The organism is Klebsiella sp. 141162, from assembly GCF_050600755.1.
Classification (GTDB): Bacteria; Pseudomonadota; Gammaproteobacteria; order Enterobacterales; family Enterobacteriaceae; genus Klebsiella; species Klebsiella aerogenes.
The window spans coordinates 115,344-173,014 of the sequence record NZ_JAQIRI010000008.1; the positions used below are offsets into that span (position 1 = coordinate 115,344).

The 57,671-nt window shown below is 53.6% G+C and carries 53 protein-coding genes, 1 tRNA gene and 1 pseudogene (2 of these 55 cut by a window edge); 42 read left to right on the top strand and 13 right to left on the bottom strand.

Going from position 1 to position 57,671, the window contains the following annotated elements:
* The 5 genes in view from ecpD to ecpR are tightly spaced (at most 60 nt apart) and all read right to left on the bottom strand, a layout consistent with a single transcriptional unit that may run on beyond the window.
* Positions 1-968: the 5' portion of a fimbrial adhesin EcpD gene (gene ecpD, locus PGR23_RS19410; RefSeq protein WP_227505038.1), read on the bottom strand. The gene continues 625 nt to the left of window position 1, outside the view; 968 of the gene's 1,593 nt are visible here — the first part of the coding sequence; the start codon lies at positions 966-968; its stop codon lies beyond the left edge, outside the window.
* A gap of 43 nt (positions 969-1,011) precedes the next feature.
* The gene (locus tag PGR23_RS19415) at positions 1,012-3,537 is read right to left on the bottom strand and encodes a fimbrial biogenesis outer membrane usher protein (protein WP_047046010.1); all 2,526 of its coding nucleotides are present in this window, start codon (positions 3,535-3,537) and stop codon (positions 1,012-1,014) included.
* 25 nt (positions 3,538-3,562) lie between these two features.
* Positions 3,563-4,231: a hypothetical protein gene (locus tag PGR23_RS19420; RefSeq protein WP_396279887.1), complete on the bottom strand. Its 669-nt coding sequence runs from the start codon at positions 4,229-4,231 to the stop codon at positions 3,563-3,565.
* Positions 4,232-4,288: 57 nt separating this feature from the next.
* Positions 4,289-4,876: a common pilus major fimbrillin subunit EcpA gene (ecpA, locus tag PGR23_RS19425; protein WP_047046013.1), complete on the bottom strand. Its 588-nt coding sequence runs from the start codon at positions 4,874-4,876 to the stop codon at positions 4,289-4,291.
* 60 nt (positions 4,877-4,936) lie between these two features.
* Entirely contained in the window at positions 4,937-5,479 is a 543-nt protein-coding gene (gene ecpR / locus PGR23_RS19430) for an ECP biosynthesis operon DNA-binding transcriptional regulator EcpR (protein ID WP_045380896.1), read from the bottom strand.
* A gap of 804 nt (positions 5,480-6,283) precedes the next feature.
* On the opposite strand from ecpR, the gene phnC reads away from it, so the two are divergent.
* The 4 genes from phnC to phnE (PGR23_RS19450) all read left to right on the top strand — a co-directional run bounded on the left by phnC (position 6,284) and on the right by phnE (PGR23_RS19450) (position 9,923).
* Positions 6,284-7,126, top strand: coding sequence for a phosphonate ABC transporter ATP-binding protein (gene phnC, locus PGR23_RS19435; RefSeq protein ID WP_396279888.1), 843 nt, complete (start codon positions 6,284-6,286; stop codon positions 7,124-7,126).
* Positions 7,127-7,158: 32 nt separating this feature from the next.
* A complete protein-coding gene (gene phnD, locus PGR23_RS19440) occupies positions 7,159-8,100 on the top strand; it encodes a phosphonate ABC transporter substrate-binding protein (RefSeq protein WP_015368085.1) in 942 nt (313 codons plus the stop codon).
* A 69-nt stretch (positions 8,101-8,169) separates the two neighbouring features.
* Complete coding sequence (gene phnE / locus PGR23_RS19445; protein ID WP_045391034.1) at positions 8,170-9,042, top strand: phosphonate ABC transporter, permease protein PhnE; 873 nt, start codon at positions 8,170-8,172, stop codon at positions 9,040-9,042.
* Positions 9,039-9,923, top strand: coding sequence for a phosphonate ABC transporter, permease protein PhnE (gene phnE / locus PGR23_RS19450; protein WP_316423057.1), 885 nt, complete (start codon positions 9,039-9,041; stop codon positions 9,921-9,923). The genes phnE (PGR23_RS19445) and phnE (PGR23_RS19450) overlap by 4 nt, the downstream gene beginning before the upstream one ends.
* Before the next feature lie 57 nt (positions 9,924-9,980).
* Here the strand turns inward: phnE (PGR23_RS19450) and PGR23_RS19455 are convergent, their stop codons facing one another.
* Both PGR23_RS19455 and PGR23_RS19460 read right to left on the bottom strand, forming a co-directional pair.
* A complete protein-coding gene (locus tag PGR23_RS19455) occupies positions 9,981-10,646 on the bottom strand; it encodes an HAD family hydrolase (RefSeq protein ID WP_316423058.1) in 666 nt (221 codons plus the stop codon).
* A gap of 80 nt (positions 10,647-10,726) precedes the next feature.
* On the bottom strand, positions 10,727-11,524 hold the full coding sequence (locus PGR23_RS19460; protein ID WP_396279889.1) for a sulfite exporter TauE/SafE family protein: 798 nt from the start codon (positions 11,522-11,524) through the stop codon (positions 10,727-10,729).
* A 101-nt stretch (positions 11,525-11,625) separates the two neighbouring features.
* Between PGR23_RS19460 and PGR23_RS19465 the strand changes: the two genes are divergently transcribed.
* Positions 11,626-12,423 carry an AraC family transcriptional regulator gene (locus tag PGR23_RS19465; protein WP_396279890.1) on the top strand — a complete coding sequence of 266 codons (798 nt, stop codon included), beginning with the start codon at positions 11,626-11,628 and terminating at the stop codon, positions 12,421-12,423.
* A gap of 226 nt (positions 12,424-12,649) precedes the next feature.
* On the top strand, positions 12,650-13,216 hold the full coding sequence (locus PGR23_RS19470) for a C40 family peptidase (protein ID WP_026612390.1): 567 nt from the start codon (positions 12,650-12,652) through the stop codon (positions 13,214-13,216).
* Between the two features lie 63 nt (positions 13,217-13,279).
* On the opposite strand, the gene phoE is transcribed toward PGR23_RS19470, so the two are convergent.
* Positions 13,280-14,332 (bottom strand): phosphoporin PhoE, encoded by a 1,053-nt coding sequence (gene phoE, locus PGR23_RS19475; protein ID WP_015368078.1) that lies wholly within the window; start codon positions 14,330-14,332, stop codon positions 13,280-13,282.
* A 289-nt stretch (positions 14,333-14,621) separates the two neighbouring features.
* Here phoE and proB point away from each other — a divergent pair, with 289 nt between their 5' ends.
* The 7 genes and pseudogenes from proB to PGR23_RS19510 all read left to right on the top strand — a co-directional run bounded on the left by proB (position 14,622) and on the right by PGR23_RS19510 (position 21,322).
* A complete protein-coding gene (gene proB, locus PGR23_RS19480) occupies positions 14,622-15,725 on the top strand; it encodes a glutamate 5-kinase (protein WP_015368077.1) in 1,104 nt (367 codons plus the stop codon).
* A 10-nt stretch (positions 15,726-15,735) separates the two neighbouring features.
* Positions 15,736-16,989, top strand: coding sequence for a glutamate-5-semialdehyde dehydrogenase (proA, locus tag PGR23_RS19485; protein WP_316423061.1), 1,254 nt, complete (start codon positions 15,736-15,738; stop codon positions 16,987-16,989).
* 114 nt (positions 16,990-17,103) lie between these two features.
* Positions 17,104-17,179 (top strand) — tRNA-Thr (locus PGR23_RS19490).
* Positions 17,180-17,329: 150 nt separating this feature from the next.
* Positions 17,330-18,505 (top strand): annotated as a pseudogene (locus tag PGR23_RS19495) (tyrosine-type recombinase/integrase).
* Between the two features lie 4 nt (positions 18,506-18,509).
* Entirely contained in the window at positions 18,510-19,427 is a 918-nt protein-coding gene (gapS4a, locus tag PGR23_RS19500; protein WP_047078685.1) for a GapS4a family protein, read from the top strand.
* A gap of 4 nt (positions 19,428-19,431) precedes the next feature.
* Positions 19,432-20,541 (top strand): GapS4b family protein, encoded by a 1,110-nt coding sequence (gene gapS4b, locus PGR23_RS19505; RefSeq protein ID WP_047078716.1) that lies wholly within the window; start codon positions 19,432-19,434, stop codon positions 20,539-20,541.
* Positions 20,542-21,007: 466 nt separating this feature from the next.
* Positions 21,008-21,322, top strand: a complete 315-nt coding sequence (locus tag PGR23_RS19510) for a hypothetical protein (RefSeq protein WP_047078686.1) — start codon at positions 21,008-21,010, stop codon at positions 21,320-21,322.
* On the opposite strand, the gene PGR23_RS19515 is transcribed toward PGR23_RS19510, so the two are convergent.
* Both PGR23_RS19515 and PGR23_RS19520 read right to left on the bottom strand, forming a co-directional pair.
* Positions 21,319-22,125, bottom strand: a complete 807-nt coding sequence (locus PGR23_RS19515) for a DUF4225 domain-containing protein (protein WP_047078687.1) — start codon at positions 22,123-22,125, stop codon at positions 21,319-21,321. The two genes, PGR23_RS19510 and PGR23_RS19515, sit on opposite strands and share 4 nt — an antisense overlap.
* A 397-nt stretch (positions 22,126-22,522) precedes the next feature.
* The gene (locus PGR23_RS19520; RefSeq protein WP_015704506.1) at positions 22,523-23,149 is read right to left on the bottom strand and encodes a helix-turn-helix domain-containing protein; all 627 of its coding nucleotides are present in this window, start codon (positions 23,147-23,149) and stop codon (positions 22,523-22,525) included.
* A 280-nt stretch (positions 23,150-23,429) separates the two neighbouring features.
* On the opposite strand from PGR23_RS19520, the gene PGR23_RS19525 reads away from it, so the two are divergent.
* Together PGR23_RS19525 and PGR23_RS19530 are read left to right on the top strand one after the other, a co-directional pair.
* Positions 23,430-23,876 carry an STM2901 family protein gene (locus PGR23_RS19525; protein ID WP_045391052.1) on the top strand — a complete coding sequence of 149 codons (447 nt, stop codon included), beginning with the start codon at positions 23,430-23,432 and terminating at the stop codon, positions 23,874-23,876.
* Positions 23,870-24,220: a DUF1493 family protein gene (locus PGR23_RS19530; RefSeq protein WP_045391055.1), complete on the top strand. Its 351-nt coding sequence runs from the start codon at positions 23,870-23,872 to the stop codon at positions 24,218-24,220. Before PGR23_RS19525 ends, PGR23_RS19530 begins: the two co-directional genes overlap by 7 nt.
* 160 nt (positions 24,221-24,380) lie before the next feature.
* Here the strand turns inward: PGR23_RS19530 and ampC are convergent, their stop codons facing one another.
* Positions 24,381-25,526, bottom strand: coding sequence for a CMY2-MIR-ACT-EC family cephalosporin-hydrolyzing class C beta-lactamase (gene ampC / locus PGR23_RS19535; protein WP_320482333.1), 1,146 nt, complete (start codon positions 25,524-25,526; stop codon positions 24,381-24,383).
* Positions 25,527-25,668: 142 nt separating this feature from the next.
* Between ampC and ampR the strand changes: the two genes are divergently transcribed.
* From ampR to csiR, 12 genes are all read left to right on the top strand, one after another.
* On the top strand, positions 25,669-26,559 hold the full coding sequence (gene ampR / locus PGR23_RS19540; RefSeq protein ID WP_045391061.1) for a LysR family transcriptional regulator AmpR: 891 nt from the start codon (positions 25,669-25,671) through the stop codon (positions 26,557-26,559).
* A 446-nt stretch (positions 26,560-27,005) separates the two neighbouring features.
* Positions 27,006-27,533 carry a fimbrial protein gene (locus tag PGR23_RS19545; protein WP_045391064.1) on the top strand — a complete coding sequence of 176 codons (528 nt, stop codon included), beginning with the start codon at positions 27,006-27,008 and terminating at the stop codon, positions 27,531-27,533.
* Positions 27,534-27,602: 69 nt separating this feature from the next.
* Positions 27,603-28,286, top strand: a complete 684-nt coding sequence (locus PGR23_RS19550) for a fimbrial biogenesis chaperone (RefSeq protein ID WP_045391067.1) — start codon at positions 27,603-27,605, stop codon at positions 28,284-28,286.
* A gap of 90 nt (positions 28,287-28,376) precedes the next feature.
* Positions 28,377-30,902 carry a fimbria/pilus outer membrane usher protein gene (locus PGR23_RS19555; protein WP_045391070.1) on the top strand — a complete coding sequence of 842 codons (2,526 nt, stop codon included), beginning with the start codon at positions 28,377-28,379 and terminating at the stop codon, positions 30,900-30,902.
* Between the two features lie 19 nt (positions 30,903-30,921).
* Positions 30,922-31,962, top strand: coding sequence for a fimbrial protein (locus PGR23_RS19560; RefSeq protein ID WP_015368067.1), 1,041 nt, complete (start codon positions 30,922-30,924; stop codon positions 31,960-31,962).
* Positions 31,963-31,971: 9 nt separating this feature from the next.
* Positions 31,972-32,676: an EAL domain-containing protein gene (locus tag PGR23_RS19565; RefSeq protein ID WP_047046057.1), complete on the top strand. Its 705-nt coding sequence runs from the start codon at positions 31,972-31,974 to the stop codon at positions 32,674-32,676.
* A gap of 261 nt (positions 32,677-32,937) precedes the next feature.
* The gene (glaH, locus tag PGR23_RS19570; protein WP_047078694.1) at positions 32,938-33,915 is read left to right on the top strand and encodes a glutarate dioxygenase GlaH; all 978 of its coding nucleotides are present in this window, start codon (positions 32,938-32,940) and stop codon (positions 33,913-33,915) included.
* Between the two features lie 27 nt (positions 33,916-33,942).
* Positions 33,943-35,211, top strand: coding sequence for an L-2-hydroxyglutarate oxidase (lhgO, locus tag PGR23_RS19575; protein ID WP_289578259.1), 1,269 nt, complete (start codon positions 33,943-33,945; stop codon positions 35,209-35,211).
* A 22-nt stretch (positions 35,212-35,233) separates the two neighbouring features.
* Positions 35,234-36,682, top strand: a complete 1,449-nt coding sequence (gene gabD / locus PGR23_RS19580; protein WP_396279891.1) for an NADP-dependent succinate-semialdehyde dehydrogenase — start codon at positions 35,234-35,236, stop codon at positions 36,680-36,682.
* Between the two features lie 14 nt (positions 36,683-36,696).
* A complete protein-coding gene (gene gabT, locus PGR23_RS19585) occupies positions 36,697-37,980 on the top strand; it encodes a 4-aminobutyrate--2-oxoglutarate transaminase (RefSeq protein WP_045391082.1) in 1,284 nt (427 codons plus the stop codon).
* Between the two features lie 113 nt (positions 37,981-38,093).
* Positions 38,094-39,494: a GABA permease gene (gene gabP, locus PGR23_RS19590; protein WP_045391085.1), complete on the top strand. Its 1,401-nt coding sequence runs from the start codon at positions 38,094-38,096 to the stop codon at positions 39,492-39,494.
* A gap of 45 nt (positions 39,495-39,539) precedes the next feature.
* Positions 39,540-40,232: a DNA-binding transcriptional regulator CsiR gene (csiR, locus tag PGR23_RS19595; protein WP_396279892.1), complete on the top strand. Its 693-nt coding sequence runs from the start codon at positions 39,540-39,542 to the stop codon at positions 40,230-40,232.
* Between the two features lies 1 nt (position 40,233).
* Here csiR and PGR23_RS19600 read toward each other — a convergent pair whose 3' ends face one another.
* Both PGR23_RS19600 and PGR23_RS19605 read right to left on the bottom strand, forming a co-directional pair.
* Positions 40,234-40,602: a hypothetical protein gene (locus PGR23_RS19600; RefSeq protein ID WP_047046065.1), complete on the bottom strand. Its 369-nt coding sequence runs from the start codon at positions 40,600-40,602 to the stop codon at positions 40,234-40,236.
* 109 nt (positions 40,603-40,711) lie between these two features.
* Positions 40,712-41,605, bottom strand: coding sequence for a LysR substrate-binding domain-containing protein (locus PGR23_RS19605; RefSeq protein ID WP_047078697.1), 894 nt, complete (start codon positions 41,603-41,605; stop codon positions 40,712-40,714).
* A gap of 150 nt (positions 41,606-41,755) precedes the next feature.
* Between PGR23_RS19605 and PGR23_RS19610 the strand changes: the two genes are divergently transcribed.
* From PGR23_RS19610 to PGR23_RS19680, 15 genes are all read left to right on the top strand, one after another.
* Positions 41,756-42,766: an aldo/keto reductase gene (locus PGR23_RS19610; RefSeq protein ID WP_430915647.1), complete on the top strand. Its 1,011-nt coding sequence runs from the start codon at positions 41,756-41,758 to the stop codon at positions 42,764-42,766.
* Positions 42,767-42,810: 44 nt separating this feature from the next.
* A complete protein-coding gene (locus PGR23_RS19615) occupies positions 42,811-43,608 on the top strand; it encodes an SDR family NAD(P)-dependent oxidoreductase (protein ID WP_045391099.1) in 798 nt (265 codons plus the stop codon).
* Positions 43,609-43,640: 32 nt separating this feature from the next.
* Positions 43,641-44,057, top strand: a complete 417-nt coding sequence (locus PGR23_RS19620; protein WP_396279893.1) for an SRPBCC family protein — start codon at positions 43,641-43,643, stop codon at positions 44,055-44,057.
* 157 nt (positions 44,058-44,214) lie between these two features.
* The gene (locus PGR23_RS19625) at positions 44,215-44,427 is read left to right on the top strand and encodes a DUF1471 domain-containing protein (protein ID WP_045391105.1); all 213 of its coding nucleotides are present in this window, start codon (positions 44,215-44,217) and stop codon (positions 44,425-44,427) included.
* Between the two features lie 371 nt (positions 44,428-44,798).
* On the top strand, positions 44,799-46,202 hold the full coding sequence (locus PGR23_RS19630; RefSeq protein ID WP_396279894.1) for an undecaprenyl-phosphate glucose phosphotransferase: 1,404 nt from the start codon (positions 44,799-44,801) through the stop codon (positions 46,200-46,202).
* The gene (locus PGR23_RS19635) at positions 46,192-47,478 is read left to right on the top strand and encodes an outer membrane beta-barrel protein (RefSeq protein ID WP_047067974.1); all 1,287 of its coding nucleotides are present in this window, start codon (positions 46,192-46,194) and stop codon (positions 47,476-47,478) included. Before PGR23_RS19630 ends, PGR23_RS19635 begins: the two co-directional genes overlap by 11 nt.
* Positions 47,475-48,029 (top strand): polysaccharide biosynthesis/export family protein, encoded by a 555-nt coding sequence (locus tag PGR23_RS19640; protein ID WP_047046082.1) that lies wholly within the window; start codon positions 47,475-47,477, stop codon positions 48,027-48,029. The genes PGR23_RS19635 and PGR23_RS19640 overlap by 4 nt, the downstream gene beginning before the upstream one ends.
* Position 48,030: 1 nt before the next feature.
* A complete protein-coding gene (locus PGR23_RS19645) occupies positions 48,031-50,118 on the top strand; it encodes a GumC family protein (protein ID WP_396279895.1) in 2,088 nt (695 codons plus the stop codon).
* Positions 50,119-50,123: 5 nt separating this feature from the next.
* Complete coding sequence (locus PGR23_RS19650) at positions 50,124-51,341, top strand: lipopolysaccharide biosynthesis protein (protein ID WP_045391116.1); 1,218 nt, start codon at positions 50,124-50,126, stop codon at positions 51,339-51,341.
* Positions 51,332-52,714, top strand: a complete 1,383-nt coding sequence (locus PGR23_RS19655) for a hypothetical protein (RefSeq protein WP_047078700.1) — start codon at positions 51,332-51,334, stop codon at positions 52,712-52,714. The genes PGR23_RS19650 and PGR23_RS19655 overlap by 10 nt, the downstream gene beginning before the upstream one ends.
* The gene (locus PGR23_RS19660; protein ID WP_045391122.1) at positions 52,707-53,732 is read left to right on the top strand and encodes a glycosyltransferase family 2 protein; all 1,026 of its coding nucleotides are present in this window, start codon (positions 52,707-52,709) and stop codon (positions 53,730-53,732) included. The genes PGR23_RS19655 and PGR23_RS19660 overlap by 8 nt, the downstream gene beginning before the upstream one ends.
* Positions 53,713-54,927: a glycosyltransferase family 4 protein gene (locus tag PGR23_RS19665; RefSeq protein ID WP_045391124.1), complete on the top strand. Its 1,215-nt coding sequence runs from the start codon at positions 53,713-53,715 to the stop codon at positions 54,925-54,927. The genes PGR23_RS19660 and PGR23_RS19665 overlap by 20 nt, the downstream gene beginning before the upstream one ends.
* Positions 54,924-56,024 (top strand): glycosyltransferase family 4 protein, encoded by a 1,101-nt coding sequence (locus tag PGR23_RS19670; protein ID WP_396279896.1) that lies wholly within the window; start codon positions 54,924-54,926, stop codon positions 56,022-56,024. The genes PGR23_RS19665 and PGR23_RS19670 overlap by 4 nt, the downstream gene beginning before the upstream one ends.
* Positions 56,025-56,035: 11 nt before the next feature.
* On the top strand, positions 56,036-56,449 hold the full coding sequence (locus tag PGR23_RS19675) for a hypothetical protein (RefSeq protein ID WP_015704480.1): 414 nt from the start codon (positions 56,036-56,038) through the stop codon (positions 56,447-56,449).
* A gap of 7 nt (positions 56,450-56,456) precedes the next feature.
* Positions 56,457-57,671, top strand: partial view of a DUF4832 domain-containing protein gene (locus PGR23_RS19680; protein ID WP_396279897.1) — the 5' portion only. 201 nt of this gene lie beyond the right edge of the window; only the first 1,215 of its 1,416 coding nucleotides appear in the window; it begins with the start codon at positions 56,457-56,459; the stop codon falls past the right edge of the window.

Genomic DNA, 57,671 nt, shown 5'->3' on the forward strand with positions numbered 1-57,671 from the left:
GCCACCATCTGCTTGAAAAAGTTACTGGAGAAAAAGACATAGATAGAATCAGAGCTCTTCATCTCGTTAAAAGTGTAATACTGCAGAATGCCGTTGACTGGTTTCCATGAGTTACCATCAAGACTGAACTGCATATCGTAGTTACCTACCGCCGATGCCAACGCAGAGTTACTGATAGCCGGGAAAATGTGAATCGAGCTGTTGCTTAATCCATTAGTTTGCAGCGTATAGTTAACCATTTTGCAGCTTAAACCGGAGCGAGAACCAATCGTTTGTGTACGGCAATCGGCATTGCCTTCACCCAGCGTGGGCACGCCGTCGCTGTTGATAAACACTTCCGCCAGTGAGTGGGTGTTTATCAGGCGTAAGTGCCCCGCTTTGGTATGGGTTACGTCGCGGATATACCAGGTACCTGACGCCTGATCTTTACAACGCTCGCCTTTGCTCGCATCGTAAGCGACCGATGTCTGGCAGGAATTAATCGTCATCGTAAAACTACCGCCGATCGGCATCTGCTGCAGGTATTGATAAAAGGCATCGGACATCATCCCATGACGCCATTTCGTCCCGCTCCCCGTTGAGACGCCGTAAAATCCATTAGCATCGGTTGACTGGGGTAAAATCAGGCTGGTTGCCAGATCGCATCCCGAGTACCAGTTAATACACCGTAAACCCAGTAAAGGGTGAGAGACCGGCGCATTATCCAGCCACATATCAAACCGGTAATTAGCGGAGATCCCATGGTTGTGACCATCATCGATATAACCCAGACTGACCTGACGGTACGCGGTATCGCCAGAACCGGTTGATTTTAATCCGGTCCAGCGGTTTGAGCCGGTCAGGCGGGGATCCAGCGCGCCGCCAGGGGTGACAAAGAAGTTGTCATCAGAGTTGTTCTCGACAAAGACAAATTCGCGCGCCGGAGCAGCGGCTTCAGAATATTTTGTCACCGCCGCCTTAGCGTTCATCGCTAGCGGCGCAATCGTCAGCGTCGCCAAAGCGAGTAGCCACTTAGCTTTCATTACCTTCTCCTGTCTGCTGCACCGCCGCCCATGAAGAGAGACCGCTGCATACCACGTCCCCTACCCACACCGCGCCGCGCGCCTGGCTGAGCTCCAGCGCCACTTCACAGGTTTTATTTCCGCCGTAGCTAAAATCGATGGTGGGATATTTTTTATCGACATCCATGACAAATTCACCGTTCTCATCGGTACGGGTGCGTCCGATATGGTTATTAATGCGCGCGTTCGCCAACAGCGTGCCGTCTTCGGCGCGGATGCGCCCGGAGACGGTGACCATCTGCTTCACTTCCGGCTCGATCACCGCCACGTTACCGGGATAAAGCGTCAGGTGGCTCTTACGGCCGCTGACAATGTCGTAGCTGTCGATCGAGTTCTTACTGTTCTGCAGTTCGACTTCATAGCGGCTGTACGGCGACAGCGGCAGGTAGTTGCGTTTACCGCTGAGCTGCACGATGCGCCCGTTAACCTTAGCGCTGAGCTTGCCGTCGTCTTCCAGCCCGGTATTGAAGATCACTCCGGCGTTGCCGTCGGTTCGCCCGCTGGCGGCGATGTTTTTCCCCTGCCAGCCGACGCTGCCGCTGGCGGTCAGGTTGGTGTTCACGTAGCCGTCGGCGCCGCTGTTAACGTTCAGTGTGCCGTTGGTGTAGCGCGTTTCGAACTGCGTATAAGCGCCGCCGCTTAAGGTTTTGTCGTCGCCGGTATCGCCGGAAATCGCCCGCGAAATATTGGCGCCGACGGTTCGAATCGCCCCTTCATTAAACTGCTTACGCGCCGAAATGTTGGCCATGGTATAGCCGTTCTGATGGGTCATCCCGGCGCTGAACCAGTTGCCCAGCGGCAGTGATAAATCGAGGGCGATATATTTCCCGGTGTTGGCGTTGCTATCGCCGTTGTTATAGCGCTGTAAGCCCGCGCGCAGGCCTAGCGAGCCAAAAGAGCCGCTATAAATCGTCTGGTAATAATCCGCCGTGTAGTAATGGCTGTTGTAGCGGCGATCATCGTTGTAGCTGATGCTGAAAGTGCCTAGTTTTGACCACAGGGCGTTCAGGTTCAGCGTGCCGCCGATCGCCCGGTTATCGGCATCGCTGCGGCGCAGCTTATCGCCGATAACGGTCTTTTCCTGGTTAATCCACAGCGAGCTAAAGCCGCCGGGCAAGGTGGCGCTAACGCTGCCAATACTGCTCCAGGAACTGTCGCTGGCCAGCATGTTTTGCAGGTTGATATTCACCGCCTCGGTTAGCGGTAGCGTAATGCGCGTTTCGCCGACGGCGTTGCTATCGTAGCCGTAGCCGGTGGCCGCCCAACTGAGCGTACTCAGCGATCCGGAAGCCGACGCCCCCGCCAGCCAGCTCTCTTTCGCCGGCTGCGTCTTTTTGCCGCTTTCCGACCAGCGGTCCATATGGAAACTGCCGCCCCATATTTGCCAGGCCAGCGGCGCGCCCGCGCCGCGTCCGCGAGTAAACAGCTTGTTGACGCGTTGGGTGCGTTTGCTGACCACTCTTCCGTTGACGATAACTTCGACGTCAACGTCGTAAATACCGTACGGCAGGCCTCGGGTATCAACTTCATGATTCCCCATGACGAAGTTCTGCACGCTTAACAGGCGCCCGTCGCGCATCAGGTGGACCTCGCCTGCCGCCGGTAAGAATGCCACCACCGGCGTCGCCGATTGGCTGTTGTCAAATACCGTAGAGCTGGCCTGGTTTCCCCACGACGCGCCGTAGATTTTACCGGCCGAAATCGCGGTCATCGGCCCCAGCGATTGTAAGTTCCAGGTATCCAGCATCCCGCCGGCAAAACGGTGCCCGGCGAAGTCGCGCTCGTACATCGCTTTATACAGTTCATTGTCCTGGTGGCTGGTGCCGATACCGTACAGCGAGCCGTCGAGCACCACGTGATGCTCGCGCAGCGCGCTAACGCTATTGAGTGACAGATAGCTGGAGGTATTGCTGCCGCCGCTACGCATCTGGTTGTTGTAGACCCCGAGGTTATAGGTGAGGTTATTACTGAAAGTTTTAACGCTCGACTGGCCAATATCCTCGCTGCGCGACCGCAGTACGGTTCCCAGAGCCTCACGTTTCACCACCAGTTGCAGCAGCAGCTGGCGCAGACTAAGTTGCAGCTGCGCGGCATCGGTTAAGGGGATCTTCAGCGCGTCGTTGAAAGCCTCATTGGATAAACGGCTGAGCTGTTGACGCGTCTCGTCGCTGACGCGAGCGTTGTCATCGCCCTCTTCAAGGGTGATTTGCCGGACCCGCAGCACATCGCCATCAAGCCAGATATACGCGGCGCCGATACGCTGATCGTTTTGATTATCGCGGCTGCCTTCAAGATGAATAAACAGAGGAATGCTCATGCCGTCCTGCAAAGCCTGGCTGAAAGCCTGCGGGATAATCACGCCGCCGATTTGCTGCACGCGCTCGGCGGCCATGCTGTCGCTATAAGGCGCCAGCAAAAGAACCATGCCGGAGGCAAGCAGCGCGTTCAGTCCAGGGGTGATCCGTCGTAAAGGCATAGTCTTAATCCATCAGCACACATGTCTATTTCACGGGAACAAACTGCTCGCCCTGCCAGAGCGCGACCCGTCCTTTTTTGTCAGCAATATTGACGCGCGTGAAGCGACGCGATTTCCCCGGCATCAGGTAGTAGTTTTCTTTGCACTCTTTGCCATCGGCGATTTTCAGACACGGGCCGTAGGCGATAATGCGCAAGGTGGCGTTACCGGTATTGGTCAGCGTGTCGCCGGCATACTGATAGCGAAAATTAGCCTGACGCGGCGCCACCACCAGAATGGTGCCGATGCGGGCTGAAGCGGTGGCCACGGCGCTGCGCTGGGAGCCATTGCGCTGGGCATCGCTTAAGGCCTGATCGAACCAGACAATGCGGTAGTAGCGCTCTTTATCATCCGCCGGGCCTTTGTAGAAAAAGCGCACCACTTCACTGGCCTTTGCAGGCAACAACAAACTGGCGGGGGTCAGCAGGATTTCGTCCTGTTTATCCATCGGGATAACCTTGCCGCCTTCCAGCGGTGAAGAGAGACGTTCCAGATGAATGTTGATTAAGCGGCCGCTATCGGTGGTATTTTTGATCTCTTTACTTAGCGTGCTGCTGCCGCTGTTCATAAAGGAAGAGATATCGCCGACATCCAGCGCCAGCGCCGGATTCGCCAGCCCCAGCAGCAGGCCAATGGCCAGAAGATGTTTTTTCATAAGCGTTCAGTCCTTGAAGAGGCAGGGGGAGTCCCCCTGCCCGGTGCTACGAGAAAATCAGCTGGTCCAGGTGGCGTCGAACTGCACGCTCACGTCACCGCTCCAGATCCCTTCCGGCAGCGTGCTGTAATCGGTTACCGCGGTGGCGCCGTCGGTGGTACCGCTGATGATGGAGAAGTTAAAGCCGTCCTGCGCGGTGGTGCGGCCTGCGGTGTTGTAGCCGTTAGACAGCGCGCTGAGGTTGCCGCCCAGCACGCCGTTAGCGGTGTCGATCATAATGGTGTCAGCAGTCTTCTCTACCGCGACGCCGTTATAATCCACGCCCACGCTCAGCGTTGAGCCGGAGGTATCCAGCTGGGTCAGCGTGTTAGTGATAAGACGTGAAGTCAGTTTGAAGGCAGTCGCCGTGGTATCGCCTTCAACCGCAACATCAAACAGACCTTTTTGTGAGTTAAAGCCCTTAATCCCTTCGGCATACTGGAAAGCCAGGCTGCCAAGCGGGGTAACAACCAGTTTGCTTGAAGTGTCTTTTTTCGCGGTTGCAGACCAGGTAGCCACGGCCTGAGCAGTAACATCAGCAGCCTGAGCAACACCCATTCCAGCAAACGCCGTTACCAGAGCAATAGCAATAACCTTTTTTTTCATAGCTTTTTCATCCTGAGTTTAATTAAGGACAAGTCGTCCCGGTGTACCACTAAATAAACGTTACATAACTAATTTATAAATTTTCGAATACAGCTTGGCCTCAGCATTTCGCCGATGGGTGTAAATAGTTTTCACACTGCAATTTTCAATTCTGGCGATAGATTTCGGATGCATTCCCTGGGCCGTCATTCTGATCACCGTCATTTCCCGGTCAGTAATTTTTTCTTTCTTAATATCTTTGCGCAGAAACCGTCCATTAATTACATAGGCCAGTTCTTTTCTTATATCGCGCGCGAGGTCGACATACACCACGCCGCGAATATCACCGTTGTAATACCAATAATTGGCTAACGCTTCTGACTTTCTCGCGGCAATCAAAATGATTTGTTTGCCCTTGGCCTTAGCTAACCAGTCGTTGTCATAGCGAATAAAGTAATTTAATGCATTAGTACTCAGATTGATAAACAAAAAGTCCTTACATATTTTATCCAATGACAAATAAATAAGCTCTTCAATGTCTAAAATGAGTTCCGATAAGCCTTTTAAAAAATAAGTATCATGTGCTGGCCAAATACACTTATCAAGGGAGCATTGATCGTCCATATACTGTTTATCCTCTTCATCCTGGAAATACTACCTTTCACCCCATTGCCGATAGCCAGGCCTGCAGAGTCTAAACCTGCAATTAACCCCTGTTGAAATTATTTATAATAAAATACCAGCGCCATTATTTAATCATTAATAATGCCGAAATTATTTATCGATTTATATTTTTTGTTGGATTCAAATTTAGGTTTTTTCTGATTAAGTGTCAACAAGCAGGATGTGAAGCTAATTCTCATTTATGTCAATTTTTTGCTTTTTGGCGAAATCCTATTTTTTGCTCAAAAACAAAAAACATTTAATTTCATGTGGTTATTGATCGAAAATTCCTACAATCCTAATCGGTTATTATATCGTCCAGGATCATAACCCTATTTCATTAGGAATATTCTTAATAGATAAGATAAATGACGTTGCGAAAAATCTTAATAACACACAAAAGTAAGAATATAATACCATAAAATAGCAAATTATAAGACGATCAACCCATTCATAAGCTACATGAATGGTTTTAAGCACCGCACAAAATGCCTAAACATAAACAAAAAAACCGCTTGCAGAGGACTATTAATCCCATGAAAGAATGATATCTAAGAGAATGAGATTAGTTCTCATATTTCTTTCTTATTTGCTCTCATTTTCATTAGTGTAGCCAATCACGCTATGTTTGCCGCTGGCATGTTTCTTTTACCTTGCAGATAAGCGTTTCATCACGCTTTCATTATTTTTTCGCCTTACCGTCATCGAAAGTTCACACAAAACGCGATTAATAGTGACCAGTTTATGACGAACCAGGACACTCTTATGAACAGCTCTCTTGCCGCGGTGGCGGAAACCGAATTTTCGCTAATTACGCCCATCGCCCCAACCCGGCAGCGGAAAGTCTTAAGCGTGCGCAACCTGAGTAAATCTTATAATGCGCAGCAAACCGTTCTCGATAACATCAGCTTTGACCTCCATGCCGGCGAGCTGGTGGGAGTGATAGGCCGCTCGGGAGCCGGGAAATCCACCCTGCTGCATGTCCTGAACGGCACTCACAGCGCCACCGGCGGTGAAATTCTCAGCTTTCCGGAAGTTGGTATACCGCATGATGTTTCACGCCTGAAAGGACGCGCGCTCAATGCCTGGCGCAGCGAGTGCGGGATGATTTTCCAGGATTTCTGCCTCGTACCGCGTCTTGATGTGCTGACTAACGTACTGCTCGGTCGCCTGAGTCAGACCTCAACCCTGAAGTCGCTGTTTAAGATTTTCCCCGACGCCGACCGGGCACGCGCCATCTCTCTTCTCGAGTGGATGAATATGTTGCCGCACGCCCTACAGCGGGCGGAAAACCTCTCCGGCGGCCAGATGCAGCGCGTAGCGATTTGCCGCGCCCTGATGCAAAACCCCGGGATCCTGCTGGCGGATGAACCCGTCGCCTCGCTCGATCCCAAAAACACCCAGCGAATTATGAACGTACTGCGGGAAATCAGCGGCCAGGGGATTAGCGTGATGGTCAACCTGCATTCGGTCGAACTGGTCAAAGAGTACTGCACGCGGGTGATTGGCGTCGCCAAAGGCCGCATCATTTTCGACGATCATCCCGCACAGCTGACTCAGGATGTCCTGCATCAGCTGTATGGCGATGAAATTAGCCAGTTGCATTAATTTCCTTTAGTTAAAAACACACGGGCAAAATAATGAACAAACATATTAATGGCGCAGTTCGTTTATCCGCAGCAATCGCAGCTCTGTTACTGACGTGGCAAGCGAGCGCCGCTGAACAGCCGAAGGAATTAAATCTGGGGATCCTCGGCGGTCAAAACGCCACGCAGCAAATTGGCGATAACCAATGCGTTAAACAGTTTCTTGATAAAGAGCTGAAGGTCGATACCAAATTACGTAACTCATCCGATTATTCCGGCGTCATTCAGGGACTGCTGGGCGGTAAAGTCGATGTCGTATTAAGTATGTCGCCTTCTTCTTATGCCTCGGTCTATATCAATAACCCGAAAGCCGTCGATATTGTCGGTATCGCCGTTGATGATAAAGATCAGTCCCGCGGCTACCACTCGGTGGTCATCGTCAAAGCTGACAGCCCGTATAAAACGCTGGACGATTTAAAAGGCAAAGCTTTTGGCTTCGCCGACCCGGATTCCACTTCCGGTTATTTAATTCCGAACCACGCCTTTAAACAGAAATTCGGCGGCGACGCGGACAACAAATACAATAACTTCTTCTCCAGCGTCACCTTCTCCGGCGGCCACGAGCAGGACATTCTCGGCGTACTGAACGGCCAGTTTGCCGGCGCGGTCACCTGGACCTCAATGGTCGGCGACTACAACAGCGGCTACAGCGTGGGCGCTTTTAATCGCCTGATTCGCATGGATCATCCGGATCTGATGAAGCAAATCCGGATTATCTGGCAATCGCCGCTGATCCCGAACGGCCCGATCCTCGTGAGCAATGCGCTGCCGGCGGACTTCAAAGCCAAAGTCGTCACCGCGCTTAAAAAACTGGATACCGACGATCACGCCTGTTTTGTGAAAGCGATGGGCGGAACCCAGCACATCGGCCCGGGCAGCGTGGCCGATTTCCAGCAGATCATTGATATGAAACGCGAGCTGGTTAGCGCGCGTTAATCCCGCACCGATGCCGCCGCCCGCAAGTCAATGCGGACGGCGACGCTACGTTAAAGACCTTTTCGCCGCATGAATAATACCTATACCGAATTCGAACGTTACTACCAGCAGGTCAGGACGCGGCAAAAGCGCGATACCTTCGGCTGGTCGCTGGTGCTGCTGGCGCTCTACTTTGCCGCCGGGCACGCCGCCGAGTTTAATCTGTTCACCATCTGGCGTTCTCTGCCAAACTTTCTCGACTATATGTTCGAGACGCTGCCGACGCTGCATCCGGGCGTTCTGTTAGCCGATTCTCATACCAAAGGTTCGCTGGCGTACTGGGGCTATCGCCTGCCGATTCAGCTACCGCTGATTTGGGAGACGCTGCAGCTGGCGCTGGCTTCCACGCTGGTGGCGGTCGCGGTAGCGACCATACTGGCTTTCCTCGCCGCCAATAATGCCTGGTCACCCGCGCCGCTACGCTTCGCCGTTCGCGTGCTGGTAGCCTTTTTACGCACCATGCCAGAGCTTGCCTGGGCGGTCATTTTCGTCATGGCGTTCGGTATCGGGGCGATCCCCGGTTTTCTGGCGCTGATGCTGCATACGGTTGGCAGCCTGACCAAACTGTTCTATGAAGCGGTGGAAAGCGCGCAGGATAAACCGGTTCGCGGGCTGGCGGCCTGCGGAGCATCGGCGCTGCAGAAGGTGCGCTTTGCCCTGTGGCCGCAGGTGAAACCGATTTTTCTCTCCTACGGCTTCATGCGCCTTGAGATTAACTTCCGCTCATCCACCATTCTTGGTCTGGTGGGCGCCGGCGGGATCGGCCAGGAGCTGATGACCAACATTAAGCTCGATCGTTACGATCAGGTCAGCATGACGCTGCTGCTGATCATTATTGTGGTGTCGCTGCTGGATATGCTTTCCGGCCGCCTGCGCCAGTGGGTTCTGGAGGGGAAAAAATGAGTCAATGGCAACATCAACCGGATATCGCCACCAGCCGCCGCCAGCATCAGGCGCTGTATAAGACCCAGGGGCGATACCTGCGCTATGTCGGCCTGCTGGCGCTGGCGAGCGTACTTTATTACGCCTGGTTCTTTATGCAGTTCGGTATTAGCAGCGAACAACTGGCGACCGGTCTACAGCAGATGGGACGCTATCTGCTACGGATGTTCGTCTGGCACGACTTCTGGAACTGGCCGTTTGCCTATTACTTCACGCAAATCGCCATTACGCTTGCTATCGTCTTCGCCGGGACGATTACCGCGACGGTCATCGCGCTGTTGCTGTCATTCCTGGCCGCGCGCAATATTATGCGCGGCGTGATTCCCGGCATTATCGCCATGTTGATGCGCCGCTTGTTCGACATGCTGCGCGGTATCGATATGGCTATCTGGGGTCTCATTTTCGTGCGCGCCGTAGGGCTTGGGCCGCTGGCCGGGGTACTGGCGATTATTATGCAGGATACCGGCCTGCTGGGCCGCCTGTATGCTGAAGGCCACGAGGCGGTAGACCGTTCGCCTGGCCGCGGCCTCACCGCCGTCGGCGCTAATGGTCTGCAGAAACACCGCTTCGGCATTTTCACCCAGTCGTTCCCGACTTTCCTGGCGCTGAGTTTATATCAGATTGAATCCAATACCCGTTCCGCCGCGGTGTTAGGTTTTGTCGGCGCGGGCGGGATTGGCCTTATCTACGCGGAAAATATGCGTTTGTGGAACTGGGACGTGGTGATGTTTATTACCCTGTTGCTGGTGGCGGTGGTCATGGTGATGGATACCCTCTCCGCCTGGCTACGCCGCCGTTATATTGGCGGCAACGTGGTGCCGTTGTATCAAAGTCAGCAATAACCCCCTCCCCCGGTGGCGCTGCGCTTACCGGGGCTACGAATCAGGGAAAACGTCTCGTTATTCGAGCCGCCACGCCAGCACCGGCCAGCCGTGTCGGGCGTTGGCTGCCAGCAGCTGCGGACACGGGTTGACCAACCGCACGCGATCCGCATGCAGGCACAGGGGCAGGTCGTTTATCGAATCGGTATAAAAAGTGACTTCGCCAGCATAGTCAGGATGCGCCTCGCGCCACTGCGCCAGGCGCGTCACTTTACCCTGCTGATAGCTCGGGGTACCGGCAATCACACCGCTGTAGCCGCCATCCGCCATTTCAACATCAATACCCAACGCCTGTTCAATCCCCAGCTCGGCGGCTATCGCCTGCACCAGCAGCGTTACCGAGGCGGAGATCACCAACATTTTTTCCCCTCGCGCCTGTAGGGTCCGAATAACGTCCCATGCCTGCGGGTAGACCCGCGGCAACACCTTTTCGCGCACGAATCGCGCCACCAGCGTATCCACCTGCGCCAGGGGGATGCCAATCAGCGGCGCCTGAATCAGCGCGACATAATCGGCGATATTCATTTCCCCGCGGTCGTAATCCGCCATCAGCAGCGCTTCGCGCGCCAGATATTCCGGGTCGCTCACCCAGCCTTCACGCACCATGAACTGGCTCCACAGCGTACTACTGTCCCCTTTAATCAGGGTGTTATCCAGATCGAAAATCGTCATAGCATTAGACATCGGTCATTTTCCATAATCAGCAATATAAGCCTGCGAGAGCATGTATAAAGAAGATGACAGGAGCATGATCCGGCTGCGTTTCAGCCTACCCCGCCAAAAAACATCGCCAGCAGCACCAGTAGCAATAGTAGCGGGTAGATCCGCACGTGCCAGCGATCGGGAAGTTTTGCCAACCAGCGCGATGCGCCCCGCAATCCCAGCCAGCTCCCGGCCACCAGCAGTCCGGCCGCCAGCCACCAGATATTACCGATGAAACCGGAGGGCAGCGTCGCCATCGGCGCCATCAGCAGCCACGCCAGACTGGCGGTCGCCGCCAGCGGCAGGGTCAGCAGGTTGGCCATCGCCGCGGCCTGCGCCATCGTCGCGCCACGCCGGCGCATCAGCGGCACGGTCATCACGCTGCCGCCGACGCCAAGGAAGGCGGCAATCAGGCCAATTCCGCCGCCAAGAATAGTCTCGCGCCCCGCGCTCGACGGTGCGCAAGCGGCCGACGGCGCCATAAAGCCGGGGCGAACGTAGCAATCCACGATGGTCACCGCCAGGTACAAAATGAACAGCCAGCGGATCCACTCGCCGTTGACCCTCAGCGCCAGCGCCGCGCCGGCAATACCGCCGATGGCGATGCCGCCAAGTATCGGCAGCAGGGAGCGCCAGTGAACCGTTCCGGCGCGCAGGTGACGGCCGCTTGCCAACAGCGACGTGCACAGCATCACCAGCGCCGACGTCGCCACCGCTATTTGCATCGCCTGACCGCCTACTGCGCCCTGATGACTCAGCAACATGTAAAGCAGCGGCACGGTAACAAAGCCGCCGCCGAAACCAAACAGCCAGGTGGTTATCCCGGACAACAGTCCGCAAACAAAAAGCCCAAATATCATCTACCGTTCCTCCATTCAGGGAGGTAACGATATAGAATAGCGGAATGGCTGACTTACGATTAATGGCCAATATATTACGATTTTCAGCCAGGGGAGTATGCATGCGTAATATCGCGATTAACGAAGTCGATCATCTGCCGCGCCGGGTATTGGGTCTGGGGAGCGATTATCCGCCTGACACCCTTTTACCGCGCCATCATCACCGGCGAGCGCAGTTTCTTTATGCCGTGAATGGCTTGATGAAAGTCGAAGCCGATGACGGTCAGTGGCTGGTGCCGCCGTTCAGCGGCGTATGGATACCCGCTAATAAACCGCATCGCGTCTGGATGCCGGGCGTGAGCACCCATAGTCTGTATATCGAACCGCAGGACGCGCCGCGCGCCGGCGTGCGCTGCGAAGTGTTGCAGGTTTCGCCGCTGCTGCATCAACTGCTGCTGGCCGCCTGCCAGCTGCCGCTGTTGTATGAAGAGAGCGGACATGATGCGGCGCTTATCGCCCTATTACTGTTTGAACTGCAGGCCGCCCCGCCGCTGCCGATGTTTACGCCGCTACCGCAACATCCGCGGCTGGCTGAACTATGCAGCGCGTTTCTCCTTCAGCCGGACATTCACAGTACACCGGAGCAGTGGGCCAAAAAGATGAGTCAAAGCCTGCGCACCTTCAACCGCCACTTTTTGCAGGAGACCGGGATGGCGTTTCGCGACTGGCGTCATAAAGCCTGCCTGATGTACTCCCTCAGCGCCCTGCGCGAAGGCCGTAGCATTACCGACGTGGCGTTAAGCCTTGGCTATGAGCATCCGGCGGCGTTTACTGCCATGTTTCGCAAAGCGATGGGCTATGCGCCAGCCTCTTTTATCCGCCATCTTAAAGGAGGAACGCCTGCCTCTCGCACCAGATAAATAAGAACATCCTGATTCTGGCCTGTTATATTTTGATTTAGATAGTAAACATTTATTAATAAATAAAATCACCGCGTTTACTATCTGAATAATGTGCTTATTACGGTACCGGCGAATTTATGCCTGCAGTACGTAAGTTTTCGTAAATTTTGCGTTTCATCATTCTGACGTTTCCCTGAATACGCTATAAATGGCGACGGTCGATCCCTAACATGAAAATAACGACATGAAGCCCAAACTCACCCACGCTTTATTACTTGTTCCTTTATTGATTTTGGCAGGATGTTCATCTTCCCCAAAAAAACCGCCCAAGGCGGTGGCGCAGCATCATTACGAGCCTATCGACAGCGGCTCCGACGATCTGATACCGGTGCTGGCCGCCCTGCACGATCAGATGCATACCTGGGACGGCACCCCTTATGAATGGGGCGGCACCGACCAGAGCGGCGTTGACTGTTCCGGCTTCGTCTGGCGTACGCTGAAGGACCGCTTTAATCTGCCAATGGACCGCGTGACCACCGGCGATCTTCTGCATATGGGCGTGCGCGTTAGCAAGCAGCAGCTGCGGCCTGGCGATTTAGTCTTCTTCCGCATTCACGGCGGCATGCACGTCGGTTTCTACGATACCGACCATAACTTCCTGCACGCCTCCGCAAGCCAGGGCGTCATGCGTTCGTCGCTGGATAATCCGTACTGGAACCGCGTCTTTTATCAGGCGCGGCGCTTGCCGAAGGAATATAACGCGCAGATCACCATGAATAACGACGATCTGCATCTGGCGAAAAACCGCTAATCCTGACAAATAAAAACCGCGGCGTTCAGGGCCGCGGTTATATTTTTATTACGCTCAGTTTTATCAGAACTGATAGGTCATCCCCAGCGCGACGATGTCGTCATCGTTAATACCGAGCTTATTATCGCTCTTCAGCTGGTTAATTTTGTAATCCACAAAGGCGTTCATGTTTTTGTTGAAGTAGTAGGTCAGGCCGACGTCAATATAATTGACCAGATCTTCGCTGCCGACACCTTCAATATCTTTGCCTTTCGACAGTACATAGCCCAGAGACGGACGCAGACCGAAGTCGAACTGATACTGGGCGACCGCTTCAAAGTTCTGCGCTTTATTAGCAAAACCACCGCTGATCGGCGTCATCTTGCGGGTCTCAGAGTACATTGTCGCCAGGTAGATATTGTTGGCGTCGTACTTCAGGCCGGTAGCCCAGGCTTCCGCTTTGGAACCCTGGCCGCGCGCCAGCAGGTTCTGATCGTTGGTACGGTCAGAGCTGGTATAAGCCGCGCTGACGGCGAAATCACTGCCGCCGAAATCATAGCTTAAAGAGGTGCCGAACCCGTCGCCATTCTGTTTTTTCGCTTCGCGGCCTTCGTTTTTCCCCTGGTATTGCAGGGTCATATTCAGACCATCGACCAGGCCGAAGAAATCGGTGTTGCGGTAGGTCGCCAGGCCGCTGGCGCGTTTGGTCATGAAGTTATCGGTCTGCGCGGAAGAGTCGCCGCCGAACTCCGGGAACATATCGGTCCAGGCTTCAACGTCGTACAGCGCGCCGAGGTTACGACCATAGTCAAATGATCCAAACTCTTTTAACTTCACGCCGGCAAACGCCAGACGGGTTTTCTGCGAGGAATCGCTTTCGGTTTTATTGCCGGAGAATTCGGATTCCCAGCGGCCATAACCGGTCAGTTGATCGTTGATCTGCGTTTCGCCTTTGATACCAAAGCGAACGTAGGTCTGGTCGCCATCCTTGCTGTCATAATCGCTGAAGTAGTGCATGGCTTTCACTTTGCCGTACACGTCCAGTTTATTGCCGTCTTTATTGTATACTTCCGCTGCCTGTGAAGCCGAAGAAGCAACAAAACCCATCATCATTAATGCCAGTGAACGCTTTTTCATTATGTGGTCCTGGTGATTTATTTACACGCGCTTATCAATTCCGGGCGAAGGCCCCGTCAAAAACTGGAGGTTTTTTAACGCTGTAGTGTTAAATATTTATGACGAAATGGAACTTTTTATAAAAAAGAATGTTTAAATATTTCCGTCATAAATATGTCACCTGGCCTGCGCAGAATGCCCGATCCGCGCAATAAAATGGCTTGACCAATACGCCAGCAGTTGGCAAGCGGCCTGACTCCTGTTACAACATCAGCTCGATCTCGATATTCCTTTTGAACGGCAGAAAATCATGAGTGATAGCCAGACGCTGGTGGTAAAACTGGGCACCAGTGTTTTAACGGGCGGATCCCGCCGCCTGAACCGCGCCCATATCGTTGAGTTAGTGCGCCAGTGCGCGCAGCTGCATGCCATGGGGCACCGCATTGTGATTGTGACTTCCGGGGCCATCGCCGCCGGACGTGAACACCTCGGCTACCCTGAACTGCCCGCCACCATTGCCTCAAAACAGCTGTTGGCGGCAGTCGGCCAAAGCCGTCTTATCCAGCTATGGGAACAGCTTTTCTCTATTTACGGCATTCATGTCGGCCAGATGCTGCTGACCCGTGCCGATATGGAAGATCGCGAGCGGTTCCTCAACGCCCGCGATACCCTGCGCGCGCTGCTGGATAACAATATTGTGCCGGTCATTAATGAGAATGACGCCGTCGCCACCGCTGAAATCAAAGTCGGCGACAACGATAATCTTTCCGCCCTGGCGGCCATTCTCGCCGGCGCCGATAAACTGCTGCTGTTGACCGATCAGCCGGGGCTCTTTACCGCCGACCCGCGCAGCAATCCGCAGGCCGAGCTTATCAAAGATGTCTACGGCATCGATGACGCGCTGCGCGCCATCGCAGGCGATAGCGTTTCCGGCCTCGGCACCGGCGGCATGGGCACCAAACTGCAGGCCGCGGACGTCGCCTGTCGCGCTGGCATCGATACTATTATCGCCGCCGGCAACCGCCCGGACGTTATCGGCCACGCGATGGAAGGCCTGCCGGTGGGCACCTGTTTCCACGCTCAGGAATCACCGCTGGAGAACCGCAAACGCTGGATCTTCGGCGCGCCGCCGGCCGGTGAAATCACCGTCGATGCCGGGGCGACCCAGGCTATTCTGGAAAGAGGAAGCTCATTGCTGCCAAAAGGCATCAAAACCGTCAGCGGGAATTTCTCCCGCGGCGAAGTTATCCGAATCCGCAGTAGCGAAGGCCGCGATATCGCCCACGGCGTGAGCCGCTATAACAGCGACGCCCTGCGCCTGATCGCCGGGCAGCACTCGCAGCAAATCGATGCCATCCTCGGCTATGAATACGGCCCGGTGGCCGTCCATCGTGACGATATGATTACCCGTTAAGGAGCTGAAAATGCTGGAACAAATGGGCATTGCGGCCAAAGCGGCCTCTTACCAACTCGCGCTGCTATCCAGCCGCGAGAAAAATCAGGTTCTGAACAAGATTGCTGATTATCTGGAAGCGCAGACCGAAGAGATCCTGCGCGCCAACGCCGAAGACCTCAGCGACGCCCGTGCCAACGGTCTGAGCGACGCGATGCTCGATCGCCTGGCGCTGACGCCGGCGCGCCTGCGCGGCATCGCCGATGACGTGCGTCAGGTGTGTAGCCTGGCGGATCCGGTCGGCCAGGTGATTGACGGCGGTCTGCTGGATAGCGGCCTGCGTATCGAACGTCGTCGCGTGCCGCTGGGAGTGATCGGCGTGATTTATGAAGCGCGGCCGAACGTGACCGTCGATGTCGCCTCTCTGTGCCTGAAGACCGGCAACGCGGCTATTCTGCGCGGCGGTAAAGAGACCTGGCGCACCAACGCCGCGACGGTGAAAGTGATTCAACAGGCGCTGCAGGAGTGCGGCCTGCCGGCTGCCGCGGTGCAGGCAATCGAGAGCCCGGATCGCGCGCTGGTCGGCGAAATGCTGAAGATGGATAAATACATCGATATGCTGATCCCGCGCGGCGGCGCAGGCCTGCATAAGCTGTGCCGCGAGCAATCCACCATCCCGGTGATCACCGGCGGTATCGGCGTGTGCCATATTTTCGTCGACGATTCCGCCGAGATCGCACCGGCGCTGAAGATCATCGTTAACGCCAAGACCCAACGCCCGAGCACCTGCAATACCGCTGAGACGCTGCTGGTACACCGTAATATCGCCGATACCTTCCTGCCTGCGCTGAGCAAACAGATGGCGGAGAGCAGCGTGACGCTGCATGCCGATCCGGCCGCCCTGCCCCTTCTGCAGAACGGTCCGGCGAAGGTGGAGCCGGTGAAAGCGGAGCAGTACGACGATGAGTATTTGTCGCTGGATCTGAACGTGAAAGTTGTTGCCGATCTCGATGAGGCGATTGCCCATATTCGTGAGCACGGCACCCAGCATTCCGATGCCATTCTGACGCGTACCCTGCGCCATGCGAATCGCTTTATTAATGAAGTGGATTCGTCGGCGGTATACGTTAACGCTTCTACCCGCTTCACCGACGGCGGCCAGTTCGGCCTCGGCGCGGAAGTGGCGGTCAGCACCCAGAAGCTGCACGCCCGCGGGCCGATGGGTCTTGAAGCGCTGACCACCTATAAGTGGATTGGCTTCGGCGACGATACCATTCGTGCTTAACGCTAAGCGGGTGATGCAAAAGTAGCCGTTTGATTCGAAAGGGCATTGACGCATCACCCACTTAGTTTTAACCTTCTACCCCGTGCTTCACGCAGGTGAACACGTCCTTTCAGGGCCGATATAGCTCAGTTGGTAGAGCAGCGCATTCGTAATGCGAAGGTCGTAGGTTCGACTCCTATTATCGGCACCATTTCAACTTCCCCAAATGTCCGTATTCATCCATAAACACCCTGATTTATAACGATTTTACCGCTTTTAGTCCATCATCGTCCGCAGCCATCCAGTAGAATCCGATAAAGAATGTGTATATGTTCCTGTTCGGTCATGGATTCCTATACACATGCCTTTAAACGATATGCAGATTCGCCGCGCTAAGCCTGAAGATAAACCCTATACGCTTGGGGATGGGCAAGGCTTGTCATTGCTTATAGAACCTAATGAAAGCAAGAACTGGCGGTTCCGCTATCGCTATGCCGGTAAACCCAAGATGATCTCGCTTGGTGTTTACCCAACGATCACTCTTGCCGATGCTCGTTCCCGTCGTGATGAAGCTCGAAAACTTGTGGCAGAAGGAAAGAACCCTAGTGATGTTCGAAAAGAGCAAAAGCTGGCTCTGCAAGCAGAGTCAGAGAACGCCTTCGAAAAGATAGCCAGAGAGTGACATCAACTTAAATCTGCTAAATGGTCGGCAGGATATGCATCAGACATCATGGAAGCGTTTAAGAACGACATTTTTCCTTATGTTGGAACAAGGCCTGTGGGTGAGATTAAACCGCTAGAGCTGCTGAACGTACTGCGTAAAATTGAGAAACGTGGTGCGTTGGAGAAAATGCGGAAAGTGCGTCAGCGTTGCTCTGAAGTGTTTCGCTACGCAATTGCAACGGGTAGAGCGGAGTACAATCCTGCGGCAGATCTTTCCAGCGCTCTCGAAGTACACCAATTCAATCATTTCCCGTTCCTAAAAGCTGATGAGATACTCGAATTTCTGCGTGCCTTAGAGAGTTACACCGGGAGTAAGCTTGTCCAGATAGCAACGAAATTACTGATGATTACGGGCGTGAGAACCATCGAATTACGCGCGGCATTATGGCAAGAATTTGATCTGGATAACGCTATTTGGGAAATTCCTGCTGAAAGGATAAAAATGCGCAGGCCGCATCTTGTGCCATTGTCGACCCAAGCGTTAGATTTACTCCATGAACTCAAGATAATAACAGGGAACTATCGTTATGTTTTTCCGGGACGGAACGATCCGAACAAGCCTATGAGTGAGGCTAGTATCAACCAAGTCATAAAGCGTATTGGATATGCTGGACGCGTTACAGGGCATGGGTTTCGGCATACGCTTTCTACCATCTTGCATGAGAAAGGATATGACTCACAATGGATTGAGATGCAATTAGCCCATGTCGATAAAAATTGTATTCGAGGAACTTATAATCATGCTCAATACATTGAAAAACGGCGGTCTATACTTCAATGGTATTCAAGTTTTTTATTTAACATAAAAGGATGATCTCATGGGTGAGTTTTCTAAACTAGTAGGGGATTATGGTGAGGATATAGTCTCACATTTTCTTAATATATTCGGATGGGAGAACCATGCGACAAACAAATATGTTGATTGTCACACTCGTAAACATGAAAAAAATACACATGGTATTGATGCATTATTTGTCTATAATTCACCGTTAGAATCAAAAACTATAGAAAATGTAATAGTGTCATCAAAGTATTCTTCAAATCCTTATTCTAAAGTGGCTTCAACCTTTAAAAGTCATTTTGAAGATATTGCTACAGCTATTGAGTGTTATGCAAAATCCTCGCTAAAAAAAGAAATCAATCAGCAGGTGATTTCTGCGGGTCGATATAATGGTTGTAAAAAAGTTGATACGGGTGTTCTTTTTTATATTAACAATGACAGTAATCCGGATAAACAAGATATTATTAGTTCTATTAAGAACTCACAAATTAGCAGTGATCTTAAATATAGAACTATACATGTTGTGGATAATAAAAGAGCATCTTTTTTATATGAGAGCATTACTTATATAAAGAATAAATACGGGTATGATAAAGTTAATTTTTTCTACCCTCCAACATCCCTAAACCTTACCATTACGGGTAAGAGGTATTTCGGGAAAGTCTTCCCAGTTGAATATATTTCTTCCCCAATAATTCCTTTTGTCATTGAAAGAGGTAATCAAGAACAACCTATTATTTGTTTGGTTTCTTCTGAACCATTTTCCGCTGATGGCATTGAGCATTTACTTTCATGCACACGGGATTTAGTAGCTGATATATCTAAAAATCTTTTATTCGTATTTAGTCATTATAACAAGTTAAATGCTAAAGAGGATTTGGACAGATTACGTTTGTCTCTTGACAGAGAGATAAGTATTGAAATTGATTCTTACAATGCCGATTTTAGAGGGTAAGATAATGGACTCTATGATTTTGCCAAGCGGCGATAATTTAAAAACTCTCTTGTCTCAATCAAAGATAAGTAAAAGTGAAGTAAAGTCTGTATTAAGAGGGCGGGGGGTCTTTTGCTCTAGTGACGAAAAAAATAATACAGTTCCATTATTGATTAAAACTCTAGTGAGTCCATCGGAGTACTATTTTCTTCATGATAGAATTAAAACTAAAGAACATAGCACAAAAATTAACATGAGGACTCTGAAATGGGACTCAGAAGAGTCGTTAATTGATTCTATAGGTGATGATTTCAACCTGTCTGATTTGATTGATGATCCTTTTTGTAATTATGAAGTGACAAATGTTTCTGACTTTTATGTAAAAGATAATGATGATTCTATAGCTTTAGACTTCACCATAAAACGTATAGACCTAATGAATGGTTGGCATGAAGCAGAACAGTATTTTTCTGGTAGAATTGAATTGGAAAAAAATAGTGAGAAGAAAGATGATGTAGAAGTAAATATTTCTCTCAATCATACATCTCAAGAAACAAAGTTAGTTGCAGATAAAATACTGAGAAAATTAAATTCTCATTTGAAGACCCAAGGACATATTAAGCAAGACTCTGAGATATTAAAGATTCAATTTAATCATTTTGATAATGCTAAAAGAATACAATTTCTTGAGAATATTGCAAAATCTCATATCCAAAACGAGTTTTATTTTCAAAAAATTATAGATGTTGATTTCTACCCGGATGAAACAACCACTTTTCCAGATGATCTAAAGTGGTTGGAGAGAAATATTGAAGAATTAAAGCTAAAAGGTACTTTAGGTGAGTCAATATTCTTCAGAAATAAAAGTCTTCACCCAAATTTGAAAATATCAAAGCTTGTAGCCAGTTACACAATGCAAGACATTGACTATGATGCAGAGTGTAAGATCTCATATGAATTTCCTGAGTATTCAACTAAGAAATCAGAAGTTGCTGAGCTTGTTATTGATTTTAAAGCATTTAATGGTAAAGGTGCTCCCATTTCTAAAATTAATGAAATTAAAGCCAGCATTATGAAAACTATTGAAGCGAAAAAAGTAAAAGCCTATGATTTATATAAGGTTATCTCTGATTAATTCGTTTGGTGATTTTTAGATTAATGTGTTAGAGCCGCGTAAAGGTGGCTTTAACACATAATTTTCATCGCTCTTCAAATCGGCATTCACTTTAAGTGGAATATATAATTATTTATATTTCCAGCGCACAATGCTCTCCCCGCCACGCCAGCCCGCTTAAGAGGCCGCTTTTAATGCAGGTGCAAAGGTGGCCTCAGGCCGCGCCGTGTAAGCATCCCGGTAAAACGGCCCATTCACTTTTAGAGATCTTCCGACATACTGAGTATATCCCTGAGGAGAGCGGCCACAATAAGGACAATGCATCATGACAGTAATCTTCCGCCTCCATCGAAGTTCTTATCGACCCAAGCGTTAGATAGTGTCTGCCGCAAAGTTTTGGCTGGATTACGGTAAATTCCATCAGTATGATTGTTTGCACAATCAGCGAGTGAGAAACAACTTTCTGCGAGATAAAGGATGATAGGATATGAAAGTGACTGATGAGGCTTTATTACATTCTGGGTTTACACCATCAGATTTGCAGAAGATAAAGAACAACATTGAAAGCTACGGCGGAACGTTAGGGGAAGCGATCCAAGATCTGGCAAATCGATTCAGGGTTATTTTATGGATAACATCATCTTGTCTGATGGTTTTTATCATTTTAGTACTGTTTTCTGCAAAAGAAACCGTGGTTGGTGGTGGAATATCAATTCTGATCGCTATCGTCATTGTTCTATTTTTACAGCCGCTAGTCCTGTCTTACAAATCCTGGCGGTTCTTGAGAAAAAATAGAGTTTAATGGTATGGCGCTTCTGTGGAAAACAAGTCAAAAATAACTTTAGCCTTGAGTCCATAGCCTACTATTTTCATTGTTAATTTTGGTCGACTCATCGTATCAACCTGCCGATAGAAATCACGAGGCATCCATCTAAAAAGCCTCCACGCTTCAGGTTTGCTTGCTAATCCGAAGATGCTATAAACACTCGCACCTAATGTAAGTGTGTTATAAAGGGCTAGTCCTGTTTCCGGCTTGAACCCCATAAAGTGAGCCATTTCCATAGCAGCATCAGCTACAAACCCTTGTGTCTTAAATTCCTTGCCATAAATACCAGGAATGATTTCTTTTGAGAGACCATTGATTCCATCCATTACAAGGATAGCTCCTGCCAGCATACCTATAGGCGTCATTGTCGAAACCATCAAAACACCGCCAGCAATAGCCATTCCAGAAACCACAACTTGAATGGCTGAAATCACATATCCGACGATTTTATTATTTTCCCTAACGAACTCGATCTTTGCATAAAGCTGCGCGACTCTGGTTCTTACCAGGCGTCCTTGTTCTTCCAGGTTATTTGTTTCAGTGCGCAGATTTTTGATGCATGCGACACATTCCTCGTCTGTTTTGGCCCGCCGTGCTGCTGCAAATTCTTTTTCTACGACCTGTTTTATCTCTTCAACGAACTTTATCCGTGTCAGGCCATCATGCAGATGGAATGCTGACAGCCTGTTTGCTGTTTCTATAAGTTTCCGGGCTTCCAAATTCACCATTGTATCTGACCAGGTTCTATTCCAGCCCCTGTTAAACAGCGTGATATCCATAATGCTTCCTCACCACACATGTGGTTGTTTTATTTCAGATTTCTTTTCCCCATCATTTTCACGCAACACTGGAATATATCTAAGACATTTATTACATGTTCTCATAATACACAGGTGACATCCTGACGGCTGTAATCTTACTTGAAGTATAAATCCTCCCAAACAGCCGCACTATTGATTTCAATCGACTCTCTCTATTAAATACCAACAAAGCAAACCTACAGCAAATTTATTTTCCCGGAAACCATTAATATTCCCCCTGCCACTTTAACTAATACAAAAACCATTAATTTATAGAATGGATTCGGGTTACGTCGATAAATATATATCATCAATATCGGGATATGGTTTCCACCTAACTTTTATGAAACACTTTATCCCGGTTACTGACAAAAACTCACCCCACCTGATACGCCGCTATCATTCGCGTCGTTCTGGTCAGGCTATCCGCCACCTCCACTTCCGCGGTCGTAATCGCCATTCCCGCAGAACGCAGCGCCGAAATATCCGCGGCGATACGCTGGATACCGAACCAGAACAGCCCATCCAGCGCATTGACCTGCAGGCCGCTTTCCAGCGCCAAACGTAACCGCTCGCGCGGAGCCTTTATCTCTTTTGCCAGCTGTTGATAGGGCGCGGCGGAAACCGCATCCGGCCCGCTGCGAATAATCCGGCTCACAAAGCGATAACGAAACTCATCCGGAACGGCGCTGAGATCGGCTTTCAGGCTGTAAACGCAGCCGCGCTTCTTACCATTAATCACCACGTTCTTTTGATTCAGCGCCAGCGCATGGCGTAAGCGATCCACCAGCTGCGGGGCGCGGATAAGCAATAAACGAAACGGCAGTTCGAAGCTGGTGGCGTAGTCGACATTCAGCAATGCAGTACGCAAACGCGTTTCACTGTTCGCCTTTTCCTGCTGACATTCAGCAATAACTTCCGCCCACTGGCGGGTAATACGTGGGGATTCGTTGCGCTCGATGAACTGAAATTTTTCAATCTGATAGTCAATACGTCCAGCCATTGCCGTTCCCTGTGGTTCACCATCTCGCTGATAGTTTTCAGCAGATTGCGTCTATTCGCAAGTAGCAGTTCGCTTTAAATCATCATGTGCTAACTTCACCAGGGAATATTAGCTGAACAAATAAAAATAGATGAGAAAAGAAATTTTTATTAATTGATTAAATGATTTAACAGAACATTTAATAAGAGCTATTTTTCAGAAAACGTTTATATCAACAGTTATTGTTTCCAATAAACCAGGCAGCTACATTGCGTAAAAATAGCATTACTGGGATATAAAAATGGACACAACAGAACAAATTAATGGAACATATTATTACAATGGCAAGTCAAACCTCTCGTCCCATGAACTTCTTTTTTGGGTTTTTCTCGATACTGCAGCCATTCATTTTGGAGTAGATGACATCATGACCATTGCGTTAATCATGCTTGGTCAACCTATAAAAAATACCCGGACAAAACCAGGCGGAGCGACTAAAGGGACGAGCATTTTGAGCCATGAGTTACGGAAGGTTTTACACAATGACTTAAAAGTCAGGCTCCCGACGTTAACCAACCAATCCATCCGTAATCTTAGATGGAGCTATGTCACCAATCTGGGAGCATTCGTTGGACGCTGGATACCCATCCTCGGGATTATTTACCTGACAGGGGATGTAATTTATGTATCAATAAAAGCAACCACTAGATACAACGCCATTGCCAGAGGTGACGATAAATTATGGTAGATCAAGACAATATCGCAGCAGCCGTTCTGGCATGGTATGAAACGCAATGGAACAAGCCGACACTTACCGGCAAAAAGCAGCAGGTGAATGCGGATTTATCACTCAATATGGGCGATTATCCCTGGGCCAGAGAAAGTGGCGATGACATCATGCAATCGTATTTCCGTCAGTTTAATGTAAAGCAAGATGCATTTGATTTATTTAATTATTGGCCTCCCGAACAGGGTTTCCTCCCTAATTTCCTATTACCGAAATCCAAACGCATTTCTCCGCGCACACCGGAGCCGCTAACACTCGCGATGCTCATTGCGTCAGCACAGGCTGGGAGATGGCTGTATCGTTAGTTGTTTGAAAATAAAGAGCCCCTCCCCCGGATAGCGGCGCGCTGCGCCTTATCCGGGCTACCGGTTAGTGCCAACTTGTAGCCCCGGTAAGCGTAAGCGCGACCGGGGTTTTTCTCAGTTAGCGCCAACCTTGGCCCCGCTAAGCGCAGCGCAACCGTTCTTACTGCAGCGCCTCGAGAATATGATACGCCGCCTTCACCCGCTCCGGGTTGGGGTAGCTTTTATTCGCCAGCATCACGATGCCGAGATCCTGTTGCGGGATAAAGGCCACGTAGCTGCCGAATCCGCCGGTGGAGCCGGTCTTATGTACCCAGGAGGCCTTCACCGGCGGCGCGGGCGGATTGACCGCCGTTACCGGCGTCGCGGCGAGCGCCACCTTATTATCGCTGCCGTTAATTACTACCTCGGCCGACACCGGCCAGTTCAGCATCTCCCAGCCAAGTCCCTGATACATCCCCCCGGCACGCCAGTAGCGCGACTGTGCCAGCTGGATCCCCTGCCGCAGGTTTTTATCCTGCACCGTCTCGCGGTTCATATTCGCCAGCACCCAGTGCGCCATATCCTCAATGCTCGACTTCACGCCGTAAGCCTCAGCGTCCAGCTGCCCCGGCGAAACGTGTACCGCTTTACCGTCGCGATAACCCCAGGCGTAATCCTTGCTCTGGGCGGACGGTACGTTAATCCAGGTGTGGCTCAGTTTTAACGGCTGCAATACCCGCTGGCTCATCGCCTGTTCAAAGCTCATGCCGGAAGGTTTTACCGCCAGCGCGCCGAACAGGCCAATGCTGGTATTGGCGTACTGCCGCTTACTCCCCGGCGCCCACTGCGGTTGCCAGTTCTGATAGTAACGCAGTAATGCCGCTTCATCCGTCACCTCGTCCGGAACCTGCAGCGGCAGACCGCCTGCGGTATAGGTGGCGAGATGCAACAGCGAAATCCCCTGCCACTGCTGGCCGGTGAGTTGCGGCCAGTACTTCTGCGCCGGATCGCTGAGCTTAATTTCACCGCGCGCCACCGCATCGCCGCCAAGCACGCCGGTGAAAGTCTTACTAACAGAGCCCAGCTCAAACAACGTCTGTCGCGTCACCGGACGCTGCCCGGCGACATCGGCCTGGCCCCAGGTGAAATAGTAGGGTTTGCCGTGATAGATCACCGCCACCGCCATCCCCGGTATCGCCTGTTCTTTCATTAACGGGGTGATGGTCTGATTGACCAGTTCGCGCAGCTGCTCCGCCGTTTGCGGCGCGGCAAACGTCGAAAATGAGGCGCCCAGCAGCAGTACGCCTGTAAGGGATTTTTTCATCATGAAGTATTTTTCCATTATCGGTTCTCGCTCAATATCCACTCTCGTCCGGGCCCTTCAGACGCGCTCAGTGTCGGTGTTTTGCACTGCGCTGACAAACTGTTAAATTTAGCAGCAGGCTTTAGTTTTTCTAACGGATAATGTTATGACACGCAGCTATCTTCCTCTCAATTCACTGCGGGCGTTTGAAGCGGCCGCCCGGCATCTCAGTTTTACCCGCGCGGCGATTGAGCTCAACGTCACCCACTCCGCCATCAGCCAGCACGTGAAGACGCTGGAGGAACACCTTAACTGCCAGCTGTTCGTTCGCGTGTCGCGCGGCCTCAAGCTCACCACCGAAGGCGAAGGCCTGTTACCGGTACTCAATGAGTCGTTTGAAAGGATTGCCGGGATGCTCGACCGTTTTACCGGTCACCAGGCGCAGGAGAAGCTCAAGATCGGCGTAGTCGGCACTTTCGCTACGGGCCTGCTGTTCCCGCTGCTGCCAGCCTTCTGGCGCGAGTGTCCGCATATCGATTTGCAGATCTCCACCCATAATAATCGCGTCGATCCCGCCGCCGAGGGGTTGGATTATGTGATTCGCTTCGGCGGCGGCGCCTGGCACGATACCGCCGCGCAGTATCTGTGCGCCGCCCCGCTCTCCGCGCTGTGCGCTCCGTCGTTAGCTGCCCGGCTAAATACACCGAAGGATATTTTGCAGTTCACGCTGCTCCGCTCTTATCGCCGCGACGAATGGTCGGCGTGGATGCAGGCAGCGGGAGAACTTCCGCCTTCGCCAACCCATCGGGTTATTGTCTTCGACTCATCAGTGACCATGCTGGAGGCGGCGCAGGCAGGCTTAGGCGTAGCTATCGCCCCGGTAAAAATGTTCAGCCATCTGCTGGAAGAAAAACGCATTGTGCAGCCATTTAAGATTCATATCGATCTCGGCAACTACTGGCTGACACGTTTGCAATCACGCACGGAAACGCCCGCGATGCTGCATTTTTCCCGCTGGCTGGCGGAGGCCTTAAAAGGGGTTAATTCGGCGGAGTAATCCGCCATCAGAAGGCGCTCCCGAAGGAAACAGGAAATATTTGGAAATAACGCTTACACATTATGCATAGCGCTGGATAAATCAGCGTTTTTAATTTGCCCTGGCTTGCGCAGAAACGTTTACCCCCCTGAGAAACAAAAACAATAAAACAATTTAAAAACAACACCTTAATTATTTACCTTTCCCCATAGCATCCTCCCCAGCGCCCCGCTGGCTATAAAATTATTATCGTTGCCATTATCAGATAAGTCCGATCAAGTGCATCGTTTATGTCTATTAATTTCCTGTAATTAAGTCACCGAAGCAATCAAAACGCGAAAACTGTTGCTGTATATTTCATCGCGATCAACACGCCAACATAGGTTATCTGGATACCCATCTGCACGGTATTCGCTTGCCGTGTTTGATTACCACAATGGTTATCCCCTTAAGTACATGGAGTTAAAATGAATAAGAAATTACTGCCTGTTGTAGCACTGATCCTGTCCGCGTCCGCCACCAGTGCTTACGCAGTTAACGGCAAGGTCAACTTTACCGGTGAAATCATCCAGTCAACCTGTACTGTGACTTCTTCCGACCAGAACAAAGACGTTTTCATCGGTAAATACCCGACTACCGCGTTCAACGCTGTTGGCGATGTTACCGCTTCTAAAGCGTTCACCATCAACCTGGAAAAATGTGAAGCCGGTGATTACTCCCTGCGCTTCGACGGTGCGACCGTTGCCGGTAACCCGAACCTGCTGTCCGTTGATAACGCTGGCGGCGTAGGTATCGAAATCCTGACCAACGACGAAAAAATCGTCCCAATCAACCAGAGCGCAGACGACAACTCCCCGTGGGTTAACGTTGCAGCGTCTGACGACAACAGCGGCACCGCGGTATTCAACCTGAAAGCTCGCTACAAATCCTTCCTGAAGGATGTGACTGCTGGTTCTGCTAACGCAAACGCCACCTTCACCATCGAATACAAATAATACGGATAATCCCGTTTTAGGGTAGACGTTTTGGCCATGGATGGCTGGTAACATTATTTGGAACGTGAAATGAAAAAGTTATTAACCGCTTTATTGTTATTTGTCTCGCTGGATACTTTTGCGGGTATTCAGGTCGATCAGACTCGGGTTATTTATAACGGCGGGGAAAAATCTGCGGCGTTATCCATTCACAATGATACCGATGAAACATGGATGGTTCAGACCTGGCTTGATACCGGTGACGCCACCGCAACGCCAACCAATTTACCGATGCAGGCTATTCCGCCAATTTTAAAACTGGCGGGAAATAAAGACGCTATTTTGCGCTTTGTTTATTCCGGCAGCGGACTACCAACCGACCGCGAATCCGTGTACTGGATCAACGTGCAGGAAATTCCGCCTTCGGCGAAGCAAGAAAACGTGCTGCAAATTGCGATCCGCACCCGCGTGAAGTTGTTCTATCGCCCTACCACGCTGAAAACCACCTTGCAAAAGGAAGCGCAGGCCCTGACCTGGCGCAAGCAAGGTAATGAGCTGGTCGTGACTAACAAAGGTCCGCTGCACGTGACTTTCGGCGTACTGACGCTAAAGAGCGGCGCGAAGACCTGGAAAGTGAATGCTGACATGGTTAATCCCATGGACTCTCTGAACATCAAATTGCCAGCCGGCGCGGCGGCAGCGGATCAGATGTCATTCACTTTTATCAATGATTTTGGCGGACATACGGAAATTAAAGATATCCGCATTCAGTAAGAGAGCAATACAATGGCTAGCCATAACAAAATAAGGACGATCCCTGGATGTCTGGCGCAGCACGTTCGCTTTGCTGTTTACGCCTCGACAATGTCATTACTGGCGACACCATTTGTCAATGCCGAAGAGCAATTCAATACCTCTTTCATCCGCGGGGCGAATAACGCCTCGCTGGTGCAAAACCTCTCTACCGGCGACGATATTTTACCAGGTAAATATGCCTTCGATATTTACCTGAATAAAAATCGCGTCGATCACCGGGAAATAGAATTTAAAAAAGATTCGCCTAACACCCCGGGCTATTTCTGTTTAGATGCCGACAGCTATCGTTCATACGGCGTTCTGGTGCCGGACACTGCCGGTAGCAGCGCCTGTTACGATCTGGTAAAAAATATTGCCGGCAGTAGCGTGAGCTGGAACGCCGCGCTGCAGGAGCTGAATATCTCCGTGCCGCAAACCGATCTCGAAGCGCGACCGCAGGGCGAGATTTCGCCGCTGGTCTATGACGACGGTATCAACGCCGGTTTCGTTAACTATGCCTTCAGCGGCAGTCATTCCCGTTTTGCCAGCGGTAGCGGCAAACAGGACAGCGACTACTACTTCCTGAGCCTCAATAACGGCCTAAACGTCGGCGCGTGGCGTTTTCGCAATACCTCTTCCCTGTCAAAACAGACCGGGCAAAAAGAGCAATGGAATCCGATTTCCACCTGGGCGGAAACCGACATCGCCTCCTGGCGCAGCCGTATTCAGATTGGCCAGAGCAACACCAATAATAACGTTTTCGACAGCTTCCAGTTCCGCGGCGCGCAGATTTCCAGCGTCCCGGAAATGCTGCCGGACAGCCGCCGCGGCTACGCGCCGGTCGTACGCGGCGTCGCCAACACCAACGCCCGCGTCGAAGTGCGCCAGAACGGCTACACCGTATACAGCACCGTGGTGCCGCCGGGGCCGTTCGCGCTGACCGATATTTCGCCAAGCACCCTCAGCGGCGACTTAGCCGTAACGGTTATCGAGGCGGATGGCTCACGCCATAGCTTCACACTCCCTTACTCCTCCGTGCCGAATATGCTGCGCGACGGGATCTGGGAGTATCAGGTGACGGCGGGTAAATACCACGACGGCACCAATAATTATCAGCCGCAATTTATCCAGGGTACCGTCGCACATGGCGCCGGCTCCGACTATACGCCATATGGCGGGATTATCATGGCCGAGCACTATCGCTCCGGCGTGGTCGGGCTGGGTAAAAACATGGGCGAATACGGGGCGGCCTCCGTTGACGCCTCATGGTCTGATACCGATCTGGCTTCCGGCGAGAACAAACGCGGCGCCAGCGTGCGCTTCCTCTATTCCAAATCGCTCAATACCCTCGGTACCGATGTGCAGATCGCCGGCTACCGTTATTCGACATCGGGCTTCTATGACTTCTCCGATGCGGTAGCTGAACGTAACAACTGGCAGAACGGTTTCTACCACACCCAGTATTACGATCAGAGCGACGATAAAACCGGCGCGCCGGATTGGGCGACGCAAAACCAGCGCCGTCGTTACTACGACTCGCAGCAATACAACAACAAACGCCAGCGCGTCGAGATGACGGTCAACCAGCACATCGCCGGCGCTTCGCTGTACGCGACCTTTATTCGTCAGAACTACTGGAACACCTCCGCTTACGACCGCACCATCCAGACCGGTTTCAACACCACCTGGAATCGCGTCAGCGTCGGCGTGTTTTACCAGAACAGCCGCAGTAACTACGGCTATAGCGACAACAGCGTTAACCTCAACGTCTCGGTGCCAATCAACATCTTTGGCCCGGACCACGAAAGCACGGTTAACTTTAACGCCTCTAACAGCAAGCAGAGCGGTAGCGGCTACAGCGCCGGGATGAGCGGTACGCTGCTTGATGACAACCGCATGAATTACTTCGTGCAGAGCGGCCACACCCAGCACGGCGGCGATACCAGCCTGGTCAACCTGGGTTATCTGGGCAGCATGGGTAACGTCGATCTGGGCTACAGCTACAACAACAACTATCAGCAGACTTCGCTGAACGTCTCCGGCGGCGTGGTCGCGCACTCCGGCGGCGTCACCCTGTCGCAGCCGCTGCAGAACACCTTCGTGGTGGTGAAAGCGAAAGGGGCGCAGGGCGTACGTCTGGAGAACCAGCCTGGGGTAGCGATTGACCGCTTCGGCTACGCGGTGCTCACTTCTGCGATGCCGTATCGCCACAACCGCGTCGCGCTGCGTACTTCGGATATCGGCAACGGCCTGGAAATCCCGCTGGCGGCGAAAGATATCGTGCCGACCGAGCGCGCCATCGGCCGCGTGACCTTTGAAACGCATCTCGGCCAGAGCCTGCTTATCCACGCCAAACTGGCGGACGGCAGCGTGCCGGTGATTGGCGCCAACATCTTCGGCCAGAACGGCGAACATGTCGGCGTGGTCGGTACCCGCGGCGAAGCCTACGTTTCCGGCGTTCAGAGCGGCGACCGTCTGCAGATGAAATGGGGCGACGATGCCGACGCCTCCTGCAGCCTGACGGTGCCAGAACTACCTGCTATTCAAGCCGATCAACCCGGTGGTTATCAGGTCGTCTCCCTGACCTGTAAATAACATGAAAGGACAATTAGTTATGTCGAAGTTTAACCTCTTATCCCGCACCGGGCTGACGCTGCTGGTACTCTCGAGCGCGCTGTTCTCCACCAGCAGCTTCGCGCTGAGCTGTAAGAAGAACGGTACCGAAGTATCGCAGACCATCGCGCTCACCGATCAGATTAACGTTTCGACCGCTAATTTGAAGCCGGGTACCCTGCTGTGGCGTTCGCCGACGTTTACCTCTACCTTTACCTGTACCGATACGGATCACATGCCCAATGGTGAAGATGCATATCTGTACTGGGATCCGGAAACCCGGATGCAGAATATCCACAACTCGCTGGAAGTCGGCGTCACCTATCTCAGCACCGATATTAAACCGGTAAAAGGTCAGAAAACGGATATCGGGCCAGGTACGCTCTGCCGCCGCAACCGTCCCGGCGGTGCATGCCAGTCCCCAGCAACCCCGCAGACCGTCACGGTGACCTACTCGGTTTATATTAAAGCCACCGGCAATCCGCCGCCGTCAAACGGCGTGATTAACGACACCAACCGCTACGCTATCTTCCAGGTTGACGGCGTCGGCGGCCTCAACAGCCGCCCGAATAGTAACTTCCGCGCGTGGGTCACCGGGCTTGGCAACATCCGCTTTATCGCCTGCAACCCGAAAATCACCGTCTCGGCGAACAATGGTTCAACGGTAAACTTCGGCAGCATCCCGGCGCGCAACGCCGTGGTCGGCGCCATTGAGAAACAGGTTCCGTTCAGCGTCCGCGCCGACCTGACCGGCGCCGGCCAGGATTGCCAGGGGCAGACCTTAATGGCCAGCTTCAGCACCCAGCAGCCGACCCAGGACACCAATACCATTCTGCCATCCAACGATAGCGGTTTTGGCATCCTGCTCTCGCGCGCCGATGCGCCGACGACCTGGCTTTCCATGAATACCCCGACGCAGTTGGGCATGATTAACGGCAGCGTGGTAGAAAGCAACTTCCTGGCCAGCCTGAAATGGCTAAGCGTTAAGCCAAAAATCGGCACCTTTAATGCGACGGCCAATATCGACGTTACCTTTAAATAGTGAAGCAAAATGCCGCTGACCAACACCGAACCGACCGGGTTACGCTATGTATTTCAGCCGATGTTCAACCGCGAAGGCAAAATGATCGCGGTTGAATGTTTGACCCGGTTTGCTCATCACGAGCCTGCTAGTCCGCAAGATATAGAACGGTTTTTCAGTGAGGCATCGGAATCACTGCGCGCCCGCATCCTGCTCGAACAGATTGAGCTGGTCAGGCAGCATCAGCAGTGGTTCCGCCACAACGAAGTCATGGTTACCCTCAACGTCGACGAGTCGACGCTGCATATGCTGCATGATGATTTTATCGCCGAGTGTGTGAAAACCATCGGCTGCCTGCATTTTGAGGTTAATGAATTTTCCAACACGCTGGTGAAACGCACCCCGACCATCGACGCCCTGACGGACAAATACTCCTTCTGGCTGGATGATTTTGGCGCCGGTTACGCCGGGTTCGCCGCCCTGACGGCGCAACCCTTTCGTTTTATCAAGACCGACAAGAACCTGTTATGGAGCCTGCTGGAAAAGAAAAACGGCCAGCAGTTGATGGACTCGCTGCTGCACTATTTTCAGGCGAACCAGTATCAGGTGATCGTCGAAGGTATTGAAACCGAAGCCCATCTTCAGTGGCTGGAAAACATGCCGTGGTTTGCCCTGCAGGGACTCCTCTGGCGGGAACAAACCATTGAAGCCTTAGTGGCCAGCGTCGAAAAATAACCCCTCTTTTCCCCGGATATCCACTCCCCCGCTATCCGGGCTGTCCGTCCTCTCTTCAACTTATTCATTTTCTGGCATTTTTCTTTTTCCACCTCGCCTGTCCTCGCCTTTCATATTGTTAACTTATTGTTGCTAGCGATCACAAAAATTAAACAATATGGTTATTTCATACGCATTTTTCAAAAATGTAGATATTTTTAATTTATGGCTACGAAATGAGCATCACCCCGACTCTCTGACTCTACCCGAGGAATGATTCTGATGAATGCACTGACCGCCGTAAAACCCCATGCTGATGATTTGGCCCACAGCTACACCGGTTTTTCCTTCGCTCCGTCCGCGCAATCGCCGCGTCTGCTGGAGCTAACGTTCACCGCCGAAACGACCGCGCAATTTCTTCAACAGGTCGCGCAGTGGCCGGTGCAGGCGCTGGAATATAAATCCTTCTTGCGCTTTCAGGTCGGCAAGATCCTCGACGATCTGTGCGGCAACCAGCTGCAGCCGCTGCTGATCAACACGCTGCTCAATCGCGCGGAGGGCGCGCTGCTGATCAACGGTATCGGCATTGACAACGTCTCTCAGGCCGATGAGATGGTCAAGCTGGCTACCGCCGTGGCGCATTTGATCGGACGTTCCAACTTTGATGCCATGAGCGGCCAGTATTACGCCCGCTTCGTAGTGAAAAACGTCGATAACTCAGACAGCTATCTGCGTCAGCCGCACCGCGTGATGGAGCTGCACAATGACGGTACCTATGTCGAAGAAATTACCGACTACGTGCTGATGATGAAGATCGATGAGCAAAATATGCAGGGCGGCAATTCACTGCTGCTGCATCTCGATGACTGGGAACATCTCGACGAATTCTTCCGCGACCCGCTCGCCCGCCGTCCGATGCGCTGGGCCGCGCCGCCGAGCAAAAACGTCAGCAAAGATGTCTATCATCCGGTTTTCGATGTCGACCAGCAGGGCCGCCCGGTAATGCGCTATATCGACCAGTTTGTGCAGCCGAAAGATTTCGAAGAAGGCACCTGGCTGAGCCGCCTCTCCGATGCGCTGGAAACCAGTAAAAACATTCTTTCCGTGCCGGTGCCGGTGGGGAAATTCCTGTTGATAAACAACCTGTTCTGGCTGCACGGTCGCGACCGCTTTACGCCGCACCCCGATCTGCGTCGCGAACTGATGCGCCAGCGCGGCTACTTTGCGTATTCCACGAATCATTACCAGACTCATCAATAAGGGTTCTCAGGCGAAGGAATTGAGCGGATGTATGATTTCGTGATTATCGGCGGCGGCATTATCGGCATGTCGACCGCCATGCAGTTAATTGAGATTTACCCGGACGCCCGCATTGCCCTGCTGGAAAAAGAGTCCGGTCCGGCCTGCCATCAAACTGGCCACAACAGCGGGGTGATCCACGCCGGCGTTTACTATACTCCCGGCAGCCTCAAGGCGCAGTTTTGCCTCGCCGGCAACCGCGCCACCAAAGCCTTTTGCGAGCAGAATGCGATTCGCTACGACGTCTGCGGCAAGATGCTGGTTGCCACCTCGCCGCTGGAAATGGAGCGGATGCGCGCGCTGTGGGATCGCACCGCCGCTAACGGCCTGCAGCGCGAGTGGCTTAGCGCCGGCGAGCTGCGCGAACGCGAGCCGAACATCAGCGGACTGGGCGGGATCTTCGTTCCTTCGAGCGGCATTGTCAGCTATCGCGACGTGGCGGCGGCAATGGCGAAGATCTTCGAATCTAAAGGCGGAACGATCGTCTACGACGCCGAAGTCAGCGCCCTGAAAGAACACGCCAGCGGTGTGGTCGTCCACACCCGTCAGGGCGGCGAATATGAGGCATCGACGCTGATTACCTGCTCCGGGCTGATGGCCGATCGGCTGGTGAAAATGATCGGCGTCGATCCCGGCTTTATCATCTGCCCGTTCCGCGGCGAATATTTCCAACTGGCGCCGCAGCACAACCAGATCGTTAATCATCTTATCTATCCTATCCCCGATCCGGCGATGCCGTTCCTCGGCGTCCATCTGACCCGCATGATCGACGGTAGCGTCACTGTCGGCCCTAACGCGGTGCTGGCGCTGAAGCGCGAAGGCTATCGTAAGCGCGATATCTCGCTGACCGATACCTTCGAGATCCTGACCTCGCCCGGCATTCGCCGGGTATTACAAAACAACCTGCGCTCCGGGCTTGGCGAAATGAAGAATTCGTTGTGCAGAAGCGGCTATCTGCGGCTGGTGCAGAAATACTGCCCCAGCCTGACATTGAGCGATTTACGCCCGTGGCCTGCCGGCGTGCGGGCACAGGCGGTATCGCCGCAGGGCAAGCTGATCGACGATTTCCTTTTTGTTACTACCGCGCGTTCCATCCACACCTGTAACGCGCCGTCGCCGGCGGCCACGTCGGCTATCCCGATCGGCGCGCACATCGTCAGCAAGGTGCAAACCCTGCTGGAAAGCCAGAGCAATCCCGGACGCACGCTGCGTGCGGCACGTAGCGTGGAGACACTACACGCCGCTTTTACTCGTTAACCCCTTTAGACAGGAAGCGATTATGCAACTTAAAGATGCAACTCTGTTTCGCCAGCAGGCGCTAATTGATGGCCAGTGGCGCGATGCGCAAAACGGCGACGTGATTGCGGTGACCAACCCCGCCAACGGCCAGCAACTGGGTAGCGTGCCGAAAATGGGCGCCGACGAAACCCGCGAAGCCATTGAAGCCGCCAACCGCGCCCTGCCAGCCTGGCGTGCCCTGACCGCCAAAGAGCGCGCCACCCTTCTGCGCCGCTGGTTCGATCTCATGATGGAGAACCAGGACGATCTTGCCCGCCTGATGACCCTCGAACAGGGGAAACCGCTGGCGGAAGCCAAAGGCGAAATCAGCTACGCCGCCTCCTTTATTGAGTGGTTCGCCGAAGAAGGTAAGCGCATTTACGGCGATACCATTCCCGGTCATCAGGCCGACAAGCGCCTGATCGTCATTAAGCAGCCCATCGGCGTTACCGCCGCCATCACTCCGTGGAACTTCCCGGCGGCGATGATCACCCGTAAAGCGGGCCCGGCGCTGGCCGCCGGCTGCACGATGGTGCTGAAACCCGCCAGCCAGACGCCGTTTTCCGCGCTGGCGCTGGCCGAACTGGCGAATCGCGCCGGTATTCCCGCCGGGGTATTTAACGTGGTCACCGGTTCCGCCGGGGCCGTCGGCAACGAACTGACCAGCAACCCGCTGGTACGCAAGCTCTCCTTCACCGGCTCGACCGAAATTGGCCGCCAGCTGATGGAACAGTGTGCGAAAGACATCAAAAAAGTGTCGTTAGAACTCGGCGGCAACGCGCCGTTTATCGTCTTTGACGATGCCGACCTTGATAAAGCCGTCGAAGGGGCGCTGGCGTCGAAATTCCGCAACGCCGGGCAGACCTGCGTCTGCGCCAACCGTCTGTATGTACAGGACGGCGTCTATGACCGTTTCGCCGAGAAACTGCAGCAGGCGGTGGAAAAGCTGCGCATCGGCGACGGCCTGCAGGATGGGGTCACCACCGGCCCGCTGATCGATGATAAAGCGGTAGCTAAAGTCGAAGAACATATTGCCGACGCCATTGCGAAAGGCGCGCGCATCGTCACCGGCGGTAAACCGCACGCGCTGGGCGGCAACTTCTTCCAGCCCACCATCCTGGTCAACGTCCCGAGCAGCGCCAAAGTGGCGAAAGAAGAGACCTTCGGCCCGCTGGCGCCGCTGTTCCGCTTTAAAGATGAAGCCGATGTGATTGCCCAGGCCAACGATACCGAATTCGGCCTCGCCGCCTATTTCTACACCCGCGACCTGAGCCGCGTCTTCCGCGTCGGCGAAGCGCTGGAGTACGGCATCGTTGGTATCAATACCGGCATTATCTCCAACGAAGTCGCGCCGTTCGGCGGCATTAAAGCCTCCGGTCTGGGCCGTGAAGGTTCGAAGTACGGCATCGAAGATTATTTAGAAATCAAATATATGTGTATCGGCCTTTAACAGGAGAGCAGGACATGACCAGCAATAAAGCGTTAATGCAGCGCCGTAGCGACGCGGTGCCGCGCGGCGTCGGACAAATTCACCCTATCTTTGCCGACCGTGCGGAGAACTGCCGGGTATGGGACGTTGAAGGCCGTGAATATCTCGATTTCGCCGGCGGTATTGCGGTGCTGAACACCGGCCACCTGCACCCTGAGGTGATCGCCGCGGTGGAAGGCCAGCTGAAGAAGCTGACCCACACCTGCTTCCAGGTGCTGGCCTACGAGCCCTACCTGCAGCTGTGCGAAATGATGAACCAGAAAGTGCCCGGCGATTTCGCCAAGAAAACCCTGCTGGTGACCACCGGTTCGGAAGCGGTGGAAAACGCGGTCAAAATCGCCCGCGCGGCGACCGGGCGTAGCGGCACCATCGCCTTTACCGGCGCCTATCATGGCCGTACCCATTACACCCTGTCGTTAACCGGTAAAGTGAACCCTTACTCCGCGGGCATGGGATTAATGCCGGGCCATGTCTATCGCGCGCTCTACCCGTGCGCGCTGCACGGCATCAGCGATGATGACGCGATCGCCAGCATCCATCGCATCTTCAAAAATGACGCCGCGCCGGAAGATATCGCCGCTATCGTCATTGAACCTGTCCAGGGCGAAGGCGGTTTCTACGCCGCCTCCCCGGCCTTTATGCAGCGCCTGCGCGCGCTGTGTGATGAGCACGGCATCATGCTGATCGCCGATGAAGTCCAGAGCGGCGCGGGCCGTACCGGCACGCTGTTCGCGATGGAGCAGATGGGCGTGGCGCCGGATATCACCACCTTTGCCAAATCCATCGCCGGCGGCTTCCCGCTGGCGGGCGTCACCGGACGGGCGGAAGTCATGGACGCCATTGCGCCGGGCGGATTGGGCGGCACCTATGCCGGCAACCCGATTGCCTGCGCCGCCGCGCTGGCGGTACTCAAGGTTTTCGAACAGGAAAACCTGTTGGAAAAAGCCAACCAGCTCGGCGACAAGCTGCGTAAGGGCCTGCTCAATATCGCCGAAACGCATCCTGAAATCGGCGACGTCCGCGGCCTGGGAGCGATGATCGCCATTGAACTCTTTGAAGAGGGCGATCACCGCAAACCCAACGCCAAACTGACGGCGGATATTGTCGCCCGCGCGCGGGATAAAGGCCTGATCCTGCTCTCCTGCGGGCCGTACTACAACGTGCTGCGTATTCTGGTGCCGCTGACTATCGAAGATGCGCAGATCGCGCAGGGGCTGCAGATTATCGCCGACTGTTTTAACGAAGCTAAACAACGCTAACACTCCTGCACCGGATGGCGATGCTCGCGCGTCCCGTCCGGTTGCCTGTCGGCCGGATGGGGAGCAACCGCCATCCGGCAAACGGCGCCAAAAAACAATAAAAGGGGTTAATGATGGGGCAACTGTCGCAATCACATGATTTAGGGGGCGGGCTGAAATCACGCCACGTCACCATGTTATCTATTGCCGGCGTGATCGGCGCAAGTTTGTTTGTCGGTTCCAGCGTCGCCATTGCCGAAGCGGGCCCGGCGGTGCTGCTCTCCTACCTGTTCGCCGGGTTATTAGTGGTGATGATTATGCGTATGCTGGCCGAAATGGCCGTCGCCACCCCGGATACGGGCTCCTTTTCGACCTACGCCGACAAAGCGATCGGCCGCTGGGCGGGTTATACCATCGGCTGGCTGTACTGGTGGTTCTGGGTCCTGGTGATTCCCCTGGAAGCCAATATCGCGGCCATTATTCTCAACTCGTGGATTCCCGGCGTACCGGTATGGCTATTCTCGCTGGTCATCACCCTTGCCCTCACCGGCAGTAATCTACTGAGCGTCAAGAACTACGGCGAATTCGAGTTCTGGCTGGCTATCTGCAAAGTTATCGCCATTCTGGCCTTTATCGTGCTGGGCGCGGTGGCCATCACCGGCTTCTATCCATATGCCGAAGTGAGCGGGATTTCGCGTCTGTGGGATCACGGCGGCTTTATGCCTAACGGCTTCGGCGCGGTGCTCAGCGCAATGCTCATTACCATGTTCTCATTTATGGGCGCCGAGATCGTCACCATTGCCGCCGCCGAATCGGATACCCCGGATAAGCACATCGTTCGCGCCACGAATTCCGTAATCTGGCGCATCTCTATCTTCTATCTGTGCTCCATTTTCGTGGTCGTCTCGCTGATCCCGTGGAACATGCCGGGGCTGAAGAACGTCGGTTCATACCGTTCGGTACTGGAGTTACTGCATATCCCCTACGCCAAACTGATTATGGACGGCGTGATCCTGCTGTCGGTGACCAGTTGCCTGAACTCGGCGCTGTATACCGCTTCGCGAATGCTCTATTCCCTGAGCCGCCGCGGCGATGCGCCAGCCATAATGGGCAAAACCAACCGCAGTAAAACGCCGTATGTGGCAGTGCTGCTCTCCACCGGCGCGGCCTTCTTAACCGTGGTGGTGAACTACTATGCCCCGGCAAAGGTCTTTAAATTCCTGATCGATAGCTCCGGCGCCATCGCCCTGCTGGTCTATCTGGTCATCGCCGTATCTCAGTTGCGGATGCGCAAAATCCTGCTGGCGAAAGGCGGAGAAATTCGCCTTAAGATGTGGCTCTATCCGTGGCTCACCTGGCTGGTTATCGCCTTTATCACCTTCGTACTGGTGGTGATGCTGTTCCGCCCGGCGCAGCAGCTGGAGGTGATTTCCACCGGCGTGCTGGCGATCGCTATCATCTGCACGGTGCCGATTATGTCACGCTGGAAAAAGCTGCTATTGTGGCAAAAACTGCCGCTGCAAAATACGCGTTAACCCTGTTCCCGGCGCAAGCCGGGAAATGTATTCAGGAGCAAGACTATGACCGCCATTCCCCAAGCGACGGCCATTGATGGATACCGCTGGTTGAAAAACGACATCATCCGCGGCGTTTATCAGCCTGATGAAAAACTGCGTATGAGCCTGCTGACGTCGCGCTATGAGCTTGGCGTCGGCCCGCTGCGGGAAGCGCTCTCGCAGCTGGTGGCCGAGCGGCTGGTGACGGTGGTCAACCAAAAAGGCTATCGCGTCGCCTCGATGTCCGAGGCGGAACTCCTCGATATCTTCGATGCCCGCGCCAACATGGAAGCCATGCTGGTGCGCCTCGCCATTGAGCGCGGCGGCGATGAGTGGGAAGCCGAACTGCTGGCTCGCGCCCATCTGCTTAATAAGCTGGAATCCAGCGAAGCAAGCGAGCGCTTACTCGATGAATGGGATCAGCGCCATCAGGCGTTTCATACCGCCATCGTCGCTGGCTGTGGTTCGCAGTATTTACTGCAGATGCGCGAACGGCTGTTCGATCTGGCGGCGCGCTACCGCTTCATCTGGCTGCGCACCACCGTGCTGTCGGTAGAAATGCTGGAAGATAAACATGTCCAGCACCAGACGCTGCTGGAAGCCATTCTGGCGCGCGACGCCGAGCAAGCCAGCGCGCTCATGCGCGAGCACTTACTGACTCCCATCCCGATTATCCAACAGGCGATGGCCGGCAAACTGCAGGCGCAGCAATCCTGATTCAGGCGGCGGGCTTTTTATAATACGGCAGCTGCTTGACCGGATACTCGTAGTGTTCCTCCACCACGCAGCGGTCCGGCGTCGCCATTCCCGAATAGAAGAAAAAGTACTCCTGACTGTCCGGGAAAAAGACCAGATCGTCGCCGTTACGAAAGCTGGTCACCCGATAGGGAATATTATTTTTAGTGTGCGCCTGACGCATGCCGGAAGCCACCTGGAAATGGTCGTCCCACTTCATGGTTGATAGCTGGTAATGGAAACGCGAGATAGTCACGTTTTTACGTAAAGAGCAGGACAATTTTACCGCTGTGCCGGCGAAAGCCGGAGAAAGGAAGAAGCTTAATAAACTGATAGATAATACAAATTTCATGAAGGTCTTATAATTTTAGGGTCAATTATTTAACGGTAACATGAATTGGCCGTTCAAACAGGGATCGCGGCGGATTTTCTTCCCACCGCGCCCGACTCCAGGAATATTCCTAATTATTCGCGCCGCGTAACACCTCGCGAAAGTGCATCACCAGCGGGCGCTGGTTAGCTTTGTGCCATACCGCCCACAGCTGGGTCGAATAGCTCATCCACGGAATTTCCCGCAGCACGACCCCCTCAGGGGCGTTATGCCGCAGGCTGTGCTGGATCAGCGCCACGCCCAGCCCCGCCGCCACCAGCCCCAGAGCCGTTAATGGCTCTCCGGCTTCCAGACGAATATCCGGATTAAAGCCCGCACGTACGCAGGCGGCGACGAACTCATCGCGTGAATGGGCATCGTCGTTATGGATAACCGCGATCCACTGCTGATCGGCCAGCTGCGCCGGCTGCAAGTTTTCCGCAGCGGCCAGCGGGTGATTCTGCGGTAATGCCAGCAGCATCCGGTCATCAAGCACCTGGGTGTACTCCAGATCCTGTTCGCCCGCCGAAGGCGGCATGTCCACCAGCGAGAAATCCAGGCTGCGCTGGCGCAGGCCCTCAATCTGCGTAGCGGGCGGCTGGCTATACAGCGCGATATGCACGTCCGGGCGCGACGTTCGCAGGGTGCGCAGCGCGGTAGAAAGCACGCCGGAGTGCATGGCGTTTTCGATATAACCGATACACAACCCGCCATCTTCGCCGCGCCCCAGTCGTTTACCTAATGATTCGAGACGATTGGCGTGGGTCAGCAACGAGCGCGTTTCGGCCAGAAACGTCTGCCCGTCCGCCGTCAGGCGAATACGCTGCTGGTTACGTTCAAACAACATCAGCCCAAGGCGCTCCTCCAGCTGGGCTATCTGGCGGCTGAGCGGCGACTGCGAAATATGTAAGCGTTCGGCGGCACGGCCAACGTGCTCCTCTTCCGCCACCACCACAAAGTATTTCAACTGGCGTAAATCAATCATATGAGACCTCAAAGGACTTAAGTCAGACGAATTATGTCCTATCAAGTCATAACACCGCAAGGTATTGTGATCTCCGTCACAGAGCGACAGCACAAGTCGCTCGCAAAGAACCCTTCCCAAAACGGGAACCCTATATCGAGGACATCTTAGATGAGCATCAAACATATTCTGCCAGGCAACATTGGTTTAGGCGGCGCGCCGCTGGGCAACATGTTCCGCAACATCCCGGGAGACGAGGCGCACGCCACCGTCGCCGCCGCCTGGGATCTGGGCGTTCGTTACTTCGATACCGCGCCGCTGTACGGGTCCGGTCTTTCTGAAATCCGGATGGGCGAAGCGCTCTCACGGTACCCTCGCGACCAGTTCGTTCTGAGCAGCAAAGTCGGCCGCATCATGCTTGATGAAATGGAAGACCCGGCCGCGCGTGATTTCGGTGAGAAAGGCGGTCTTTTCGAATACGGCCTGAAAAACAAAATCCTCAACGATTACTCGGCAGACGCCACCCTGCGTTCTATTGAAGACAGTTTAAAACGGCTGAAAACCGACCATCTCGACATCGTATGGATCCACGATCCAGCGCAGGATTTCTACGGCGACAGCTGGCTGGAGCAGTTCAACATCGCCCGTACCGGCGCCTTCCGCGCGCTGACCCGCCTGCGTGAAGAAGGCGTCATTAAAGCATGGGGTCTGGGCGTGAACCGCGTCGAACCTTGCGAACTGACCTTAGCGCTCGACGAGCCGAAGCCGGATGCGTTCCTGCTGGCTGGCCGCTACTCGCTGCTGGACCACAAACGCGCCCTGCAGCGCCTGATGCCGGAAGCGCTGGAACAGAATGTCGATATCGTTGTCGGCGGCCCTTACAGCTCGGGCGTTCTCGCCGGCGGTGAACACTTCGAATACCAGAAAGCCTCTGCGGCGATCCACCAGCAGGTGGCGCAGATCAAGGCCGTTGCCGCTCGTCATCAGGTGGATGTGAAAGCCGCGGCGCTGCAGTTTGCCCTGGCTCACCCGGCGGTGGCCGCCGTGATCCCGGGCTCCAGCCGTCCGGGCCGTATGGCGGAAGATCTGGCCGCGCTGAAAGCAACCATCCCAGCCGCTTTCTGGGAAGAGATGCGCAGCCAGAATCTGGTGGCGGATAACGCGCCGCTGCCGATTCGTTAATTTTAGCGGGGCCGCAGGGCCCCTCTTAAAACAAGAGAGACACCATGAAACTGGATCTAACTCATAAAGTCGCCGTGGTGAGCGGCTCCACTTCCGGCATCGGGCTTGGCATCGCTAAAGGTCTTGCTCAGGCGGGCGCGACCGTGGTCATCGTCGGCCGTCAACGGCGCGGTGTTGATACCGCCATGGCGGCGATTAATGCCGAACTCCCGGATGCGCAACTGCGCGGGGTGGTCGCCGACCTCAGCACCGAGGAGGGCGTCAGCGCGCTGCTCGCCGCCGAGCCGCATGCTGATGTGGTGGTTAACAACCTCGGCATCTTTAACGATAAAGATTTCTTTAGCGTACCGGATAGCGAGTGGATGCACTTTTATAACGTCAACGTGCTTTCCGGCGTGCGGCTGTCGCGCCACTACGCCCGGGGGATGATCGACAACGGCTGGGGACGCATTATTTTCGTCTCCTCGGAATCCGGCGTCGCGATTCCTGCCGACATGATCAACTACGGCGTGACCAAAAGCGCCAATCTCGCGGTCTCCCACGGGCTGGCGAAACGTCTGGCCGGTACCGGCGTCACCGTTAACGCCATTCTGCCCGGCCCCACCTTCACCGAAGGTTTGCAGGAGATGCTGGCGGAGGCCGCCGCGCAGTCTGGCCGCAGCCCGCGCGAACAGGCTGATGAATTTGTGAAGACCGCGCGCCCAAGCTCGATTATCCAGCGGGCGGCGGACGTCGACGAAGTGGCGAACCTGGCGGTGTATCTCGCCTCGCCGCTCTCGTCAGCCACCACCGGCGCTGCACTGCGCGTCGATGGCGGCGTCGTCGACACCCTGGCAATGTAATTCTAATCATCTGCAATAAAGAGAGAAATAAAATGGTTAATACCACTGTATCTATCGAAATCCCGGCTTCTGTCGACCAGGTCTGGCAACTGATGGGCGGCTTTGACTCGCTGCCCGACTGGCTGCCGTTCATCCCGAAAAGCGTAGTGAGCGAAGGAGGACGCGTGCGTACGCTGACCACTTCCGATGGCGGCACGGTCATTGAACGTCTGGAGGCGTTTGATAACCGCCAGCGCAGCTATAGCTACTCGATAATCCAGGCGCCGTTCCCGGTAGTGGATTACCTCTCCACGATCGCGGTAGTGGCAACTGCCGATAGCAATATCACCCGCGTTGAGTGGTCCGGCAGCTTCACGCCGGTTAACGTCAGCGACGCGGATGCCGAAGCGCTGTTCAGCGGTATTTATCGCGACGGCCTGCAGGCGTTGAAAAATAACTTTAGCGCCTGATTGTTGCCAGGAATGGCCAGGCCATTCCTTTTATGAACAAAAGAAGAAAAGTCTATTGCCCGTTGCCGTCTTTTTCAGACAACGGGCGGGGCCTATCCTTTACGCCATCACGTTGCAACGGGCAACGTTAACGAAACAACTTACCAGGATTATGAACATGAAAACCGTATCGACTCTTTTTTCCGCAGCCGCACTTTCACTTTTTGCCTTTACTGCTTCCGCGCATAGCGTCACTGCGACCGGTAATACGCTTGACTCCGCTGAAGCGGTGATTGCCAAAAAAGCGAAAGAGCTAAATGCGACTGATTATAAAATCACCAGTGCCCATATGGGGAATAAGGTGACGATGAGCGCGGAACTGTACAAGTAAAGTCGGGTCCCCTTCAGAGCCCCGGCGACTCAGCATTTTGAGTTGGCCGGGGGCTAAGAATTCTCACTCTCCCGCTTTCGATTGTTTCACCTGCAATTAACCCTACACCCTGCATTTCTCTCTGCTTTTACGCTCAACAACACATAATACTTCGGTAGTAATACTTTTCTCTGCCGCTTAAATAAGTCTCATAAAGAACATTAAAAAGCAGTTTTATTTTTAAACTGAGATTTGTCGACACTACTCAACTCATAGTCTACAATGATGATTGATAACCATTTATTGCAAATGTGAATGATTATCAGGCTTTCCAGTTAGTTAAAAACAATAGCATAACGATGTTTAAATAACTCATTTTAAACGAGCAAAAAATGGCAGATAACAATATAAAAATTTATCACTCCCGTTATAGCAAGTTGATAAAACTACTGGACTTCCTTACCGTCAACATTTTGATTTTCATCTATTTAAAGTATTTTTACACCGAACCCTCTACCGCTTCCGCGCTCGTTGGAATTATCTATTCATTAGTATTCATAAGAATTAATGAGTATTTTCAATTGTACTCCGGGCAATTTAAAGGCCACTATTTCGCAAAATCAGCCGCGCTCATATTAAGCGTATGCCTAAGCAGTATTGTTTCATTTTTATTTTTCGTCGTTGCCGAGTGGTTAATTAACACGCAACCAGTGGTTAATTTTATCCCGCTGGCCGTCAGTCTGGCGAAATGCTCAATATTTATATTTATGATTGTCTTCGTGGTGCGGGCAATCACTGCCCATTATCTGTTTAACTCGGTGTTACGGGTGGCGATTCTTGGTATTACGCCCGCGGGCCTGGCCATCGAGCAGGCTTTACAAAAAGAGTACTCACAGCGCGGTATCATCATCAGCTATTTTGAAGACCGCAACAACCATCGCGATAGCCGGTTGATGAGTATTGAAAGAAAAGGTAACTCGCGCGATCTGCTGGCCCTGGCGAAGACAGGCGGCGTTGATGAAATTTATATCGCGCTCCCCATGGTTGCACAGCAGCGTATTAAGCAGTTTCTAAATGAATTCTCTGATACGACAGTCGATGTATTCCTGGTACCGGATCTATTCTCTTACAGCTCGCATATTTCCCAGCTGCGCATGTTCGGCAATCTGCAGACTATCAGTATCTTCACTTCGCCTTTTGATGGCGAAGGGGCGATCATCAAGCGTATCGAAGATATCATTCTCGGCTCTTTCTTTACCTTAATTAGCCTGCCGGCGATGCTGTTCGTGGCGATTGGTATCAAGCTCACCTCGCCGGGGCCAATTTTATTTAAACAGAATCGTTATGGCCTCAACGGCAAGCAAATAGAAGTGTGGAAATTCAGGACCATGCGGGTCATGGAAAATAGCGCCGTGGTCACTCAGGCGACCCGCAACGATCCGCGCATCACCAAATTCGGCGCTTTTTTGCGTAAAACCTCACTGGATGAACTGCCGCAGTTTTTCAACGTGCTTCAGGGGCGGATGTCGATCGTCGGCCCGCGCCCGCACGCGGTGGCGCATAACGAGCAGTATCGCGTGCTGGTGGAGAACTACATGATTCGCCATAAGGTTAAACCAGGGATCACGGGGCTTGCGCAGATTAACGGCTTCCGCGGCGAGACCGACACGCTGGACAAAATGGAGAAGCGAATTCAGTACGATCTGGCCTACATCCAGTCGTGGTCGCTGTTCCTCGATCTCAAAATCGTCTTTTTGACTTTCTTCCGGGGCTTTGTTGGCAAAAATGCGTTCTAGGTTCGCCGTTCTGGCCGGTTTGCTGTCTGTGCCTTACGCACACGCCGACCTGCAGGCAAAACCGCATACCGGGGTTGCCGGCATCGATTTCGAGAGCCAGTTGGGTTATGACATCGGTTACGATGACAACGTGACCTGGCAGCGCTACGACCAAAATAAAATCGGTTCCAGCTACCAGAATATTAAACCTATCGTCAAAGCCATCGGCGAACGTTATGAAGACCGCTACCTGTTGATGTATTCCGGCGATTACCGCAACTATGGCAACGATAGCGCGGATAATCGCAACAACCATTTTTTTATGTTTAACGGCAAATGGCGATTTGGCAGCATGCACGGGCTGTCGCTGGATCTCAATGAGACGCTGGGTCATGAAGAGCGCGGCCGCGACACCACCGAAGGCTTTTTGCCCGAGCAGTTTAAAGAGTTTGGCATCAACAAGCCGATCGGCACCCGCTTCTTTAACAGCGAGCTGCGTTACAGCTACGGCGCGCCGGAAGGCCGCGGTAAAGTTGAAGTCGCGCTACTGCATAAACAATTGCGCTTTCGCAACCTCGACAGCATCAAAGACGCCAGCGATGACTTTAACTATTACATGCACGATCAGGAGTGGCATGAAAACAGCCTGGTGGCCGAACTGTTCGACCAGAAAGCCAAAACGCTGCGCTATCGCTATAGCTTTATCACCAACCAGCGCCGCTACGAGCTGAACCCGTTAAAAGACAGCAATGAGTATTATCTGCTAGTCGGCATGAAGAATCGCCTGTCGGGTAAAACGGAGATTAACGGTAACGTCGCCTGGCTCTACAAAGACTTTATCCATAACCCGGACTCGCAGGGTTTTAACGGCCTGAACTGGGATATCAACGCCGACTGGAAACCGCTGGAGCAAATGAAAGTTAATCTACACAGCTCCCAGCGCATCAAAGACCCCACCGACTCCGGCGGCTATATCCTGGTGTCGAATTTCGGCGTCGGCTATGAACATCACTGGCTGGTGGATCGTTTCTCAACTCTGGTCGATTATTCATATATCACCGAAGACTATAAGCATCAGAGTAATAAGCGCAAAGATAAGTCCAATCTGCTGTCGCTGACCTTTAACTATGATTTCCGACCATCGGTTAACTTTAAGCTGAAGCTGCAATGGAACACCATGCACTCAAATAAAGATACGGACACTTTTTATATTGGCCCGGACTACTCGCATGCGGTTGACCGCACCCTGGGCTACGACGATTCGGCCATTATTTTTATGACGCAGGTACAACTATGACCTTTTTAAACAGGACCCTGGCGATGCTTCCACTGCTGGCGCTACTGCTGGCGGGCTGTTCGACGCCGCCGCAGACCATTAAAACGCCGCCGGACGCCGTCTACCTTTTGGACCAGGGCGATGAAGTGAATATCGCGGTCTCGGGGGAGCAGGATCTGACGATGCGGGTAAAAATCGATAATAGCGGCAGCATTGATTACCCCTATATCGGATCGCTGCTGTTAAAAGGCAAAACGCCTGAACAGGTGAGTAATGAAATCGCCGATAAACTGCGCGGTAACTACCTACAGGCGCCGATGGTCACGGTGAGCATCGCCGAATACCGCAAAGTTTATCTGCTCGGTGAAGTGAAAAAACCGGATGGATATGCCTGGGAGCCGGGTTTAACGGCGGAAAAAGCCATCGCCCTGGCCGGCGGTTTTACCGACCGTGCCGACCGTCATGATATTCAAATTCGACAGGCCCGCGGCGGAAGGCTGCTGGATAATGTCGCCGCCGACTCCTCCGTGCAGGCAGGAGATACCATCATTATTGGCATGAGTTTCTTCTGATATGGCAATTTCACTGGTCGAAAACGCGAAAAAGAAAGAAGGCTTTATCGACTTCACGCCTTATTTCAACAAAATTAAGCACAAGCTTATCTGGTGCCTGGCGGTGGTGATTGTCGCCGCCGTGGCGTCATTTATTCTGACGCGCTTTATGTCTTCCAGCTACACGGCGACCGCTACCGTGCTGTTCAAAGCGCAGTCGCAGGACGTCTCTCCTCTACCGCGGCTGGAAAATTACGACTCCACGCGCAGCGATTACTACGAGACCAAGTATGCGTTAATGGGGTCACGAGTAGTGCTCGATGCCGCGGTGCGTAAATTAAAGCTGGAGCAAGATAGCGAATTTAACGGCGGCGATAATCTTGATGAAGCCGCGCGCATCAATAATGCCATTCAGGCGCTGCAAAAAAACCTGACCATTTCCGGCGTGCGCACCACCCAGTTGGTTGCCGTATCGATGGAAGCGAAATCACCGCAGAAAGCCGCCGATATCGCCAACGGCGTCGTCCAGGCCTTCATCGATTACAGCCTGCAGCAGAAGCAAAATACCTTGCTTCAGGCGCAGGGCTGGAACGAAAAAATGATGGACGACCTGAAAACCAAAATGGATCAGCAGAAGGCGGACATCGATAACTTCCTCAAGCAGAACGGATTACTAACCTTCCGCAGCATGGATGGTTATGAGACCGAGCGGCTGGGGATTGTGATTAACCATCTGGCCGACGCCACCCAGCGTCGTCTGAAAGCGCAGACGGTATGGGACAAGGTCCGTCGCCAGCAGGGTAAACCGGTAGAACAGATTATCTCGCTGCCGGAAATCTCTGGCCATCCGCAGGTGCAGGATTTACGCATTGCGCTCATCCAGACGCGGCGCAATCTTTCCGAAGCGGCCAAACACTACGGCCCGCAGCATCCGAAATATCTGCAGGCTCAGGCGCAGCTGCAGGCGGTCAATGCCCAGCTTGGCCAGGTGCTGGGCGAGCTGTTTAACGGCCTGCGCCAGCAGTATCAAATTGCCCTCGACGATGAGCAGCAATACCAAAAAATGCTCAACGATCAGAAGGCTGATTTCCAGGCGCTCGGCGCCAAGCGCGACCAGTACAACACCATGACCACCGCGCTGAATAAAACCGAAGAGCTTTATAAGTCGCTGTACCAGCGCGCTAACGAGCAGAAATTATCGGAGACCTTCTCGGTAGCGGATGAAGTCATTTACGACGCCGCCGTGCCGCCGGACCGTCCGTCTAAACCCCAGCGCGGCCTGTTGATCGTGATGATTACCCTGATGGCGCTGGCGCTGTATATCATGTACCTGATCGTCAGTACCGCGCTGGATAAAACGGTGAATAGCCTCAGCGAGCTCAAAGCGAAAACCGCCCTCGAGGCCAGCGGCGAATTTCCGCTCCTGACGCATCTGGAAAACGCGCAGCAGATTTTCCATAACGTGCTCTACGCCGATATGATCCACAGCCTACGGCTGGCGTTGCTCAATCAGCGCGATAAACCCGCCACCATCCTGGTGACTTCGGTGCAATCCCGTTCCGGCAGTTCGTTTATTGCCGAACTGCTGGCCTGCTCAGCCAGCAAATCGCGTAAAACGCTGCTGATTGACCTCGACTACCTGGCCACTCAGGGATTATCGGCGAAATTTCCTCTGCATACAGCGGGCTTCAGCCAACTGTTGAACGGCGAGTGCTTGCCGGAACAGTCCGTCGTCAAACTGGATGATCGGCTGGACTTTATGCCTCGCGGCAAACTCAGCGACTCTTCGCTGCTGTTGCTCACCTCTGAACGCCTGCCGGCGCTGCTGGCAACGTTGCATCAGACTTACGATACGCTAATCATCGACGCTCCGGCGCTCAATCAGGCGCAGGATAGTCTGCTGCTGGCGGCACAAAGCGATATGACTCTGCTGGTGGTGAAGGCCGGCGAGCTGGCTCCGCGGATCCGTAAAGCGGAACAACGTCTGCAGAGCGCGGGCAATAGCCGGGTGGCAAACGTGCTCAACCAGGTGCGCGAAGAACATCTGGAAACGCAGGAAGGTAAACGCCTGCTTGAGCGCCAGATGCGCGAACTCATTGCTCCGAAATAGCGCCTATGAATCTGATTAAGAGTATTTCATCCATCGCCAGTTCATCGGTGCTTTCGCAGCTGATCGGCGCCTTTTCGGTCTGGCTTATCTCTCATCGCTACGGGATGGCCGAGGTCGGCCATTACGCGATGATCTACAGCAATGTGCTGATCGGCGCGCAGGTTTGTACCTTTGCCTCGCAGTTGCTAATCCCCCGTCAGGAGGATCACGAGCTTGGGCAAAACGTGGTGTTCTGCCTGCTGCAGAGCCTGGTGATGGCCCTCCCCTGGGCGGTCATTACCGGGCTTATCTTCGAACTTAACATTGCGTTTCTCTATTTGCTGACTTTTGGCTATGCGCTGGTGCTGGTGGCGGAAAACCTTTCCCTGCGCGGCGGCAACTATCCTTTCCTGACTTTCCAGCGCATTGCGGTGTCGCTGGTCGTGGCCATTGCGCTGCTGGTGATGCCCAACCCAACGCTGTTTTATCTGGCGTGGATGGTCGGGATCCTGCTGCTATTGATCGCCTGCCTGATTCGCCTGTTTAACTTCAAAAGCTTAACGCTGCGCCACTTTTCGATTGCCACGAATCTGCGTTTTTTACGCGAGCACTGGCAGCATATTAGCCGCGTCGGCAGCGCCGAGGTGCTGGCGATGGCCAGTAATAACCTGCCGACGATGCTGATTAACATCTGGTTCTCGCCGCTGGTCGCCGGCTACTTTTCGGTGGTCAGCCGTTTCTGCCTGTCGCCGGTGATGATTATCGGTAACGCCGTGCGCAACTCCATCTTTTCTAAATGGTCGATGGATTTTCGCAACCACACCTTTAACTATCCGGAATATAAAAAGGTTCGCCTGCTGCTACTGGGCGCCGCCGCGGTGTGCATCCTTGGTATCTGGATTTTCTATCCGCTGGTGATGCGCCTGGGCTTTAGCGAGGAGTGGCTGAATTCGATCCCCACCTCGCGCTACATGCTGCCTTATCTGTTCGCCGCGCTGGCGGTCAGCCCGCTGACGGTGATCGAACTGATCTTCGGCTCCCGACGCTACTTCCTGCGTATTCAGATTGAGCAGTTGCTGATTATCGTCATCGCCTTCATCGCCTTGCCGTACTTTGGCGTCAGTTATGAAATCGCCCTGCTGGCCTTCTCGTTCCTGACCTTCGCGCGTTACTTATTCATTTTGCTCAAAATGAATCAGCGGGCGAAAACGCTTTCGCTGCAGGAGCAGAAAATATGCAGCTAAACACCGGCCGCTATCTCGAAGCCTATGCCCTGATGACGCTGGTGTTCTGCGGTACGGTCCAGTATTTCACCGGTATCGCGGCCGTGCTGTGGCTGCCATTTTTTCTGGTGCTGGTGATGGCGGTGCTGCTCCTGATGCAGAGCCGCCCGCAGCCGTTGGCGCTCACCGGGCGGGAAAAGCTAATACTGGCGCTGTATCTGACCTTTATCGTACTCGGGCTGGTCTCAACGGTACTGCAGTCAGGGGTCGTCACCGCCATCGTCGGCTTTAAAAACGAGCTGGCGCTGTCGCTACTGATGTTTTGCATGCTGCTGGGGATGTTTAGTGAATCACAACTGTATCGTCTGACGCGGCTTTTCTACTGGATCTACTATGTGCAGATCCCGGTCGCTATCTATCAGGTGATTTTCGTGGTGCCTAAACGGGTGGCGTTTCGCGGCGAAGATGAGAAATGGGACTCGGTGGTCGGCACTTTCGGCGGCGACCCGATGGGCGGCGGCAACACCGCGGCGATGGGGATGTTCTGTCTGCTGATCATGCTCATGAAAGTATCGGAGTTTAAGCACGGCATCTGCTCATTTAAATCGCTGGTGTTCCACATCGCGCTGGGTTTCTTCCTCTGCGTGGTGGGGGAAGTAAAATTCGTCATTCTGCTGTCGCCGTTCCTGCTGGCCCTGCTGTGGATCCTGCCCGGCTACGTAAGCGGCGTAAGTAAAGTTAGCCTGCGATCGCTGCTGATCATCGCCGCCGGCATGGCGCTATTAATTTTTGTCGCCATTACCGTGCTGGCTTCTAACTATTCCTCAGCCTTCGGCGGCGACCCGACCAAAAGCGCGCTATCGGTATTTATCGATTCGCTGGGCTATATTTTTGATACTAACTACATTATGCCAAGCGGCGAACTGGGGCGTTTTACCACCCTCTTCTTCTGGCTGCAGCATAACGAACTGTTCGGCCCGGGCGGCATGCTGTTTGGTTACGGCCTTAACGCCACCAACAGCGGCAGTACCGTCTCGCCGGGCTATATCGGCGCCTGGTATCACCTGATCCTCGACTCCACCGCTTTAAGCATGCTGCTGTGGGAAGTGGGGATTATCGGCATCATTCTGTTCATTGGCACCATCGCCTCCATCCTGGTCGCCATGCGGCCGAAAGAGACCTTTTCGCGCCACGATCTCAAGCTTGAGGATCTGCAACTCCTTAGCTCGGCGCCGGCGTTCTACGTTTTTGTCATCGGCTGTCTGCTCAGCCTGCCGTACAGCCAGATCCTGATGATCATTCCCATGCTACAGTTTTTATTATGGTTAGCCCTCGGGGCGCTGATTGTCATCCACCGCGCTGTCCGTCTTAACTCCGGTACCCACTATGAATAAAACGCCATCAATTACCGTCAGCATCAAGACTCTGAATGAAGCGCAGGGCATCGAAAAAACCATCGATAGCGTGCGCAAACAGCTGCAACCGTACCCACATCAAATCATCGTCGCCGACAGCTTATCAACGGATAACACCCGCGAACTGGCTATCGCTAAAGGCGCGATGGTGGTGTGCCTGGATAACGCCGCCGACCGCTGCTGCGGTATCGGCCACCAGCTGGGCTGGCTCTATAGCGAAGGCGATTATCTGCTGCTGCTGGATGGCGATATGGAGCTGGAGCCGGGTTTTCTCGATACCGCGGTCGAATTCCTGGAGACGCATCCGGAGTACGCCGGAGTCGCCGGCAGCGTCGAGATGGATGATGCCTCGAACTACGAGTTCAAATCGCGCAAGCAGCGCCTGCATCTGATCTATCCGCAGGGCGACACCGATCATCTGGGCGGCGGCGGCCTGTATCGTCGTGAAGCGATCGAGAAAATCGGCTATCTGACCAACCTCAACCTGCACGGCTACGAAGAAGCGGAGCTGGGCATTCGTTTACAGGCCGCAGGTTACAAGCTGCATCGCCTGGCGGCGCCCTACTTTAGCCACGCCTCTTACACCATGCCGACCTTTAAAATGCTGGCCTACCGTTGGAAAAACGGTTTCCTGTGGGCGCCGGGCGAGTTGCTCCGAAACTGCTGGGGTAAAGCCCATTTCCCGGCGGCGCTGCGGATTGTACGTAATGAGCTGATCTTCACCCTCTATCTTCTGGTCTTACTGATCTGCCTGCTGACCTTCAATGGCAAGGTTATCGCCATTGCCCTGCTGCCGCTGCTGGCGTTTATCGCTCTGAAGGCCATCAAAAATAAATCGCTGCGCGATGGCGTGCAGAGTGCCATTAACTTATCGCTATTTTCAGCGGGGCTGCTGCGCGGGGTGATTAATTCCGTGCGCGATCCGATGAAACGCCCGGCGGTGACCGTCTCGAATCCACAGCATATTGATACTGAAAATGAAAATTCTCTTCGTTAACAAATTCTTCTTTATCAAAGGCGGCGCGGAAACCGTTTATTTTCAGGAGCGCGACGCGATGCTGCAAGCCGGCTACCAGGTGGTCGACTTCAGCATGCAGCACGCGGAAAATAAACCGTCGCCGTGGGAGGAATTTTTCGTCCATAACGTCGATTATCACGACAGTCACGGCCTGATGAGCAAAATCAAAGCCGGGGTGGACTTTATTTATAATGCCGAGGCCTGCGCGAAGCTCAACACGCTTTTGTTGCGCGAGCGGCCGGATATTGTTCATTTTCATAATATTTATCATCAGCTTACGCCTGCCGTTATCGGCGTGGCGAAACGCTTTGGCTGCAAAACGGTACTCACCGCCCACGATTACAAAATCGTCTGTCCTTCCTACACCATGCTGCGAGATGGTCATGTCTGCGAAGAGTGTCTCACCGGGTCGGTGATCAACGCCTTTCGTCACCGCTGCCAGCAGGGCGATACTTTTAAAAGCCTGCTACTGTCGCTGGAAGCCTACTGGCAGAAGTTCGCCAGGAATTACGCCATGCTCGACTGTATCATCGCCCCGAGCGAGTTTATGCGCCAGACCCTGCTGCGTAAGCTGCCCGACGCCCGCATTGAAGTGATCGTCAACGGTATCGATGCCGACAGCACCGTGCCCGGCGACACCGCAGGCGACTACTTTCTCTATATTGGCCGCCTGAGCCGGGAAAAAGGCGTGCCGACGCTGGCGCAGGCGCAGCAAAAAATGCGGGAGGCGATGCCGCTTAAGATTGTCGGCGACGGCCCATTGGGCGCAGACCTGCGCGCGCGTTTCAGCGGCCCGCAGTTCCTCGGCTATATGAAACACGGCGAGGAGCTGAATAACCTTATTCGCGGGGCCCGCGCGGTAGTCGTCCCCTCTGAATATTATGAAAACTGCTCCATGTCGGTGCTCGAAGCCATGGCTTTTGGCCGCCCGGTGATCGGCGGCAATATTGGCGGTATCCCGGAACAGATCCGTGACGGCGTCGACGGCTATCTGGTTGAACCCGGCAATAGCGACGCGCTGGCGCAACTGATGGACAAACTGGCTGCAGACCCTGAGCTGGCCCGCAATATGGGAATTAACGCCCGCCGGCGGCTGGAAGAAAAATACGATCTCGCCCGCCACATGCAGGTGCTGCAGGCGCTTTATCAGCAACTTGTCGGGGAGAAAAAATGACCATCAACGTCACGGTTCTAGGCACTCGCGGGATCCCCGATGTGCAGGGCGGCGTGGAAACGCACTGCCAGAATTTATACCCGGAAATCTATCGCCAGGGCAGTGCGGAAGTCTGCGTGATCGCCCGCTCGCCGTATGTGAACTACCGCCGCAGCGAATATCAGGGCGTTAAACTCAAGAGCCTGTGGGCGCCGAAAAGCCGTAAATTCGAGGCTATTATTCACTCGACGCTGGCGGCGTTCAGTACCTTATTCGACGGCTCCAACGTGGTTCACGTTCACGCCGTTGGCCCCGGCCTGGTGGTGCCGTTGCTGCGTCTGTTGGGAAAACGCGTCGTCTTTACCCATCACGGCCCGGATTACGATCGGCAGAAATGGGGCAAGATGGCCAAAGAGATGCTGCGCCTTGGCGAAAAATGGGCGGTGAAATACGCCCATGAAGTGATCGTCATTTCCGAGGTCATCAATAATCTGATTAAGCACAAGCATGGACGATATAACGCCCACGTTATCTACAACGGCGTACGCCAGGTCGAACTGCCGCCCGCGGATCGGCAGGCGGCGATCCTCGATAAATACGCTTTAAAACCGGGCCAGTATATCGTTGCCGTGGCCCGTTTTGTCGAAGAGAAAGGACTGCACGATCTCGTTGCCGCCTATGCCGCCGCCGGGTGTTCGGTACCGCTGGTGCTCATTGGCGATGCCGACCACGCCGATGAATATAGCGAGCGCCTGAAGCAACAGGCGGCCGCCACGCCAAACGTCATCCTCACCGGCTTTATCAGCGGCGCGCCGCTGCATACGCTGTTCTCGCAGGCCGGGCTATTCGTGCTGCCCTCTTATCATGAAGGATTACCAATCGCGCTGCTGGAAGCCATGTCGTGGTCGCTGCCGGTGGTGGTCAGCGACATTCCGGCCAACCTTGAAATTGGTCTGCCGCCAGCGGACTACTTTCCCGTCGGCAACGTTCCGGCCCTGACGCAGAAACTGCAGCAGTGGGTCGCAGGAGAAAAAGCGGATTATGGTGAGTTTATGCCGAAGTACCGCTGGCCGGAAATTGCCGCGCAAACCGCGCAAGTCTATCAGCGCTTAACGTAAGCAGGTTACTCGTGCCGAAATCTACAGCTGAACTGGTGGTCGAGCGCTTCTATGCCGCGCTTGACCAGGAGGTGGAAACCTCATTAACCGCGGAGCAGAAACGGGGAATCGAGCAGGCGCTGGTGCGCGCCAACCTGGCGTCACGCCATCGCATCGATTTTCGCCACAGCTTTCCGTTCCTGCATCGCCGCTATTTTGTGGTGTTTCTTTTTGGCCGGGATCTACGCAAAGTTTCGCGTGAAAGCACCCTATTCGGACGCATCTTCGCGACTCTGCTGATTACGCTTGGCGTGGTATTCGCCCTGCTGTCGATCCTGCTGGCGCTCTATATGCTGAAATCAGCATTAGGCATTGATGTATTTAAAAATTTCCACGTCGGTATCTGGACGTGGTTTGTTAATCTTCATGACCACATGACAAAGTGAATTGAGTATGGCGATATCATCTTTGCGTAGAGCTCCTCTGTTTCGCGCCCTGCTGCTGGCCAGCACGCTGGCGTCAGCGTCCGTTGGCGCGCAAACCACGGTCATCACCCCGCCCCCATTCGACGGTCTGCTCACCAATCCGGGCATCGGCGTCGCCAGCTTTCATGATGGCTATGGTGAAAAACCAACCCGCGCCGAGTATCCCGATACTGGTTTTGAGTACGATCGCTTCTACTGGAGCGAGCTGGAACCACAGGAAGGGGTCTACAATTTCGCCCCGATCGATAACGCCTTTAGCGTCGCCGCCAACCATCAGCCAGCCATGAACGTCGGCCTGAGGGTGATGGCGCTTGACGATCCGCAAACGGGATCGAAAATTCCCGACTGGCTGATCGCCAAAGGGATCAAAGGACAGTGGGTCGCCGACGGCAAAACCTTCGTGCCGGATCTCAGCGATCCAACTTTTATCGCCTATGCGCAGAAACTGCTGAATGCCCTCGGTCAGCGCTATGACGGCAATCCGGAACTGGCCTTTATCGATATCGGCATGGTCGGCTCCTGGGGCGAATGGCACAACTCCAACTTTAGCGAGATTCCACCGTTAATGGAGAAGTACACGCCGGAGCAGCTCAATCGCTATGTTGATATGCATTTCGATAGCTTCCCGAAAACGCCGAAAGTCATGCTGATTAGCGGCGGCGATTCGCTGGCCTGGGCCAGCCGCCGCGGCGCGGGCTGGCGGGCGGACTGCTGGGGCGACTGGCATAACTTCTCCAGCGAGTGGAGCCATATGCGCGATGATTATCCGCAGCGTCTGGCCGCCGCTCAGGTCGCGGCGCCGGGGTTTGTCGATAGCTGGAAACGGGCGCCCGTCAGCCTTGAGATCTGCGGCTATATGAGCGAATGGCAGAGCGTACAGCACTACACGCGTGAAGAGGTGCAGGCCACCTTCGACTGGGCGCTGCAGCAACACGCCAGCAGCCTGAATCTGAAATCGCGACCGATTCCGACGGAATACCGCGATATTGTCGATAAAGCCTTACTGCGAATCGGCTACCGTTTCCGGGTCAACAAACTCGCCTTCGAAACGCCGGTTAAGGCTGGTAAGCCGTTAGCGGTCAGTGTTACCTGGCGTAATGATGGCGTCGCCCCGGCCTACCTGTTCTACCCGGTACAATGGCGGGTGGTCAACGCCGCCGGCGCCACGGTTACCCAGGTAAAA

Bases quoted from the DNA above. Each gene is read 5' to 3' on its own strand.
- PGR23_RS19415 (WP_047046010.1), bottom strand. From the start codon at position 3,537: ATGCCTTTACGACGGATCACCCCTGGACTGAACGCGCTGCTTGCCTCC.
- PGR23_RS19420 (WP_396279887.1), bottom strand. From the start codon at position 4,231: ATGAAAAAACATCTTCTGGCCATTGGCCTGCTGCTGGGGCTGGCGAAT.
- ecpA (WP_047046013.1), bottom strand. From the start codon at position 4,876: ATGAAAAAAAAGGTTATTGCTATTGCTCTGGTAACGGCGTTTGCTGGA.
- ecpR (WP_045380896.1), bottom strand. From the start codon at position 5,479: ATGGACGATCAATGCTCCCTTGATAAGTGTATTTGGCCAGCACATGAT.
- phnC (WP_396279888.1), top strand. From the start codon at position 6,284: ATGAACAGCTCTCTTGCCGCGGTGGCGGAAACCGAATTTTCGCTAATT.
- phnD (WP_015368085.1), top strand. From the start codon at position 7,159: ATGAACAAACATATTAATGGCGCAGTTCGTTTATCCGCAGCAATCGCA.
- phnE (WP_045391034.1), top strand. From the start codon at position 8,170: ATGAATAATACCTATACCGAATTCGAACGTTACTACCAGCAGGTCAGG.
- phnE (WP_316423057.1), top strand. From the start codon at position 9,039: ATGAGTCAATGGCAACATCAACCGGATATCGCCACCAGCCGCCGCCAG.
- PGR23_RS19455 (WP_316423058.1), bottom strand. From the start codon at position 10,646: ATGTCTAATGCTATGACGATTTTCGATCTGGATAACACCCTGATTAAA.
- PGR23_RS19460 (WP_396279889.1), bottom strand. From the start codon at position 11,524: ATGATATTTGGGCTTTTTGTTTGCGGACTGTTGTCCGGGATAACCACC.
- PGR23_RS19465 (WP_396279890.1), top strand. From the start codon at position 11,626: ATGCGTAATATCGCGATTAACGAAGTCGATCATCTGCCGCGCCGGGTA.
- PGR23_RS19470 (WP_026612390.1), top strand. From the start codon at position 12,650: ATGAAGCCCAAACTCACCCACGCTTTATTACTTGTTCCTTTATTGATT.
- phoE (WP_015368078.1), bottom strand. From the start codon at position 14,332: ATGAAAAAGCGTTCACTGGCATTAATGATGATGGGTTTTGTTGCTTCT.
- proB (WP_015368077.1), top strand. From the start codon at position 14,622: ATGAGTGATAGCCAGACGCTGGTGGTAAAACTGGGCACCAGTGTTTTA.
- proA (WP_316423061.1), top strand. From the start codon at position 15,736: ATGCTGGAACAAATGGGCATTGCGGCCAAAGCGGCCTCTTACCAACTC.
- gapS4a (WP_047078685.1), top strand. From the start codon at position 18,510: ATGGGTGAGTTTTCTAAACTAGTAGGGGATTATGGTGAGGATATAGTC.
- gapS4b (WP_047078716.1), top strand. From the start codon at position 19,432: ATGGACTCTATGATTTTGCCAAGCGGCGATAATTTAAAAACTCTCTTG.
- PGR23_RS19510 (WP_047078686.1), top strand. From the start codon at position 21,008: ATGAAAGTGACTGATGAGGCTTTATTACATTCTGGGTTTACACCATCA.
- PGR23_RS19515 (WP_047078687.1), bottom strand. From the start codon at position 22,125: ATGGATATCACGCTGTTTAACAGGGGCTGGAATAGAACCTGGTCAGAT.
- PGR23_RS19520 (WP_015704506.1), bottom strand. From the start codon at position 23,149: ATGGCTGGACGTATTGACTATCAGATTGAAAAATTTCAGTTCATCGAG.
- PGR23_RS19525 (WP_045391052.1), top strand. From the start codon at position 23,430: ATGGACACAACAGAACAAATTAATGGAACATATTATTACAATGGCAAG.
- PGR23_RS19530 (WP_045391055.1), top strand. From the start codon at position 23,870: ATGGTAGATCAAGACAATATCGCAGCAGCCGTTCTGGCATGGTATGAA.
- ampC (WP_320482333.1), bottom strand. From the start codon at position 25,526: ATGATGAAAAAATCCCTTACAGGCGTACTGCTGCTGGGCGCCTCATTT.
- ampR (WP_045391061.1), top strand. From the start codon at position 25,669: ATGACACGCAGCTATCTTCCTCTCAATTCACTGCGGGCGTTTGAAGCG.
- PGR23_RS19545 (WP_045391064.1), top strand. From the start codon at position 27,006: ATGAATAAGAAATTACTGCCTGTTGTAGCACTGATCCTGTCCGCGTCC.
- PGR23_RS19550 (WP_045391067.1), top strand. From the start codon at position 27,603: ATGAAAAAGTTATTAACCGCTTTATTGTTATTTGTCTCGCTGGATACT.
- PGR23_RS19555 (WP_045391070.1), top strand. From the start codon at position 28,377: ATGTCATTACTGGCGACACCATTTGTCAATGCCGAAGAGCAATTCAAT.
- PGR23_RS19560 (WP_015368067.1), top strand. From the start codon at position 30,922: ATGTCGAAGTTTAACCTCTTATCCCGCACCGGGCTGACGCTGCTGGTA.
- PGR23_RS19565 (WP_047046057.1), top strand. From the start codon at position 31,972: ATGCCGCTGACCAACACCGAACCGACCGGGTTACGCTATGTATTTCAG.
- glaH (WP_047078694.1), top strand. From the start codon at position 32,938: ATGAATGCACTGACCGCCGTAAAACCCCATGCTGATGATTTGGCCCAC.
- lhgO (WP_289578259.1), top strand. From the start codon at position 33,943: ATGTATGATTTCGTGATTATCGGCGGCGGCATTATCGGCATGTCGACC.
- gabD (WP_396279891.1), top strand. From the start codon at position 35,234: ATGCAACTTAAAGATGCAACTCTGTTTCGCCAGCAGGCGCTAATTGAT.
- gabT (WP_045391082.1), top strand. From the start codon at position 36,697: ATGACCAGCAATAAAGCGTTAATGCAGCGCCGTAGCGACGCGGTGCCG.
- gabP (WP_045391085.1), top strand. From the start codon at position 38,094: ATGGGGCAACTGTCGCAATCACATGATTTAGGGGGCGGGCTGAAATCA.
- csiR (WP_396279892.1), top strand. From the start codon at position 39,540: ATGACCGCCATTCCCCAAGCGACGGCCATTGATGGATACCGCTGGTTG.
- PGR23_RS19600 (WP_047046065.1), bottom strand. From the start codon at position 40,602: ATGAAATTTGTATTATCTATCAGTTTATTAAGCTTCTTCCTTTCTCCG.
- PGR23_RS19605 (WP_047078697.1), bottom strand. From the start codon at position 41,605: ATGATTGATTTACGCCAGTTGAAATACTTTGTGGTGGTGGCGGAAGAG.
- PGR23_RS19610 (WP_430915647.1), top strand. From the start codon at position 41,756: ATGAGCATCAAACATATTCTGCCAGGCAACATTGGTTTAGGCGGCGCG.
- PGR23_RS19615 (WP_045391099.1), top strand. From the start codon at position 42,811: ATGAAACTGGATCTAACTCATAAAGTCGCCGTGGTGAGCGGCTCCACT.
- PGR23_RS19620 (WP_396279893.1), top strand. From the start codon at position 43,641: ATGGTTAATACCACTGTATCTATCGAAATCCCGGCTTCTGTCGACCAG.
- PGR23_RS19625 (WP_045391105.1), top strand. From the start codon at position 44,215: ATGAAAACCGTATCGACTCTTTTTTCCGCAGCCGCACTTTCACTTTTT.
- PGR23_RS19630 (WP_396279894.1), top strand. From the start codon at position 44,799: ATGGCAGATAACAATATAAAAATTTATCACTCCCGTTATAGCAAGTTG.
- PGR23_RS19635 (WP_047067974.1), top strand. From the start codon at position 46,192: ATGCGTTCTAGGTTCGCCGTTCTGGCCGGTTTGCTGTCTGTGCCTTAC.
- PGR23_RS19640 (WP_047046082.1), top strand. From the start codon at position 47,475: ATGACCTTTTTAAACAGGACCCTGGCGATGCTTCCACTGCTGGCGCTA.
- PGR23_RS19645 (WP_396279895.1), top strand. From the start codon at position 48,031: ATGGCAATTTCACTGGTCGAAAACGCGAAAAAGAAAGAAGGCTTTATC.
- PGR23_RS19650 (WP_045391116.1), top strand. From the start codon at position 50,124: ATGAATCTGATTAAGAGTATTTCATCCATCGCCAGTTCATCGGTGCTT.
- PGR23_RS19655 (WP_047078700.1), top strand. From the start codon at position 51,332: ATGCAGCTAAACACCGGCCGCTATCTCGAAGCCTATGCCCTGATGACG.
- PGR23_RS19660 (WP_045391122.1), top strand. From the start codon at position 52,707: ATGAATAAAACGCCATCAATTACCGTCAGCATCAAGACTCTGAATGAA.
- PGR23_RS19665 (WP_045391124.1), top strand. From the start codon at position 53,713: ATGAAAATTCTCTTCGTTAACAAATTCTTCTTTATCAAAGGCGGCGCG.
- PGR23_RS19670 (WP_396279896.1), top strand. From the start codon at position 54,924: ATGACCATCAACGTCACGGTTCTAGGCACTCGCGGGATCCCCGATGTG.